The sequence below is a fragment of the Microbacterium gawkjiense genome, from assembly GCF_031932225.1.
In the GTDB taxonomy this organism is placed as follows: Bacteria; Actinomycetota; Actinomycetes; order Actinomycetales; family Microbacteriaceae; genus Microbacterium; species Microbacterium gawkjiense.
Window position 1 is genome coordinate 505,800 of sequence record NZ_JAUZVV010000001.1, and the last position, 54,813, is coordinate 560,612.

Here is a 54,813-nt window from a genome sequence, read left to right on the forward strand (position 1 = left end):
CCCGTCGATCCTCGCGCTGTGGCGCGCGGCCCGCGCCGACCTCGAGGCCGCGGGCGCGACCGTCGTCGAGGTCGACTTCCCCGCCGTGAGCGAGTACGAGGGCGACCGCGCGGGAGCCTCGACCATCCGCGACCGCGTCCCCGAGGGGTATCTGCAGCGCGAGATCGTCGACCTGTCGGCGTGGGCGTGGGACGACTTCCTCGACGCCAACGGCGACCCCGCGCTCTCGACGCTCGCCGACGTCGACGGCGCCGCGATCTTCCCCCACCCGCCGGGTGCGCTCCCCGACCGCTACACCGGCTTCGACGACGACATCGCCGAATACCCCGACTGGGTGCGTGCGCATCCGGGTGCCGGGCTGGGCGACATGCCCGAGCTCGAGGAGGGTCTGCGTGCCCTCGAACACGTCCGCCGCACCGACCTGGAGGAGTGGATGGATGCCGCCGGCCTCGACGCCGTCGTCTTCCCCGCCGTCGCCGACGTGGGTCCCGCCGACATGGACGTGAACCCGGCCTCGGGCGACCTCGGCTGGCGCAACGGCGTCTGGATCGCCAACGGCAACCTCGCGATCCGGCATCTCGGCATCCCGACCGTGACCGTGCCGCTGGGCACGATGACCGACACGTGGATGCCGGTGGGCCTCACGATCGCGGGCCGCGCCTACGACGACACCGCGCTGCTGCGCCTGGGCGTAGCCTTCGAACGTCTGGGCACCCGCCGGACCCGACCGCCGCGCACACCCGCGCTCCCCCGCACGACCTCGGAGAACCGATGACCCAGCCCGCCCGTATGCACGACGTGACCGACGAGACCCGTCAGATCGTCGACCTCGTCCTCGACTACTCGCGGCAGCGGCTGCTGACGGACGACAACCCGCTCGACAAGCCGTTGCCGCCCGCCGAGCTCGCCCGCCTGGCCGGCGTGACGATCACCGAGCAGGGCATCGGGGCGCGCAAGGCGCTCGGCGTCTTCGAGCACGTGCTCGCTCCCGCGTGCATCACGACCGACGACCCGCGGTACCTGTCGTTCATCCCGAGCGCGCCGTCGAAGGCGGCTGCCGCGTTCGACCTCGTCGTCTCGGCGAGCGCGCTCTACGGCGGGTCCTGGCTCGAGGGCGCGGGCGCCGTCCACGCCGAGAACGAGGTGCTCCGGTGGCTCGCCGGCGAGTTCGGTCTGCCCGCGACGGCCGGCGGCGTCTTCGTGCAGGGCGGCACCCTCGGCAACCTGTCGGCGCTCGTGGCCGCACGCGAGACCGCGCGGGACCGCGGCATCCGTCCCGACCGCTGGCGCGTCGTCTGCTCGGCCGAGGCGCATTCGTCGATCGCGTCGGCGGCCCGTGTGATGGACGTCGAGGTCGTGCCCGTGGCTCCGGATGCCGGGGGTGTGCTGCACGGCGACGCGGTGCGCGCCGCCCTCGAGGAGCACGGCGACAGCGTCTTCGCCGTCGTGGCGACCGCGGGCTCGACGAACTTCGGGATCGTCGACGACGTCGCCTCGGTCGCCGAGGTGACCCGCGAGTTCGGGGTGTGGCTGCACGTCGACGGCGCCTACGGCCTCGCGGCTGCACTCTCACCCGAGGCCCGGCACTACTTCGCCGGCATCGAGCACGCCGACTCGCTCATCGTCGACCCGCACAAGTGGCTGTTCGCCCCGTTCGACGCGTGTGCGCTGCTGTACCGCGACCCCGAGCTCGGCCGCCGCGCGCACACGCAGCACGCGGAGTACCTCGACACCCTCACCGAGACGAGCGACTGGAGCCCGTCGGACTTCGCCGCGCACCTCACCCGACGCGCGCGCGGCTTGCCGCTGTGGTTCTCACTCGCGACCTACGGCGCCGAGGTCTATCGCGAGGCGATCACGTGCTCGATCTCGCTGGCCGAGCGCATCGCCGCCGAGATCGAGTCCCGCGAGGAGCTTGAACTGGTGCGCCGCCCGCAGCTGAGCGTCGTCGTGTTCGAGCGGCGCGGCTGGAGCAAGGACGACTACACGGCCTGGTCGAACCGCCTGCTCGACGACCAGCACGCCTTCGTCACCCCGTCCAGCCATGCGGGCCGCACGAACGCCCGCTTCGCGATCCTCAACCCCCGCACGACGTTCGAGGACCTCGTCGGGATCCTCGACACGATGCGCTGACACGATGCGCGGACGCCCGGCATCCGCTCCCCCATCCACAACGACGTACGGAGGAACCCATGGCAGCATCCGAGACCGAGCTGCAGGCGATGGCCCGCGATCACCTGTGGCTGCATTTCGCGCGGCAGTCGTCGATGACCGAGGGGGCGGGTGTCCCGATCATCGTCAAGGGCGAGGGGCACCACATCTGGGATGCGAGCGGCAAGAAGTACATCGACGGGCTGTCGGGTCTGTTCGTCGTCGCCGCCGGGCACGGTCGTGCGCGGCTGGCTCAGGCGGCGGCGCGGCAGGCCGAGGAGCTGGCGTTCTTCCCCATCTGGTCATACGCGCATCCGTCCGCGATCGAGCTCGCCGACCGCCTCGCGCACCTCGCGCCCGGCGATCTGAACCGCGTGTTCTTCTCGACCGGCGGCGGCGAAGCGGTCGAGACGGCGTTCAAGCTCGCCAAGCAGTACTGGCGGCTGCAGGGCAAGCCCACGAAGCACAAGGTGATCTCGCGTTTCGTCGCCTACCACGGCACGCCGCAGGGCGCGCTGGCGATCACGGGGCTCCCCGCCATGAAGTCGATGTTCGAGCCGGTGACGCCGGGCGGCTTCCGCGTGCCGAACACGAACTGGTACCGCGCCGCGGAGCAGGGCTTCACGGGCACCACCCCCGAGGAATACGGGACCTGGGCGGCCGACCGCATCGAGGAGGCGATCCTGTTCGAGGGTGCCGAGACGGTCGCGGCGGTCTTCCTCGAACCGGTGCAGAACTCGGGCGGATGCTTCCCGCCGCCGCCCGGCTACTTCGCGCGCGTCCGCGAGATCTGCGACCGTCACGACGTGCTGCTCGTCTCGGATGAGGTGATCTGCGCGTTCGGGCGCCTCGGCGAGTGGTTCGGCGCCGACCGCTACGGCTACCAGCCCGACATGATCACCTTCGCGAAGGCCGTCACGAGCGGGTACTCGCCGCTCGGCGGCACGATCGTCAGCGACCGCATCCACGAGCCGTTCTCGCACGGGACGACGTCGTTCCCGCACGGGTACACGTTCGGCGGACACCCCGTCTCGACCGCGGTGGCCATGGAGAACCTCGACATCTTCGAGGAAGAGGGGCTGCTGCAGAACGTCCGCGAGAACTCGCCGGTCTTCCGCGCGTCGCTCGAGCGGCTCCTCGACCTGCCGATCGTCGGCGACGTCCGCGGCGACGGGTACTTCTTCGGCATCGAGCTGGTGAAGGACAAGGCGACGAAGCAGACCTTCGACGCCGCCGAATCCGAGCGCCTGCTGCGCGGCTTCCTCTCGAAGGCGCTCTTCGACGCAGGTCTTTACTGCCGCGCCGACGACCGCGGCGACCCCGTCATCCAGCTCGCCCCGCCGCTCACGATGGGGCCGGCGGAGTTCGACGAGATCGAGAGGATCCTGCGGAGCGTGCTGACCGAGGCATCCGCTCGGCTCTGAATCGGCGAGCCGGGCTCACGCGATGACGTTGCGTCGCGTGAGCTCGGGCTCGCGCGGCGGCACGAGCCAGTTGACGGCCGCGATCCCGAGCGGCAGCGCGACGGCGAGTGCCGCGAGCAGCCACCACGGGATGTCGGCGAGGTTCATCGGCTCGAATCCGGTCTGCGACTGCAGCCAGAACCCGATGGGCGGAAGGATGCCGGCGGCGGCCCCCGCGAACGTGCCGAACCCTGCGATCACGAGGCCCTGCCACAGTCCGATGCGGCGCCGGAGTCCGGGTGTGCCGCCGACCGCTGCGAGCGTGGCGTCGTCGGGCCGACGCTCGAAGCGCGCGAGGCCGAGGGCCACCGCGCTCGCACCGAGCACGAGGACGGTGACAGCGGCGAGCAGCGGGACGAGCCAGACGGCGGCCGCGGTCGGGCCGGTCTCACGCCACATCGACACCTGGTACTCGTCGGTGTCGAGACTGCCCGTGCGGGCGTTCAGACGATCCTGGGAGTTCATCTCGGAGCCCTCGGGGAACGTGGCGAGCACCCGCAGGGGCACCGCGGCGATCCCCCACTCCGCGGCCGTGGCGGGGGCTACCGCCGCGACGACGTTCTGGTCGGGCGCCGTCACCCTGATCGCGGGCGCCGTGCGTTCCCACGTCGCCTCCGCGGCCTCGTCGCCCGACCAGACGTTGTCGGGCATCTTTCCCGCGAAGGCGTCGCGGGCACTCCACGCACCGACCTCGACCCGACCGTCCGTGACGTAGCGGTCGTCGACGACGATGACCGCCCCCGCGGCGTAGGCCGCGCGTTGATCCTCACTGAGGGTCACCCCCAGCGCCACCTCGAGGTCGTCCGGCGCCACGACGGAGAGGTTGTCGGTCGCGCTCCCGCGGTAGGTGAAGCCCTGCGAACCTGCGACATCCATAGAGACGAGTGACCGGGGTGGTGCGATGAGCATCACGTGCTGCAAATCAGTCGGGATGTCAGCCACCGTTTCGGCGAAGTACAGCGGTTGCTCGCCGCCCACGACGCCGATGGCCGTCGCCCCCGAGGACGCGAAGAGGCGATCGGTAGCCTCCACCGCTTCCTGCACCTGCTCACCGGTCAAGAAGGGATCACTCATCGTTGAGATGTCGGCGACGACGGTCCCCACCGGCGCGCTGTAGTCGTAGTTGCGGGCGGACTGCTCGGCCGTCATCATCCCCATCCCGACGGCGAAGACACCGACGAACACCGTGGCGCCGATCGCCGCGAACGCCGGGACGGTGCGCGCGCCGTTGGCGACCGCATCCCTGGATGCGAGCCGGGCAGCGAGGCCGATCCGGGACAGCACGCGCGACGCAAGCCAGAGCAGCCACCGACCCGACACGAGGATGCCGACTTGAGCCAGGATCGGGCCGCTGACGATCCCCACGGTGGGGAGCCACCGCAGTGGCGAGTCCCACGGAATCGTGTCGCTGATGGCGACCGCGCCCGCGGCGATCCCGGAGAGGATCGTCACCGCCACTCCGATGATGATGAGGAGGGACCCCCACAGCGGCCTTGCGGCGGTGACCGTCATCGGTCGCCGCGCCCCGCGCAGCGCGGAGATGGTGTCGGACTTGCCGACGGCCCGAGCCGGCAGCCACGCCGAGGCCGAACCGACGAGGACGGCGAAGGCCAGCACACCGAAGAGCAGCAGCCAGGGCACGTGGAATCCCCAGAACGACGTCGCGGATCCGTTGTCGAGGAGGCGCATGAGGATCGCGGCCCCACCGACACCGACAGCGAGGCCCAGGGCGCCGGCGAAGAGGCCCAGCACGGCTCCCTGGAAGAGGACGATGCGACGCAGGTCGCGAGGCTCGGCGCCCACGCTCGCGGCGATCGCAAGAGCGCGCTGCTGGCGCCGGGCGCTGACCGCGAAGGCCGCACCGGCGAGCATGACGACCATGTAGCCCGCCGCCAGACCACCGCCGCCGATCCCCGCCGCGAGGGCGAGCTCGCGCTGCAGATCCCGCTCCGCGGAGGTAGGGATGGAGAAGTCGTCGAACGGCCGATCGAAGGGGGGCGGATCGAGCACCAGCTCTCGCGCATACACCCCGAACCCCGCCGCGTTGAGCGCGCTGAGCCGCTCCGCATCGATGTCGGCATCCGGCAGGAAGGAGCGGATCGGGCTGTACCTGTCTGCGTCGAAGAAGGCGACGACGAGGTCGGCGTCCGCGGCGGTGGCATCGTCGAACGTCCCCGTGACGGTGAATACCTCGCCGTGGACGAGGGACAGTGTGCCGCCAATCGTCAGCCCCGCCCGTTCGAGCACGGCCGGCGTCACCAGGACCTCGCCGCCGTTCGACGGCGCGCGCCCCGCGACGAGCGCGTACGCCCCCGCGAACCGTTCGTCTGACACGTTCCCCGCCACGGCGCGCGCGCGGGCGTTGCCGGCGACCGTCTCGATGCGTTCCTCTCCGGATGAGAGCGGCACGATCTCGGTCCCGGGTGCGAGCGCAGACGTCGGATCCGAGGGAAGGTCCGCCGTACTCGACCCGTCGGAACCACCCCACTGCGAGGCGTTCCCGTACTCGTACGGGTCGTCCGGCGTCTGCCAGAAGCCGGACTCCGCCGGCCACAGCGGCTCGACCCACGCCGACATCTTCCCGAGCTCGACGGCGACACGCTCGGCGGGAGTGGCGAAGGTGCTCGAGACCATCACCGCAACCCCCGCCATCCCCGCGATCGGCAGCGCGATGAGCGCCATGATCAGCAGCGACGACACCCACGCGCGGCGCACCTGGCGCCGGGCGATGCGCACCGCGACGCGCAGCCGCGCCGTGCGCGAGGGCTTCGGGCGCTCGACGCGACGGCGGGTACCGGCATCCGCTCGGGGCCGGTCCTGCACGGCGGTCATCGCGCGTCCGACAGCAGCGCGTCGGCGCCGCGACGCTGCGACTCGTCGACGATGCGGCCGTCGCGCAGGAACACGATGCGGTCCGCCCACGCCGCGTGCCGCGGCTCATGGGTGACGAGGATGCCGGCTGCCCCCTGGTCGACGCGGTGGCGGATCATCTTCATGACCGCCTCGCCCGTGACCGAGTCGAGCGCGCCGGTCGGCTCGTCGGCGAGGATCAGCCGGCGGCCGCCGACGACCGCGCGGGCGATCGCGACGCGCTGCTGCTGACCACCCGACAGATCGTCGGGGTAGGCGTCCACCTTGTCCTCGAGACCGACCGAGGCGAGCGCATCCCGACCCGCACGGCGCGCCACCCGGGCTCGGAAGCCGTCGAGCTCGAGCGGCAGCGTCACGTTCTCGACGGCCGTGAGGGTCGGGATGAGATTGAAGTCCTGGAAGACGAATCCCAGGGAGCGCCGCCGGAGCTGCGCGAGATCGCGACGTGTCGCCGTCGAGAGGTACGTCCCCTCGACGACGACTTCGCCGCTGGTGGGCTTCTGCAACCCGCCCGCGATCGACAGGAGCGTGGATTTGCCCGAACCGGACGCTCCCATGATCGCGACGAGCTCCCCCTTGTCGACCGTCAGATCGACGCCCGACAGTGCCGAGACGCTCGTCTCGCCCTCGCCGTACTGCTGCGTGACCCCCACCAGCTGCAGGACGGCGGCGCTCACCGCACGACCGCCTCGGCGTTGCCCGCCTCGGATCTGGCAGGCCTCCCCCGCTTGGGTGTCTCGGTGGACAGCTCCAACCCCATCGTGTGATGAGGATGCCGCGCGAGCCGCTGCTCGGTGTGGTCGAGCCATCGCACCTCGGCCTCGGCGGAGAAGATCATCGAATCGACCACGAGCGACCACGCGAGTTCCTCGGGGCCGTCGGGGTTCGCGCCCGCATACTTGGCGCGGTTCAGTTCCTGCAGCTGCCGCAGCGACGCGGAGCGCTGCCGCTGGATCACGGCGGCCAGGTCGACCCCCGGCAGGGTGGCGGCGACGGCGAGCTTGATCGCGAGCTCGTCGCGCGTCCCCTGCGCGCGCTCGACGGGAGCGTCGAGCCACGCGCGGACCTCGGCGGATCCGGCATCCGTGATCTGCCAGTACACGTGACCCTGCTCGTCGACGTCGCCCTTCTCGACGAGCCCGTCGCGCTCGAGCCGGTCGAGCGTGTTGTAGATCTGACCCACGTTGAGGGGCCAGGTCGATCCGGTGCGGCGGTCGAACTCCGCGCGCAGCTGGTAGCCGTAGCAGGGACCCTGATCCAGGATCGCCAGCAGGCTCTGTCGTACCGACATCGGAACTCCTTGCTGCATACCGGGTATGTGTTTTCTGAGTATATGCATACTCGGCAACGCCGCCGCAGGAACGCCGCGCCGTACGCTGGAGGAATGGCCGAGGACCGCGGCATGGATGAGGACCCCCGCCTTCGTGCGGCGCGATACCGGGTCGATCGGGCCGCGCGCGAGCACGGCGACGAGGTGCCCGCCGAACCGGAACGGCACGCGGGCACACCCACGGGGACCGAACGGGCGATGTACGTCGAGACCGCCATCCAGCAGGCGATCCGCCGCGGCGACTTCGACGACCTGCCCGGCGCCGGCAAGCCGCTCGAGGGGCTCGGCGGGTCTCACGACCCCGACTGGTGGATCAAGCGCAAGATCCAGACCGAACAGCTCTCCGGCCTAGGCCCGCCCGCCCTCCGTCTGCGCATCGAGCACGCCGAGTTCGAGGATCGCGTCGACGCCTTCCACCGTGAGGAGGATGTCCGCGAGTACACCGAGGACTTCTCCCGACGCGTCGTCGAGGCGCGCCGGCAGCTGCTCGGCGGGCCGCCGGTCGTCACCCCGACGCGCGACCCCGACGAGGAGGTCGCCGCGTGGCGCGCCCGGCGCGAGGCTCGGGCCGCGGCATCCGCTCCCCCGGCGGGATCCGAGCGGCCCGCGCGCCGGTGGTGGCGGCGCGGGCGCTGAGGGTCACTCGATGCCGTCGCGCCACTGCGCGAGCAGGCGCGCGATCGTGCGGGTCTCGGCCCACGGGATCTCGGGCGCCTCGGTCCGCCCCTCGCGGAGGGCGCGGATGGTGGCATCCGCTTCGGCCGCCATCGGCTGCACGGTCGGCACCTCGATCTCCTCACGGGTGCCGTCCGTGCGGATCAGCGTCGCCGCCGCGGTGCTGTCGGTCCGGCTGCCCCACACGTTCGGGATCTCCAGGCTCGCCTCGCGCCCGACGATGCGGGTGAGGCGCGGCAGGTCGTGGACGATCGCGGTGCGGATGTTCGCCGACGCACCACCGAGATCGACGGATGCCGCTGCGCTCTCGTCGACGCCGGTCTCACCGATCGTGCCGGCCACCGCCTGCACCTCGAGTCCGTCGAGGTCGTGCCCTGCCCACGCCGCGACGCCGACGACGAGCGACAACGGGTAGCACCCGACGTCGAGGATCGCGCCACCCGCCGTCGCCGGGTCGAACAGGCGTCCGGTGCGGCTGCCCGCGGCGAAGCCGAGCGAGGACTCGATCTCGACCAGGTCGCCCAGGGCTCCCCCGCCCACCAGTTCGCGGAGGCGGTCGGCGAACGGCCCGAAGCGGTACTTGAAGGCCTCGACGAGGGGCAGTCCGGCAGCGCGAGCGGCCGCGATCGCGGCATCCGTCTCGGCAGGATCGACGCCGAGCGGCTTCTCGCACAGCACGGCCTTGCCCGCGGCCAGCGCCTGCTGCACGAGGTCCGTGTGCGTCGTGTGCACCGTGCCGACGTAGACGGCGTCGATGTCGTCGCGGTCGAGGATCTCGTCGTACGTCCCCACCACGGGGGCGCCGTGCGCGGCGGCGAACTCCTCCGCCCGCGAGACGTCCCGCGCGCCGACCGCATACAGCCGGCCGAGGTCGGAGTCGGGCAGCGCGTGCGCGAAGTCGCCGCTGATCGCGCCGGCACCGAGGATGGCCCATCGTGCGTGTGTCATCCGGCCACGCTATCGCCCGCGGGTGGACCGGATGCAGGTTCAGCGAGGCGAAGGTTGCCCCCTAGAGGCCCGATCGCATCGTTCTTCCTGCACCGGGCACGCGCCCGCGCCCCGCCGGCGTCAGGCCTGCAGCGCCTGCTCGATGTCGGCGAGCAGGTCGGCGGCGTCCTCGATGCCGACCGACAGGCGCACGACCTCGACGGGGACGGCCGCCTCGGTGCCGCGGACCGAGGCGTGGGTCATCGCGTCGGGGTAGTTGACGAGCGACTCGACGCCGCCGAGCGACTCGGCGAGCGTGAACAGCCGCAGCGACTCGGCGAACCGGCGCGCCGCCTCGCCCGACTCGAGCGCCAGCGAGACGATGCCGCCGAAGCCCGCCATCTGCCGCGACGCGAGCTCGTGACCGGGGTGCGACGCGAGGCCCGGGTAGTAGACCCGCGCGACCCGGTCGTGTCCGTCGAGGAAGGATGCCACGGCGAGCCCGTTCTCGCTGTGCTGACGCATCCGCACGGCGAGCGTCTTGATGCCGCGCGTCGTCAGCCACGCGTCGAGGGGTCCCGACACGGCGCCGACGGCGAACTGCAGGAAGCCGATCTTCTCGGCGAGCTCGTCGTCGTTCAGCACGAGCGCACCGCCCACGACGTCGGAGTGACCGCCGAGGTACTTCGTCGTCGAGTGGACCACGACGTCGGCGCCGAACGACAGCGGGCGCTGCAGCGCGGGGGTCGCGAAGGTGTTGTCGACGACGACCAGCGCGCCGACGCCGTGGCCGATCTCGGCGAGGCCGGCGATGTCGGTGATGCGCAGCAGCGGGTTCGAGGGCGTCTCGACCCAGAGGATGCGGGGCGCCCGCTCGGTGACGGCGGCCCGGACTTTCTCGGGGTCGCTCATGTCGACGACGCGCAGCTTCACGCCCCAGTCGCCGAGGACGCGGGAGATGAGCCGGAACGTGCCGCCGTAGACGTCGTTGCCGAGCAGCACCTCGTCGCCGGGGCGCAGCACGGCGCGCAGCAGCGCGTCCTCGGCGGCGAGCCCCGAGGCGAACGAGAGCGCGTGCGCGCCGCCCTCGATCGCGGCGAGCTGGGTCTGCAGGGCGGTGCGGGTCGGGTTGCCGCTGCGGCCGTACTCGTAGCCGCCGCGGAGGCCGCCGATGCCGTCCTGCGCGTACGTCGTCGAGAAGTGGACGGGCGGGATGACGGCACCCGTCGCCTCGTCGGGCTCCTGACCTGCGTGGACGGCGAGGCTCGCGAAGCCGCGAGCGGAGGACTGTGCACTCATGCGAGGCTCCCGGTGGTGGTCTCGGTTTCGGTGTCGACGGTGAAGCCGTGGTCGGTCATCCAGCCGTCGTCGTAGATCTTGCTGAGGTAGCCGCGCCCGTGGTCGGGCAGCAGCACGACGAGCACGGCGTCGGCCGGGAGGTCCCGTGCGACGCGGAGCGCTGCGACGACCGCCATCCCCGACGAGCCGCCGACGAGCAGACCCTCCTCGCGCGCGAGGCGCCGGGTCATCGCGAACGACTCGGCGTCGCCCACCCTCTCGTAGCGGTCGACGACGGTCGGGTCGAAGGTCGCGGGCATGAAGTCCTCGCCGACCCCTTCGACGAGGTAGCCGTGGATGTCGCCGCCGGAGTAGATCGAGCCCTCCGGGTCGGCGCCGACAACGGTGACCGCTCCCGAGCTCGCCTCCTTGAGGAACCGCCCCGTCCCGCTGATGGTGCCGCCGGTGCCCACGCCCGCCACGAAGTGCGTGACCCGACCGTCGGTGTCGCGCCAGATCTCGGGGCCGGTGGTCTCGTAATGGCCGCGCGGTCCGTGGAGGTTCGCGAACTGGTTGGGCTTGAAGGCGCCGGGGATCTCGGCGGCGAGCCGGTCCGACACGCTGTAGTAGGAGTCCGGATGCTCGGGCGGGACGCCCGTGGGCGTCATGACGATCTCGGCCCCGTATGCCTTCAGCACCGCGACCTTCTCGCCGGCGAACTTGTCGGGCACGACGAAGACCATGCGGTACCCGCGCTGCAGCGCGACGAGTGCGAGCCCCACACCGGTGTTGCCGCTCGTGGGCTCGACGATCGTGCCCCCTGGCTTCAGGTGCCCGTCGCGCTCCGCGGCGTCGATGATGTTCCGCGCGATGCGGTCCTTCGCCGAGCTGCCCGGGTTGAAGTACTCCACCTTGGCGAGGACCGTGGCGGCGAGGCCCTCGGTGACGGAGTTCAGACGGACGAGAGGGGTGTTGCCGACGAGGTCGGCGATGGAGCTGGCGTAACGCACGGGTTCTTCCTGACGGGATGCCGCGCTCACAGAGGCGCGGAAGCTGATGGGGTCGCGGGAGTCGCCGGGTAACCGGCGGTCAGCGACGACAACAGCGAAGGGTCAGCACCCGGCCATGGTACCGGACACCCGGCATCCGTGTCCGTCCGCCTCTCGTCGTCATCCGGCGCAACAGGACGAAAGGTTCGGACACATGACCCTCCCCCCGTCCGCGTGATCGTAGGTTCGAGGTATGACTTCTCCCGCACACGCCGCGTCGGACGATCACGGACTCGCCGCGTCCGGGCTCGGCGAGTCGCTCTCGCCCGAGGAGTTCAAGGCCGTCTTCCGGGGGCACCCGGGCGGTGTCGCCGTGATCACCGCGGATGCCGGGAACGGCCCCGTCGCGCTCACGGCGACGTCCGTGTCGTCGGTGAGCGCCGATCCCCCGCTCCTGATCTTCTCGGTGTCGTCGCAGTCGTCGGCGGCGCCCGTGCTCGCCGCGGCCGAAACGCTCGTCGTCCACCTGCTGGACGCCGACGACCTGCGCCTCGCCGAGATCGGCGCGACGAGCGGAATCGACCGCTTCGCGGAGCTGCCGTGGTCGCGGCTGGTCACCGGTGAAGCGGTCTATCACGGGGTGCGAGCCTGGGTGCGGTGCGCCGTGATCGACCGGATGGATGCCGGCGGTTCGACGGTCATCGCCGCGCACGCCCTGCAGGCGAACATCGCGCGCGACTCGACGTCGCCGCTCGTCTACCACAACCGCACCTGGCACCTGTTGGGGCCGGACACCGTCATCTGAGAAGAGCCGCGACCCCCTCGAGGGTCGTGGTCAGCCGCGACGGGCGAGATCGTCGAGCGCTGCGGCGATGCGGCGGATGGTGTCAGCCGTGACGGTCGCGGCCTGCTCGTCGAGACTGTCGATGACCGAGACGACGGCGCCGTGGTGGGCGCCGTAGACCTCGTCGACGAGATCGGCTGCGGTCTCCGTCGGCACGAGATAGTGGGCACGCCGGTCCGAAGGGTGCTGCTCCCGGATGACGTAGCCCTTGCTCACGAGTCGCTCGATCACGTTGGTGACGGTGGCACTGGAGGTCCCGAGCATCACGATGAGGTCCTTCGGGCTGACCTCCCGCTCCTCACGCCGCGCCTGCACGAGATAGCGGAGGGCGGCGAGGTCGATGCCGCCGAGGCCGGAGATGCGCTGGGAACGGTCCGCCTGGACCTGCTCGGCATGACGGAGCTCGAGGATGGCGCTGCTCAGCTCGCGCCCCGCGTCGGTCTTGGGCTGCGCGGCGTAGAGGTGCGTGTGCTCGTGTCGCACGATGGACTGAGGCATGTCAACTCCTCGGCTCGTGACGGGTGTCCAACATCATCCGATCGCCGCCCGAGCCTCAGCCGCGTCCGGATACTTCCCCACGAACCCGCCGGTGTGATCTCGGGCGATCCATCCCGCGGGGTTCTGTTCGACGGTTCCGAGGAACGCGCCGTGGGTGTTGCCGACCCAGAAGCCCGCCTCGACCTCGTGCCACGTCGCGACGCTGTCGCTGACGTCCACGGAGCCGTACGAGTCGAGCACCTCCATCGACTTCACCACCTTACATGTCCGAATCTGTGACAGTTCTTGTCCTTCTCGGAATCAATGATAGACAAGAGATGTGAAATCTACTAGATGTATTGTTTAGCTAGTAATTCAGGAACGGAACGATGACACCTACACCCTCACACCCCATCCCGGCGCCCTTCACGGCACTCGGGGTCGCTCTCATCCCCGAGCAGCGGACGGGCTGGAGGGCGCTCATCCTCGATTCGCTCTCACGACAGCGGCCCCACCGGTCTACGGCCCGGCCGGCCCACCACTGACCCCCTCACCACGACCCACACCAGGAGAACGTCATGGGAAGCCTCTACTACGGGAACGTCGATTCCCCCATCGTCATGCCGGACCGCATCCTCGCTCACCTCGCCGCCGTGGCGACGACCAAGCTGCGGCGCAGCGAGAGCTTCGTCGTCTCGTGGAAGGGCACCGGAGAGGAGGGCGAGGGCCGTACGACCCTCTGGTTCCAGCCCTCCATCCCGCTGCGCTTCGTCTACGACCAGGCCGCGGCGATCCCCCTGAACCCCGCGACGCTGCGCGAAATGGCCGACCAGGCCACCTCCAACGGAGGACTCGTCCTCGATGCCGATCTCGACATCCCCGAGATCACCGCCGCCCGTCCTGAGACTCGTCGCCCGGTGGCCGCCGCATGAGTCACCCCGACTTGATCGACGAGGCGGACGCCTACGAGGACGCCCTCGCTGCCGACTTCACCGAACGCTTCGGGAGTCCGCCCCTGCTGGTGTGACCCCACAGGCTCCCCCTGCCGCCCCGCTCGCCGACCCCCACGGCGCGGGGCGGCTTCTTGTGCGGACGCCACGGAGCCGCGCCCGTCACCCGTCCGCGCGCGTCGCCTCGACGGTCTGCAGCAGCAGGGCCAGCGCAGCCCCGACCGCCTGGTCGATCACCTCGACGGGATCCCCGTCGAACCGCACGAGCTCGTGGCCGGCGGCATCCGCCGTCGCCCAGCCGAGGTAGACGGTGCCCGGAGCGTGCCCGTCCTGGGCGTCCGGTCCGCCGACGCCCGTCGTCGACACGGCGACATCCGCGCCCAGCAGGGCCCGAACCCCGCATGCGAGCTGCTCCGCGCACTCGGGCGAGCAGGGATCGGTTCCGGGTCCGAGGCCCAGGACCTCCTCCTTGACGCGCACCTGATACGCGACGACCCCGCCCGCGAACCAGTCCTGGGCGGACGAGCCGCGCCCGACCTCGGCCGCCAGACGCCCGCTCGTGAGGGATTCGGCGACCGCGCAGACCACCCCGACGCGGCCTGCCGCGTCGGCGATGCGTTCGACGAGATCAGGCAGAGCTCTCCGCCTCACCGGGATCGGCGGGCTCGGGGACCAGGTGCAGACCGGCCGGCGAGTTGGCGGCGTACATCAGGGCCTCGGACCACGCGCGATTGATACGCGACTGACGGCTGCCGTAGTACTTGAAGACGAGCGACGCGTGGGGGTGGAGCCAGACGGACGTGCGGCCCTCGCCGATGCTCCTGTCGTCGCGCCACGTGAAGTGGAAGGACTCGCCGCGGCGCAGCTTGTTGCCGATGACCTGCTGCAGGTGAGCCAGGGTGCGGTCTTCGAAGTCCACCTTGATGGAATCCTCATAGATGAACTTGCCCACTGCGGCCCCCTCGTCGTGTCATCGCGGAGTCGCGACGGACATCTCCCATTATGGTGGCCCCATGGGTGTGATCTACTACGGCAGCTCGGCGATGCCCATCCGGATCGCGGATCGCGCGCTCGCTCACCTGAAGATCGTGATCGCGACCAAGCTCCGACGTTCCGAGAGCTTCACCGTCTCGTGGCAGCACCCCGAGGACTCGCCGCAGGGACGCACCACCATCTGGCTGCACCCCGCCATCCCCCTGCGTTTCGTGTTCGACGAGCCCGAGCCGCCCGCGCTCAGCCGCGAGTGGATCGAGGAACTGGCGGCATCCGCCAACTCCTCCGGCGGCATCCAACTCATGCCGGAGATGTTCCACGACGACCGCGACGGCCACGTCACGGAGTGACGCGGCCGTCGGCGGAAGCTCTCGTCGAAGGATCACCGAGGAGTGCGGTTCTCCGCGCTGATCATCCAGGCGAACTGCTCGAGGCTCTCAAGGATGCCGTGCAGGATGTCGGCGCTCGTCGGGTCCTCCTCGTCGACCTCGTCGTGCACGTCGCGGCACGTCGAGATGGTCGCCTCGAGACGCTCGGTGACGAGGTCGATGACGTCCGAGGTCAACACCTCGCCGTGGGGGAACTCGGGCAGCGTCGTGGTCTCGGCGACGGTGTCGCTGCGGCCGTCAGGGACGGCGTGCAGGGCGCGCATGCGCTCGGCCACGGTGTCGCTGAACTCCCGGGCGGCGTCGATGATCTCGTCGAGCTGCAGGTGCGTGTCGCGGAAGTTCTTGCCGACCACGTTCCAGTGCGCCTGCTTGCCCTGGATCGACAGCTCCAAGAGGTCGACGAGGACCGCCTGCAGGTTGTCACTGAGCTTCTGCGACGCGGTGAAGCCGCGCTCCGCGTTCTGCTCCTCCGTCAGCTGCGCACCCGACTTGGCGGGGCGACGCTTGTTGCGGGTCGCCGAGGTCGCGGACTTCGTCTGGGTTGTCGTCATGACACATCCTTCTTTCTCGGAACAGGGTCGTGTGTCACGCTACGTCGGCGTCGTCGCAGACGACATCGGGTTGCGCCGCCGGCGGCCCCGGTGATAGCCGGGCGGCCGGGCTCACGCGCCCAGGCGCGCCACGGCGGCGGTCATCTCCTCGTCGGAGAGCGTCAAACCGGCATCCTGCAGTCGGCGCTCCAGCAGCAGGCGCACGTCCGCGCCCTCCTGGCCGGCGAGGTCGGCCCGGCACTGGACGATGATGCCGTCGATCTTCTGCGCGGCATCCGCGGGGTTCTGTGACATCGAGGGGCCGGACTGGACCCCTTCACGGGGGTCGATGGCGTCGCTCATGCAGGACAGTCTGCGCGCCGGGCGGCGCAGGTGTCATCCCCTTGACCGCCACGGGCACCGGCGATAGACCTCAGACGGACCGCTGCCGGTCCGGGTGGATCCGGGGGCCGCGCCAGAACGGCGGCAAGCCGTCGGGGTCGGGGTCGTCGAACGCCGGCGCCTGGCGGTCGGTGGGCGGATCCTGCGGCTCCGGTACGGGAATGACGGCGATCGGGACACCCGGGGTGATGAAGAGGAAGGCGGGCCGGGGGCTGCCCTCCCCATCGTTGACGGCGAGCCAATGCTGCCCTGCGGCCACCCCCTCCTGGATCTCCTGATGGACCTCGTCGAGGGTGCGATTGCCGATGCTGTACCACTGGCCGCCGTACGAGATGTCGATGCGGTTCATCGGTTCTCCTCGGCCTCGGACGGACATCGGAGACCCAGCATGCGCCGGATCGCCCACGGAGTCACGATCTTGACAGTCGGCGATGAGGCGATTAGCCCCTACAGGGCCGCCAGCGGCGGACGGTGCGCGATCGGTTTCGGCTTGGCGCGGCGGGGCGCGGCTGCCGCGAGGTAACGGATCGCCCCGCGCAGCAGCTCGTCCACGGTGGGGTACCACCCCGTCCCACGACCGCAGAAGACCCAGGTGACGTCGTACCCGCCGTCGTCGGCGGCCTCGACGTACGCGATCAGATGGGCGGCGTCGGACGCCGCCGCCGTCGCGTCGCAGAGCCGCCACGCCGACGCGGACAGCGGCTCGAGGATCAATCGTCCGCGGGGATCCTCACTCACGGTCGCACCTCCGGATGTAGCGTGTTCGCAGATCTTCGTCGATCTGCCGCGAGCTGACCGCCTCGCGGGTCTCACCATCGCTCCGAGCAGGGCGCGCACCGAGGGGCTTGACACCGCCGGGACCGAGGGTTAGCCGGGGTGAGTAGCAGACGCCGGGATGCGGCGTCAATGCCCCCGGCACGTCACGTGCGCTCGCCTAGCGTTGACGGTGCAAGGTACGTAGGCGGACGGTCGAGACGAGAGGTGTTCGGGTCACCGATTTTTCTCCCGCGCTTACACCGGGCCCCGGCGATCGGGCTTATCGCCGGGGCCTCACCTGTGCAAGCCCCTGCCCTGCGGCCCGGCGTCTCCGTAACGTCGGGACCTCGACGAGAGGAGCAGTCATGGACCACGACGCGCAGCACACCGAGTCGGACAAGCCGATTCCCGGAGGTGCACTCCCGGACGAGGACCCGATGGATGCGGTCAAGCAGGCGGTCGAGGACGATGCGGCGGTGCCCATCGAAAAGGTCGAGCCGGGCGTCGATCCGGACTCGGCGGATTCCAGCAGGTCGCTGAAGCGCACCGACCATTGATCGCGAAGGCCGCACCCCGTGTGCGGCCTTCGTCGTGTCAGCCCGCCGGCGCCATCTGCGCGTACTCGTTCGCGCGGGTCGCGACGTCGTCGATGTACCGGGTGAGCGGGTTGTAGGTGAACACGGCGTCGCGCCAGGCGGTCTCGGTCGCCATCGGGCCGGACCGGCAGAGGTAACGCGCAGCCGCGAGGGCGGCGTCGTCGATGTGGTTCGGGTCGCGGGTGCCGTCGGCGTCTCCGTCCGCGCCCCATCGCCGCCAGGTCTCTGGGATGAACTGCAGCGGCCCGACCGCGCGGTCCCATCGGTCGTCACCGTCGAGGTCCCCGCCGTCCGTGTCGGCGATGGCCGCCACACCGTCCCCGTCCAGCCGCGGCCCCAGGATGCGGGGCGTCACCAGGCCGCTCTCGTCGAGGCGCGACCCGCCGTACGACCCGTGCCGGGACTCGACCCACCCGATCCCGGCAAGGGTGTTCCAGCCGATCGCGCAGGACGGCTGCTCGTGCGCGACCGTGAGGTCCGCCGCCGCGTACGCGATGACGGCGCGACGGGGGATGCCGGTGGCCGCCGCCACCCGCGACGCCCACTCGGCGTCGACGAGATCGACCGCCGGCGCGCGGGCGGGGTCGGCTCCCGCGACGGCGAGGGCGGGTGGCGGGGTGTCGGCCCAGCGCGACGAAACCGGCGGCAGGGGCTCCCCCTCGGGCTCGGCGGGATGCAGCGCCGCCGGCAGGCACGCGGCGAGGAGGATCACGACGGCGGCGGGGGCGACACCGATCCCGACGGCGAGCGCCGCGAGCCGGCCGCGCCGCGCGCGCGCCGGGGATCGCCTGCGGCGTGCCGCCATCTGCGCCTCCCCGGTCCGACTGCCCGCACCACGCTAACCCGTCGGCGTGAGGGCCCGCTGTGGGCTGCCCGTGCGCACGTCGCGGTCAGCTCGTCAAGGCCCCTCACCGACCGGAAGAGCGCTGCCTACGGTCCCCGGACGCGGCTCGGATGCATCCGGCATTCCTCCCGCCGCGGCGACCGGACAGGAGACATGATGTTCTTCCACAGACAGGAACTGCAGTTCACCGCGACACCCGACAAGCCCGATGCGATCTTCGCGCGGCGGATGCAGGAGGTGCTGGGCGGCCAGTACGGCGAGATCACCGTCGCCATGCAGTACGGGTTCCAGGCGTGGAACGCCCACATCCCGGGCAAGTACCGCGACCTGCTGTACGGCATCGGCGCCGAGGAGTTCGGCCACGTCGAGATGCTCGCGATCATGATCGCCCAGCTGCTCGAGAAGGCTCCCGTCGAGCAGAGCGAGGCGGCGGCGGCATCCGACCCCGTCCTCGGTGCGGTGATGGGCGGCATGGACGTGCAGGCGGCGATCGTCGCGGGCGCGGGCGTGCGCCCGGTCGACAGCAACGGCAACCCGTGGCAGGGGTCGTACATCACCGCGAGCGGCAACATGCTCGCCGACTTCACGGCGAACGCGAACGCCGAGATGCAGGGGCGCGTGCAGGTGGCCCGCATCTACAACATGACCGACGACCACGGCGTCCGCGAGATGCTGTCGTTCCTGCTGGCCCGCGACACGATGCACCAGAACCAGTGGATCCGCGCCGCCCAGGAGTTGCGCGAGGCGGGCGTCGAGGACATCCCCGTGCCCCTCAACTTCCCGCTGTCGAACGAGGCGCGGGACCACTCGTACAAGTACATCAACTTCTCCGACGGTCAGGCCGCGGCGGAAGGCTCGTGGGCGAGCGGCCCGACCCCCGACGGCAAGGGCGAGTTCACCTACCTCGACGGGCCCGACACCTCGGTGCCGATGCCCCCGCCGACGCAGCCGGATCCGCGCCTCTACGGCACCGACGCCAAGCCGAATCTGATCGACAAGGCCGAGGGCGTCATCAAGGACAAGCTGTCCTGAGACGAGTCGGATGCCGGGCGGCGACGCCCGGCATCCGCTCAGATCGACTCGATGGTCCCCGTCTGAGGCTCATCGGGCGGCTCGGACATGACGAACAGTCCGCCCGATGAGTTCGCGGCGTACGCGAGCTTCTCGAGCCACGTCCGGTTCATCGCCGGCGCGCGGGACCCGTAGTACTTGAAGTCGAGGTCCGCGGACGGGTGGATCCAGACGGATCGTCGACCGTCGCCGACGGTCGCGTCGTCGCGCCACGTGAAGAAGAAGGACTCTCCGCGGCGGAGCTTGTTGCCGATGACGACCTGCAGATGCGCGAGCGCTCTGTCCTCGACCTCTGCCTTGACCTGACTGCTGTAGTTGAATCGACCCATGGGGCGGCCCTCCGGCCGAGACCGCACCGTCACCCGCGGACACGCCGTGCGTGACGGCGCTGCGGATCCGCAGGGCGGTGCATCTCCGTAGCCGTGCCACGATCCTCTCCCCGCCCGCGCCGCGCAACCCTCGGCGCGCGGTGCGCCGGGGGTCGATGTCGTCCCGGGCGTGTCGGAAGACCGTGTCAGCGGCGGGATGCCGGGGCCACCGCCGCGCGGACGATCCGGAAGACGACCACCGCGGCCACCACCCACGGCCCCACGACGAGGACGGGGTCCATCCAGGTGTGGCGCACGTCCACGCGGCCCCGCCCGACACGCGAGGAGATCGGGCCGCGTCCGCGTTCGCCGAGGATGCCCGACTGCGTCACCGGGTCGTCTGGACGGCGGGAGAACAGGGACCTCGCGTGAGCGCCCGCCGACTCGACCCGGTCGCCCAGGATCAGCAGCATCCAGTGCGGTGTCTGCCCCTCGCTGAACCTCGCGTAGGCCAGTCGCCGGATCGCCCCCGAGACGCCGTGGAGCGGCTGTGCGGTCCCGAACACCGGGGTGAGGCGCTCGTGCTCGATCGAGCGCTCGCGACCGGACCCGTGCGGCTGCTGCTCGGGCAGGTCCCAGTGGGCGCCGGTCTCGATCCCGGGCTGCTCGCGCGGGAAGGCGGGGCGGTCTGCGGGGTCGAGGTCGGCGCCCCAGCCGGGGATGCGGCGGCGGAGGTCTTCGGGGTCGGGGGTCTGGCCGGGCTTGTCTGCGCGGTACGGCATGGTTCCTCCTCGCTCAGGCGCCGAACGTCACGACGGGCTTGATGATGCCGTCGAGCTTCGACGAGAACACGTGGTATCCCTCGGCGATGTCGTCGAGGTCGAAGCGGTGGGTAATGAGCTCCCGCGGGGCGATGTGTCCGGCGCGGATGTGCTCGAGCAGGCGCGGCCACTGCCGCTTGACCGGCGCTTGGTTGGCGCGGATCGTCAGTCCCTTGTTCATGGCGTCGCCGAACTTGATCGCGCTGAACAGCGGCCCGTAGGCGCCCATGACTGAGACAGTCCCGCCCTTGCGGACCGCGTCGATCGCCCAGTTGAGAGCGATGGGCGAGCCGCCCTGGAGCTTGAGCTTCGCGGCCGTGACGTGCTGCAGGACGTGACCGTCCGCCTCGGCCCCGACGGCGTCGATCACGGCATCCGCGCCGAGACCGTCGGTCATCTTCTTGAGCGTCAGCACGATGTCGTCGACCTGACCGAAGTGCACGGTCTCGGCGAAGGCGAACTCGCGCGCCTTCTGCAGCCGGTAGTCGAGGTGGTCGACGACGATCACGCGGCCGGCCCCCATGAGCCAGCACGAGCGCGCCGCGGCCAGCCCGACGGGACCGGCTCCCAGCACGACCACAGCGTCGCCCTCGACGATGTCGGCGAGCTGGGAGCCGAAGTACCCGGTCGAGAACGCGTCGGTCAGCAGAAGCGCATCCTCGGACGCGATGTCGTCGGGGATCACCTGAGGGCCGACGTCGGCGAACGGCACGCGCACCAGCTCGGCCTGACCGCCGTCGAACCCGCCGGTCGAGTGCGAGTATCCGTAGATGCCGCCGATCGCCGTCGCATTGGCGTTGACGTTGTGGCAGTTGGAGAAGAGGCCGCGGGCGCAGAAGAAGCATGATCCGCAGTAGATGTTGAAGGGGACCATGACCCGGTCGCCGGGCTTCAGGTTCCGCACCGACGAGCCGACCTCCTCGACCCAGCCGATGAACTCGTGCCCGAACGTGTGGCCGACCCGGGTGTCGGGCATCATGCCGTGGTACAGGTGCAGATCGGAGCCGCAGATCGACGCCAGCTCGACGCGCACGATGGCGTCGTTCGGGTGAGCGATCACCGGGTCGCTCTTGCGGTCGACGCGGATCTTGTACGGTCCGCGATAGGTCATCGCCTTCATCGATCCTCCTCAGGTTCCGGGCGAGCCTGGTCGGAAGGGAGCACGCGAGCGAGGGGGTTGCGCCCGTCGCGGGGACGTGTCAGTCCGAGGCGCCGAGCTCGAAGCGGTACCCCATGCCCGCCTCGGTGAGGATGTGGCGCGGCTGAGCCGGGTCGTCCTCGAGCTTGCGGCGCAGCTGCGAGACGTACAGGCGCAGGTAGCCCGTGTCGCTCACGTGCTCGCTCCCCCAGATCGACGTGAGGATCGTCTGGCGCGTCACGAGCTTCCCGGGGTTGCGCAGCAGGATCTCGAGCAGCTGCCACTCCGTCGGGGTCAGCCGCACCCGCTCGGTGTGCCCGTTGGTCGTCTTCGTGACACTGCGGGCGGCGAGGTCGACCGAGATCGACCCGAACTCGGTCACCGGGTCGGGCTCCTGCTGCGGCGCGCGCCGCGTCAGCGCGCGGATGCGCGCGAGCAACTCGTCGATCGAGAACGGCTTCGTCACGTAGTCGTCGGCGCCGGCATCCAGCGCGTCGACCTTGTCGGCGGCTCCCGTCCGGCCCGAGACGACGAGGATCGGGGCGTCCGACCACCCGCGGATCGCGTGGATCACCTCGATCCCGTCGAGCTGCGGCATCCCGAGGTCGAGCAGGAAGATGTCGGGGTGGTGGTCCACCGCGGCGGAGATGGCCTGCGCGCCGTCGGCCGCCGTGAACACCTCGTAGCCGCGGGCCGAGAGGGTGATCCGAAGGGCGCGGACGATTTGCGGATCGTCGTCGGCGATGAGGATCCTCACGCGTGCTCCTCCTCGCGGGCCAGCGGCAGGGAGACGACCATCGTCAGCCCGCCGCCCGGCGTGTCCTCGGGGGTGAGCGTACCGCCCATGCCCTCGACGAACCCCTTCGAGAGGGCGAGGCCGAGGCCCAGCCCGGTGCTGTTGTCGGTGTCGCCGAGGCGCTGGAACGGCACGAAGACGTCGTCGCGACGCTCGGCGGGGATGCCGGGGCCGTGGTCGATGATCCGGATCTCGACGGCGCGGCCGAAGCTGCTCGTCGCGATGCGGACCTTGCTCCCCTCGGGCGAGAAGCGCAGCGCGTTGGCGAGGAGGTTGACGATCACGCGCTGCAGCAGGACGGGATCGGCGCGGACAGCAGCATCCGGTTCGAGGTGGATGTCGACGGATGCCGGTCCCGCATCCAGTTCTTCCAGGGCCGGGAGGATCGCGTCGGCGGGGTCGACGGACTGCAGCGCGACGGCCAGCGCCCCCGCCTGCAGCCGGCTCACGTCGAGGAGATCCGTGACGAGGGTCGCGAGGGTGCCGAGCGATTCGTCGGCCGTCTGCAGCAGCTCCTCGCGGTCGCGGTCGCTGTACGTGCCGCTGCGCAGTCCACCGACGGCGGCGGTCGCGGCGGCGAGCGGGCGTCGCAGGTCGTGACTGAGCGCCGACAGCAGCGCGCTCCGCACGCGGTCGGACGCCTCCAGCGGGGCGAGTCCGCTCGCGACCTCGGCCAGGTCGGCGCGCTGCAGGGCGGCATCCAGCTGCGCGACGATCGCCGACAGCAGCCGGCGCTCGGACGCCGGGAGGTCGTGGCCGTGGAGTTCCAGGACGGCGCGGTCGCCGACCGGGAGCGCCGTGTGCCGGCCGTCGCGCAGCGGCTCGCCGCTCGAGGCGAGCGTCGTCTCCCCCGACACGAGCCGCACGCCGGCCAGCCGGAACGCCTCGCGCGTCCACTCGACGAGCGCCTCGACCGCGCCGCCGCCGCGAAGGACGCTGCCGGCCACCGTCTGCAGCAGCTCCGCCTCGGCGGCCGCTCGCCGCGCCACGCGCGTGGTGCGCGCGGCGCGGTCGACGACGACGCTGACGAGGACGGCGATGACGACGTACAGCAGGACCGCGAGCACCTCGCGGGGCGACTTGATCTGCAGCGTGTAGAGCGGCTCGACGAAGAAGTAGTTGAGGGTGACCCCGCTGAGCACCGCCGCCCACAGCGCGGGCCAGATCCCGCCGATGAGGGCGACGACGACGACGAGCAGCTGGTAGCTGAGGACGTCGCTCGTGATCGATTCCGCCGAGTGCAGCGTCACGAGGAGCCAGGTCAGCAGCGGCCCGCCGGTGAAGGCCAGCGCGAAGCCCGCGACGCGACGGCGCATCGAGAGCGCCCCGCCCAGGCGCGGCAGTGCGAAGCGCCCGCCGGCAGCGGAGTGCGTGACGATGTGGACGTCGATGTCACCGGATTCGCGGATGACGGTGGCGCCGATCCCCGGCCCCGTGACGAGCGCCGCGAGGCGGCTGCGGCGGCTGACGCCCAGGACGAGCTGCGTCGCGTTGACGGACCGCGCGAATTCGACGAGCGCCGTCGGGATGTCCTCTCCGACGACCTGATGGAAGGTGCCGCCCAGCTTCTCGACGAGGGCCCGCTGCGCGGCGAGCGCCCCCGGATCGCCGCTGCGCAGGCCGTCGTTGCTCGTGACGTGGACCGCGAGCAGCTGCCCGCCCGCCGACCGCGCCGCGATGCGGGCGCCGCGGCGCAGCAGGGTCTCGCCCTCGGGTCCCCCGGTGAGGGTCACGACGACGCGCTCCCGCGCCTCCCAGCGGCTGTCGATGCCGTGCTCGGCGCGATACGAGGTGAGCGCCTGGTCGACCTCGTCGGCCAGCCACAGCAGCGCCAGCTCGCGGAGCGCGGTGAGGTTGCCGAGACGGAAGTAGTTCGACAGCGCCGCATCCACCCGCTCGGCGGGGTAGACGAGGCCGCCCGCGAGGCGGTCGCGCAGGGCCTGCGGTGCGAGGTCGACCACCTCGACCTGGTCGGCGGCCCGGAGCACCTGATCGGGCACGGTCTCGCGCTGCGGCGCGCCCGTGATCTGCTGCACGACGTCGTTGAGCGACTCGATGTGCTGGATGTTGACGGTCGAGATGACCGAGATGCCGGCATCCCGAAGCCGCTGCACGTCCTGCCAGCGCTTCTCGTTCGCCGAGCCGGGGGCGTTGGTGTGCGCGAGCTCGTCGACGAGGGCGACGTCGGGATTTCGCGCGATCACCGCGTCGAGGTCCATCTCGGTGAGCGTCACGCCGCGGTGGGCGATCTCGCGACGCGGCACCTGCTCGAGGCCCTCGGTCATGCGCGCCGTCGCCGCGCGGCCGTGGGTCTCGACGACGGCGATGACGACGTCCTGCCCCTCGGCGGCGAGGCGGCGCCCCTCCTCGAGCATCGTGTACGTCTTGCCGACGCCGGGGGCCGCGCCCAGCAGCACGCGCAGCCGTCCTCGTCCCCCCACTGTCAGCCTCCGAGCCCGTCCAGAGCGAGATTGAGTTCCACCACGTTCACCGCCGACCCGCCGAGGTATCCGAGGTCGGGCCCCTGCGTGTGCTCGGCGACCAGCCGTCGGATCTCCGACACGGGCAGACCCCGCGCCGCGGCGACGCGATCGACCTGGATCGAAGCGTACGCGGGGCTGATGTGCGGGTCGAGTCCGGATGCCGAGGCGGTCACGGCATCGGCGGGCACGGCCGACTCGGGCACACCCTCGCGCGCGGCGATCGCGGTCTTGCGCTCCGCGATCGCGGCGACGAGGTCGGTGTTCTCGGGGCCCAGGTTCGAGCCCGACGACGCGCCGCCGTCGTAGCCGTCACCGGCCGCCGACGGGCGCGACTGGAAGTACTGCGGGAGCGCGGCGCCGTCGGCATCCGTGAAGGACTGACCGATCAGGGCGGAGCCCACCACCTGGCCGGCGTCGTTCCGGACGAGCGAACCGTTCGCCTGCGCCGGCAGGGCGAGCTGCCCGACGAGGGTGACGACCCCGGTGTACCCGACACCGAGCAGGAGGGTGAAGACGACCATCGCGCGGACGGCCACCGCGACGGTACGACCGGTCGCGCGGGAGGTGCTGTTCATGAGAAGAGGTCCTTCGGGTCAGAAGCCGGGGAGGAGACGGACGAGCAGGTCGATCAGCCAGATCCCGATGAAGGGGGCGACGACGCCGCCGAGGCCGTAGACGGCGAGGTTGCGGCCGAGGATCGACGAGGCGCCGCCGGGGCGGTACCGCACGCCGCGCAGGGCGAGCGGGATGAGGGCGATGATGACGAGCGCGTTGAAGATGATCGCCGAGAGCACCGCGGATGCCGGCGAGTGCAGGCCCATGACGTTCAGGGCACCGAGCTGGGGGAACACCCCCATGAACATCGCCGGGATGATCGCGAAGTACTTCGCGATGTCGTTCGCGATCGAGAACGTCGTGAGCGCTCCGCGCGTGATGAGCAGCTGCTTGCCGATCCGGACGATGTCGATGAGCTTCGTCGGGTCGGAGTCGAGGTCGACCATGTTGCCGGCCTCCTTGGCCGCCGACGTGCCCGAGTTCATCGCGACGCCCACGTCGGCCTGCGCGAGCGCCGGGGCGTCGTTCGTGCCGTCCCCGGTCATCGCGACGAGGTTGCCGCCCTCCTGTTCCTTGCGGATGTAGGCGAGCTTGTCCTCGGGCGTGGCCTCGGCGAGGAAGTCGTCGACACCCGCCTCCGCCGCGATCGCGGCCGCGGTCAGCGGGTTGTCGCCCGTGATCATGACGGTACGGATCCCCATCGAACGCAGCTCCGCGAACCGCTCGCGCAGCCCGTCCTTCACGACGTCCTTCAGATGCACGACGCCCAGCACGCGCCCCGCGCCGGCGGCATCCTTCGTCGCGACGACGAGCGGGGTACCGCCGGACTGCGAGATCTCCTCGGTGCGGGCCGTGAGGTCGGCGCGGACGTCGGCCGGCAGGGCCGCGCCGTCCTGCTCGAGCCACCCGACGATCGCGGAGCCGGCGCCCTTGCGGATCGCCGAGCCGTCCGGAAGGTCGAGCCCGCTCATGCGGGTCTGCGCCGTGAAGGGGACGATGACGCCGCGCGGATCAGCGGACACGTCGACGCCGCGACGGGCGGCGAGGTCGACGATCGAGCTGCCCTCGGGGGTCGGGTCGGCCAGCGACGAGAGCGCCGCGGCGCGCGTGAGCTCCTGCTGGGCCATGCCGGCGAGCGGCACGAACTCGGCGGCCTGCCGGTTGCCGTAGGTGATCGTGCCGGTCTTGTCGAGCAGCAGCGTGGTCACGTCGCCCGCCGCCTCGACAGCGCGGCCCGACATCGCGAGCACGTTCCGCTGCACGAGCCGGTCCATGCCGGCGATGCCGATGGCCGACAGGAGCGCGCCGATCGTGGTCGGGATGAGGCAGACGAGGAGCGCGACGAGCACCGGGATGCTGACCGGTGCCGCCGCGTACGACGCGACCGGGTTCAGGATGAGGGCGACCACGACGAAGATGATCGACAGGCTCGCCAGCAGGATGTTCAGGGCGATCTCGTTCGGCGTCTTCTGCCGCGCCGCGCCCTCGACGAGCGCGATCATCCGGTCGACGAAGGTCTCACCCGGCTTCGACGTGATGCGCACGACGATGCGGTCCGACAGCACCCGCGTGCCGCCGGTGACGGCGCTGCGATCGCCGCCGGATTCGCGGATGACGGGGGCCGACTCGCCCGTGATGGCCGACTCGTCGACCGAGGCGATGCCGTGCACGACGTCGCCGTCCCCGGGGATCAGGTCGCCCGCCGCCACGACGACGACATCGCCCAGGGTGAGCTCGGCCGACGAGACGTCGTCGATCGTGACGCGCTCGGCTGCGGCATCCGTCTGCTCGTCGTAGCCCGACACCCGGTGCGCGACCGTGCTCGTGCGGGTCTTGCGAAGGGTCTCGGCCTGCGCCTTGCCCCGGCCCTCGGCGACGGACTCGGCGACGTTCGCGAAGAGCACCGTCAGCCACAACCACGCGGCGATGATCGCCGTGAAGGGCGTCGGCACGGCCGTGCCGCCCGACTCGCCTGGACCGCCGAGGAAGGGTTCGGCGATCGCGAGCACCGTCGTGAGGACGGCGCCGACCCAGACGATGAACATCACGGGGTTGCGCCACTGGGCGCGGGGGTCGAGCTTGCGCAGCGCGCCCGGGAGGGCGGCCGCGACCGCGGCGCCGTCGATGCCGCGGCGGGGCGCGGGAGCCGGGGCGACGGGTTCGAGAGTGGGGGTGGACATGTCAGATCAGTCCTTCTGCCAGGGGACCCAGCGCGAGTACGGGGAAGTAGGTGAGGGCGGTCACGATGACGATCACGCCGATGAGCAGCCCGACGAACAGCGGACGGTGCGTCGGCAGCGTGCCGGCCGTGGCCGGGACCTTGTCCTGCGCGGCGAACGACCCGGCCAGGGCGAGCACCAGCACGATCGGCACGAACCGGCCGAGCAGCATCGCGACACCGAGGGCGGTGTTCAGCCACGGCGTGTTCGCCGTGAGCCCCGCGAAGGCGGACCCGTTGTTGTTCGCGGCCGAGGTGAAGGCGTACAGCACTTCACTGAAGCCGTGGATGCCGGGGTTCCAGATGGACGTCGTCGTGACGTCCTCGCGCACGGCGGGGATCGCGAAGCTGAGCGCCGTGCCGACGAGCACGAGGATCGGGGTCACGAGGATGTAGATGCTCGCGAGCTTGATCTCGCGCGGCCCGATCTTCTTGCCCAGGTACTCGGGGGTGCGGCCGACGAGCAGACCCGCGATGAAGACCGCGAGGACCGCGATGACGAGGATGCCGTAGAGCCCCGAACCCACGCCGCCGGGAGCGAGCTCGCCGAGCATCATGTTGAGCATCGGCATCATGCCGCCCAGCGCCGTGTACGAGTCGTGCATCGAATCGACGGCGCCGGTCGAGGTCAGCGTGCTCGTCGAGCCGAAGATCGTCGATCCGACGATGCCGAAACGCATCTCCTTGCCCTCGAGCGCGGCACCGGCGAGCTCGGGAGCCGTGCCGCGACCGGCCAGCTCGAAGGACGTGAGGGCGAGCGTCGAGCCGACGAAGAGGATTCCCATCGCCGCGAGGATCGCGTAGCCCTGGCGCTTGTCGCCGAGCATCGTGCCGAACGTGCGCGGCAGCGAGAACGGGATGATCAGCATGAGGACGACCTCGAAGAGGTTGGTCCAGCCCGTCGGGTTCTCGAACGGGTGCGCGGAGTTCGCGTTGAAGAACCCGCCGCCGTTGGTGCCGAGGAGCTTGATGGCCTCCTGCGAGGCGACCGGGCCGCCCGGGATGCTCTGGGCGGCACCGGCGACCGTCGTCACCTGCGTGAATCCGGCGACGTTCTGGATGACCCCGCCCGCCAGCAGCACGATCGCCGCGACGATCGACAGCGGCAGGAGGAGGCGCACCGTACCGCGGGTGAGGTCGACCCAGAAGTTGCCGATCGTGCCGCTGCGACGGTACGCGAGACCCCGCACGAGGGCGACGGCGACGGCGAGGCCGACGGCCGCCGACACGAAGTTCTGCACGGCGAGCGCGGCGAACTGCACCGTGTAGCCGAGGGTGAGCTCTGGCGAATACGACTGCCAGTTCGTGTTCGTGACGAACGAGATCGCCGTGTTGAACGAGAGCGCTTCACCGGGGGCGGGCAGGCCCAGCGACCAGGGCAGCCACTGCTGCACCCGCTGGATCACGTAGACCGCGAGCACGCCGACGAGCGAGAAGGCGAGGACGCTGCGCGCGTACGCCTGCCACGTCTGGGCGGATGCCGGGTCGACGCCGATGAGCCGGTACAGCCCGCGCTCGGCGCGGGCGTCCTTCGGCGAGGTGTAGACCCAGGCCAGATAGTCGCCGAGGGGGCGGTACGCGACGGCGAGGATGAGGGCGAGCGTCGCCAGCGTGAGGACAGCGGGCAGCCACCCCATCAGAACTTCTCCGGCTTCGCGAGCGCGACGAAGAGGTAGACCACGGCGGCGACCCCGAGGATCGCGGCGATGACGTCGAACGCGGTCATACCCGATCCACCGCCTTCGCGAAGAGACCGATGATCACGAACAGGACGATGACGCCCAGCACGTAGACGAAGTCGAGCACGAGAGAAGCTCCGTTTCGAGGGACCGCGGGCGCTGGACAGGCCCGCACGCCGGTGTGGCGCATCCCCGATGGAACACCTCGCCGCGCCCCGCTCCCACGGTCCTCACGGAATCCATACGGCCCCGCACGCCATCCTCACGGGATCCTCACGGCGCCCCGCGCGCCGGTGTTCAGCGCGCGGCGGCGGCCCAGGTCTTCAGCGCGTGGCGGCGGCCCAGGTGGCCAGGTCCGCGACGAGCGCGGAGTGCCCGGGCGCGTCGTACGAGCGCGCGTCGTGACCGAGCACGTCCACCGCGACGCGGGAGGGGCCGGCCGTGCGCCGCCACGCCGTCGGCTCGCGGTGACCGGCGTCGCCCCCGTGCCACGCGATGACGTCCCGGTCGCCGGTGGCCTGCAGCGCGCAGTACCGCTCGTCCTCGACGGTGAAGGGCACCCCGTCCCGGGCGTCGACCACGACCCGGCCGAACGGCGGATGGAACGACAGCGTCGGCAGCCAGACCGCCCCGATCGCACCCGCCCAGCGCGGGTAGTCGCGCAGCGAGGCGACCGCGCAGTGCATCGCGAGGACGCCGACCCCGCGGTCGAGTGCCGCATCGAACGCGGCGACGGCCGCGGCATCCACTCCTCGCTCCCCGCCGCGCCACGGATCGCCCGCGTTGACGACGAGGAGGTCGGCGTCCGCGAGCGACGCCATGGCGGCGTCCACGTCCTCGCGGACGGTCACGTCGTGACCGATCCCCTGCAGGATCGCCGCGAGGCGGGCGGAGGTCTCGGCGAAGGGGTGCCACGGGTCGGCGTATCGCTCAGTGCCCGACAGGATCACGGTGCGCACGGTCATGCCCGGAGGCTATCGCCCCACGGAGCCCGAGACGACGGGCTAGACCGCGAAGCGCGGGCCGATCGAGTGCAGCGTCTCGTCCCAGACGCGCGCGGCCTCGGCGTCGTCGCCCAGCGACACCCACAGCGGGATGCGCGCGGGGGGCCCGCCGATGAGTCGCTTCGGGCCGTAGAACTCTCCGCCCGACGCGGTCGGATCGGTCGCCGCACGCACCGCGGGCAGAGCTGCGCTGGCCACCGTACCGGTGACCCCGACTCGCGAGAGGAACCGGATGACCCGACGCGCGACGGTCTCGCGCTCGCGCCCGAGCCCCGGTTGAGCGGCCAGCAGATTGGTGGGCGAGACGCCGGGGTGGGCGAGCGTACTCGTCAGGTTCCAGCCGGCATCCCGACCGCGACGGGCGAGCTCACGGCCGAAGAGTCCGACGGCGATCTTCGACGATCGGTACGCCGCCATCGCGTCATACCCCGCGGGGGTGGTCACGGCGGCGCGGTCGATGTCGCCCGATCGCGCCGCGATGCTCGTCTGTTGCACGACCCTCGCCGCGCCCTCGCGCAGCAGCGGCAGCAGCCCCAGCGTCAGCGCGGCGTGACCGAGGTGGTTGGTGCCCCACTGCAGTTCGAACCCGTCGGAGGTCTCCCGGCGCGACGGCGGGGTCATGACGCCGGCGTTGTTGACGAGGATGTGCACGGGGCGGCCCTCGGCGCGCAGCGTCGCGGTGAGGCCTGCGACGGAGTCGAGCGAGGACAGGTCGAGCGGGCGCGTCGAGACGCGGGCGCCGGAGATCCGCTCGCGGATCCCGCACGCCGCGGCTTCGCCCTTGGCCTCGTTGCGGACGGGGAGGATCAGCTCCGCGCCGGCCCGGGCCAGGAGCGCGGCGATCTCGACGCCGATGCCGTCGCTGGCGCCGGTGACGACGGCGAGACGGCCGGTCATGTCGGGGGTGGTGGGGATGGTCGGCATGCGTGCTCCTGAGCGTGGATGTCTGGCGGTGTGCTCCGATCCTGAGCCGGCTGCGCGCGGCCTGCCAGGGCCGCCCCAGCCGTGGATCGGGGATCCACTCCTCCCGGTCAGGACAGGCGCTGTGTGCCGATGACGCCGAGCAGGCGCAGGCGTTCGGCGCTTTCGCTGCCCGGCACGGCGGTGTACACGAGCAATCGGTGCGACTGCTCGGGGTCGAGGAGCGTCTGGCACGAGAGCTCGAGCATCCCCACCTCGGGATGCCGAAAGCGCTTGAGCGCGGGCGGCGCGAGACCCACCTCCTGCCGCTCCCACAGTTCGGCGAACTCAGCGCTGCGATGACGCAGCTCCCCCGCGATGTCGGCGGCGGCCGACTCCGGGCCTCGCAGCGCGACGATCTCGCGTAGTCCGCTCGCGTACACGCGCGACAGCCGCTCCTGCTCGTCGGCAGGGTAGGCCGCGCGCGCATCCGGCTCGGTGAACCAGCGGAACCCGATGCTGCGGGAGTGCCCGATCCGTTCGGCGGCGGGCCCCAGCAGCGCGACGGCGAGGGGCGTCTGCCGGAGCGTCTCGCCGAGCTCGGTCACGACCTCCGCGGGGGTGTCCTCGAGACGGTCGAGGATGCGGAGCATCCCCGGCCCCACATGCGCACTGGAGGCTCCGCGCGCCGGAGCCGTGTGTCCCGCGAGCCGGAACAGGTGGTCCCGTTCGCCGAGGCTGAGATGCAGACCCTGCGCGATCGCGGCGATCATCTGCTCCGACGGCTGCGGCCCGGTTCCGCGTTCGAGCCGGGCGTAGTAGTCCGTCGACATGTGGGCGAGGGCGGCGACCTCCTCGCGACGGAGCCCCCCGGCCCGACGTCGCGGACCGCGCGTGAGCCCGACGTCCTCCGGTTGGAGCGATTCGCGGCGGTGACGCAGGAAGCTGGCGAGTCCCTCACGGTCGATCATCGGCATCCTCTCGTCCGGCAGCGGTCCCGTCGTTCCTATCGCGGACCGATGCCGCGTGCCACGTCCTGACGATCCACCCCTCGCGGGCGGTCAGTGCAGCGCTGTGTCCGCAGCACCGCGACGCCACGACGCGAAGTCGACGGTCAGCCCGGCACGAGTCGGGGCGCAGACGAACGGGCCCGCCGCGGCATCCAGGTCGGCTGCGAAGGGGATCACGCGGACCAGCCGCAGCGGCTCGTCGTCGGCGCCCGCCCGCACGGTGAGCGCGTTCCCGTCCCGGCTCACGCGCACCGTGATGCGGCGGCCGAGCCACTCCGGCACGGGAGCGAGCGACCAGTCCGACATCCCGTCGGTCACGACGGCGCCCAGCTGCAGGTCGCCGTCCGAGAACTCGACACCGGCCTTCACCCACCGCGTCTCGTCCACCCGGACGAACAGCCCGGCCTGGTCGAACTGGGCCTCGTAGGTCGCGTCGAAGGCGACCTCCATCGCGGTGCCGTCGGGGATCGGCGCGAGCAGCGCGTGCTCGGTGTCGTGGACGAACCCGTAGGAGGTGATCCGCCACGCGTCGCTGCCCTCGACGGCGGTGACGCGCAGCATCCCGTCCTGCTCCACAGCCGCGTGCGGCGGGGTCGTCCAGGTCCCCTCCGACCAGGTGACGGGCTCTTCTGCTCGGGTGACGGCGCTCATCCCGTCAGGCTATCGGGCGCCTCAGCCGAGGCGGAGGCCCGCGGACGCGACGGCGCGGAGGGCGACGTCGAGCACCGCCGCGCTGTGGTCGAGCCGCCGGTCGCGCTCGGCGAGATCGTGCTCGGCGATCATCCGCACGAAGGCCCGGAACTCCGCGGTCATCCGATGCGGGTCGTCGTCGAGGGCGATGCGCTCGCTCGTCCCGTCCCGCAGCTGCAGCTCGACGACGACGATCTCGTTGGGCGGTCCGTCGACGATCATGACGCCCTGCGTCCCCTGGATCTTCGTGCGCGAGGGGCCCGGCGAATCCTTCGCGGCGACGCAGACGGCCGTCAGGTCGGGGTAGCCGAGGACGGCGACACCCGACGTGTCGACACCGCGCTCCATCCGGGGCGTGTAGACGACCGAGTCGGGGGCGCCGACGAGGCCGACGACCAGGTGCAGCGCGTAGATCCCGAGGTCCATGAGGGCGCCGCCGCCGGCCGCCGGGTCGAAGGCGGGCGCGACGTCCCCCGCGCGGAACGCGTCGTACCGCGAGGAGTACTGCGAGTACTCGCACTGCACGAGCCGCAGGTCGCCGAGGCGGCTGAGGTTCCGCCGCATCCACTCGACGTTCGCGAGGTACTGCGTACTGATGGCCTCCACGAGGATCAGCCCGCGCTCCTCGGCGAGCGCGCGGAGCTCGGCGAGGTCCTCGGCACGCAGCACGAACGGCTTCTCGCAGACGACGTTCTTTCCGGCGAGGAGCGCCCGCCGCGCGACGTCGGCGTGCAGCACGTTCGGCACCGCGACCCACACGGTGTCGACGGCAGGGTCGGCGAGACACGCGTCGAGGTCGGTGAAGACGGACGGGATGCCGTGGGTCGCCGCCGTCTGCTCGAGCTTCGCCCTGCTGCGCTCGGTGCCGACGATCGCGGCGAGGGTGACGCCCGGGATCTGCCGGGCGTGGGGCAGGAACTCGGCGACGATCTTGCCGGCGCCGACGACCGCGAGTCTCAGAGCGCCAGTCCGATCGCGAGCAGGACAACACCGAGCAGCGGCGCCGTCAGCTGGATCATCGCGGCGCGCGCCTTGGAGCGATCCGACAGCAGCAGCACGAGACCGGCAGCCACCATCGACCCGGCGCCGACGAAGACGAGGGTCGCGCCGATCGCGGTCGACCCGGTCGCGACGAAGACGATGCCGAGGAAGACGGCGATCGCGAGGAACAGGTTGTAGAAGCCCTGGTTGTAGGCGAACGGCTTCGTGACGTGCACGGTCTCGTCCGTCGTCCCGAAGGTGCGCCGCGCGGCGGCCCCCGTCCAGGCGATCGACTCCAGATAGAAGATGTAGACGTGGATGGCGGCGCCGAGCGCCGCGAACACCAACCCGGCGATGATCATGCCGCCATCATCCCAGACGCACCGCGTCGCGCCAGAGCGACGCGACCTCGATCGGGTCGCTGATGCCGAGAGGGGCGCCCCCGGCATCCCGCGTGAAGGCGAGGAGCGCCGGCGAACCGTCACGACCGCGGACCACCCGACCCGCATAGGCGGGGGCGGCGGCGATCAGCCGGGCGTCGTCGGGGCTCGCGTCGATCGGGACCTGCCCCGTCGGCATCGCCCAGACGCCGTCGACGCCGTCGGAGCGCGTGGCGCAGAATAGTGTGAGGTGCTCCTCCCCCACCTGGACCGTCTGCAGGACCTCGAGGTGGGGGAAGCGCGTCGACACCGCCCCGAGGTGCGGCTGAGCGGTCCAGGTGTCGAGGTCGGGCGACCAGGCGTGGCCGACGACGCCCCCCGAGCGGTCGTCCGCGCCCTTCGCGCGCGCGGTGAGGAGCATGTGCCAGCCGTTGCCCTGCGGATCGCGGAACACCCACGGGTCCCGCCAGGCCTCGTCGGCCCACGAGCTGTCGCCGAGCTTCTCGTACAGCTCCCCCGCCGCTGCCAGGACGAACCCGTCCCGCTTGGTCCACGCAATCAGATCGGGCGACGTGGCCATGAGGACGGATTCGACGTTGCGGGTCGAATCCTCGTCGAGGAACACGGTGCCGGTGTAGAACATGCGCCACAGCCCGTCGTCGCCGCGCACCACGGATCCCGTCCACGTCGCCGTACCGTCGGGGCTGCCCGCCCCTCCCGGACCGAGGACGACCCCGTGGTCGGTCCAGGTGCGCAGGTCCCGGGAGCTCGCGCGCCCGATGCGGGCGTGCCGGTGGCGCCGCTCGGGGTCGCCGAGGCTGCGCGGTGCGCGCAGATGGAACAGGTGGAAGGCGTCGCCGTCGTCGGCGACCCAGAAGTCCCACACCCACTCGGACTCGAGCCGGAAGGTCATCTCAGCCCTTGAGCGAGCCCTGCAGGAGCGCCGAGACGAAGTGCCGCTGGAAGATCAGGAAGATGATCAGGGTCGGCGTGAGGATCAGGAGCGACCCGGCGCACAGCAGCGGGATGTCGGTGCCGTAGCGCCCCTGGAACGCCCCCAGCGCGCCGGCCATCGTCCGCTGCTCCGGGTCGTTGACGAGCACGATCGCCAGCAGGAACTGGTTCCACGTCCACAGGAACAGCAGGATCGCGAGCGAGGAGAGCGCCGGGACGGACAGCGGGATGTGGATGCGCCAGAAGAGCTGCCACGTGGTGGCCCCGTCCATGCGCGCCGCCTCGGAGAGATCGGCGGGCATGGTCACGAAATGCGCCCGCATCCACATCACCGCGAACGGCATGAACAGGCCGATGAGCGGCAGGATGATCGCCCACCGCGTGTTCAGCAGGCCGAGCTCGCGCACCTGGAAGTACAGCGGGGTGATGATGCCCTCGAACGGCAGCGTGAGACCGAGGATGAAGGCGACGAACACGATGCGTCCGCCCCGCGGCTGCAGGTGACCGAGCGCGAAACCGGCGAGGGTCGCCAGCAGGACGGCGACCGGGACGACGGCGATCTCGATGAGGAAGCTTGACTGCAGGAGCGCCCACATGTTCGCCGACTCGAACGCGGTGACGAAGTTGTCCCACCGCGGGGTCTCGGGCCATTCGAGCCCGCGGGGGTAGGTCCCCGGCTCGTGCAGCGCCGTGACGAAGAGGCTGACGAACGGCATCACCGTCACGAGCATCAGGACGATCAGCAGGATGCGGCCGATCCACTTCTCCTGGGGGCGGACGATCACGATTCTTTCCCTCGGAGGATCCGCTGCAGCGGGAGGACGATCAGGAGGACGAGGGCCATGAGCACGAGGGCGAACGCCGACGCGGTGCCGATCTCGCGCTCGTAGAAGGCCAGGTAGAAGATCTGCAGACCGGGGACCAGCGTGCTGTCGCCGGGGCCGCCCTGGGTCGCGATGTAGATGATGTCGAAGCTCGCGAGCGCGGCGATCACGGTGACGGTGATGCAGACCGCGACCTCCTGGCGGACGCCGGGCAGCGTGACGGAGAGGAACTCCCGCACGGGACCGGCCCCGTCGAGGCGCGCGGCTTCGTAGAGGGCGGGGTCGACCTTCGTCATACCGGCGAGGATGAGGACGAGACAGAGCCCCACCTGCACCCACGCTCCGATGACGCCGACCGCGGGGAGCGCGGTCGAGAAGTCGCCGAGCCAGGCCTTCGTGACGCCGCCGAGGCCGATGAGGCCGAGCAACTGGTTCACGAGGCCGTTGGTCGACAGCTGCCAGCTCCACATGATGCCCGCCGCCACCAGCGGGATGACCTGGGGCAGGAACAGCACGGTCCGCGCCACCCCCGCGAGACGGCTGGCCGCGATCGCGCGGATCATGTTGGCCGCAACGAGGGCGATCGCCACCGGGATGAGGCTGAAGTAGATGATCAGCTCGAACGCGTTGAGGATCGCGCCGATCAGCTTCGGGTTGCTGAAGACCTCGACGTAGTTGGCGAAGCCGACCCACGTGGCGGGGCCGATGCCGTTCCACTCGTAGAACGAGTACTGCGCCGACAGCGTGATGGGGCGCAGCACGAAGAAGATGTAGAACGCGGCGGCCGGGAGCACCAGGAGGTAGGCGGCCACGCTCGCGCGGAAGCGCCGCCGTCGGCGGCGCTTCCGGAGTCCGGTGTCGTCGAGCGCTGCTGCGCCGGTGGCGACCACCGGCGCAGCAGCGGCAGGAGCGGAGGTCATGCTCAGCCCTCGACCTGGCTCTCGTAGTCGGCCTGCACCGAGCTGAGCAGTCCCTCGGGGGTCTGCTCGCCGGCGACCAGGCGCTGCAGGTTCGGCGTCCAGCTCTGGGCGTAGATGGCGCCCGTCGCGTTGGCGATGAAGTCCATCGCGCCGTTGGCCTCGCTGAGCTGCGCGCCGGCGGCGAGGGTCGCCGCCGTCGTCGAGTCGGGGTCGACCTCGGGCATGAACGCGTCGGCCGGTCCCATCGGGTGCGAGCCGCCGACCTCGACGCTGATGGTGCGCGCCTTCTCGTCGGTCGCGGTCCAGTTGAGGAAGAAAGCCGCGCAGTCGGGGTGCTCGGCCGTCGCCGCCACACCGAAGGTCAGCGGTGCCGACATCGCTCCGATCTGGCCGCCCTCCTCGCGCGGAGGCATGAGGAAGAAGCCCGCCTTGCCGGGCATCTGGGTGTCGAGGTTGCCCGACTCCCAGTCGCCGTCGAAAATGAACAGCGACTCGCCGCCGATGAAGCGACTCATCATCTGCGCGTAGTCGAACGAGTTCACGTCGTCGGCGAAGTAGCCCGACTCGATCCAGCGTGCGAGGTGCGTCGCGGCTTCGAGGTTCTCAGGGGTGTCGATGGTCGCGCCCGGCTGCTGGAAGATCCAGTCGTTGATGGCGGCCGGGTCGCCGTACGAGGCCATCAGCGCCTGGAGCGGGAACGCGAGTCCACCGGTGGCACCACCGTTGAACTGGGCGATCGGAGTGATGCCGGCATCCTTCGCGGCCTGCAGCGCCGCGTCGAACTCGTCGAGCGTCTTCGGGGCTTCGGTCATCCCGATCTGCGCGGCGAGGTCCTTATTGTAGAACACACCGGTCATCGAATAGTTGAGACCCAGGGCGTAGAGCGGGCCGTTGCCGCGGCGCCCCTCGTCGTCCACCCGCAGCTGCTGCAGCTGCGAGTCGGGCCAGTCGGTCCACCCGAACGCCTCGGCGTACGGGTCGAGGTTCAGCAGCAGGCCGTCGGTGGCGAGCTCGGACATCTGCGGCAGACGCATGAGGTCCGGCGGCGAGTCCTGCAGGACGCGCGGGGCGTTCTGGGTGATGACGGCGAACTGGTCCTCGCGGATGTCGAAGGTGACGTTCGGGAACTGCTTCGTGAACTCCTCGGTGAGGGCCGTCGGCAGCGGGAAGCCGGTTTCGAAGTAGCCGCTGAGGACGACGTCCTCGTCGCCGCACGTCGGTCCCTCCGCACCGAAGTCGGACGTCGAGGAGGCCTGCGGGGCTGCCGTGCCGCCGGGAGGGGCGCACGCCGTCACGCCGAGCGCAACGGTCGTGAACAGGCCGGCCAGGATCAGCGGGCGGAGGGGGTGCTGTGAGGATCGAGACATCGATGTCTCCTTTCGGGGAACCACATCGTTCGGGTGATCGCGGGGAGCGCCTACGTGCTAAATCGCGTTAGCAAGGTCATCTTGCGGCACCGGAGCAGAGGATGTCAATGGGATGCCGAGCCGCGTGATGCAGCTGTGATCCACGGATGCGTCGCGGTCGCCGCCCTCGCGCTCTCCGGCGGCGGGCCGCCCCCGCACTAGGATCGCGGGACAGGAGGAAGCCGTGAGCAAGAACCGCGTGACGCTCGCCGACGTCGCCCGCGCGGCCGGCATGTCGCGGACGACCGCCTCCCTCGTCCTGTCGGGGCGCGGCGACGAGATGCGCATCGCGGAATCCTCGCAGGAGCGCATCCGCCTGGTCGCCGCCGAGCTGGGCTACCGGCCCAACATGATCTCCGCGGGCCTGCGCAGCGGCACGAGCCGCACGATCGGGTTCATCTCCGACACCGTCGCGACCTCGCAGCTCGCCGGCGACATGATCAAGGGCGCGCTCGAGGGCGCGCGCCGCCACGGTCACCTGCTCTTCATCGGCGAGTACGAGGGCGACGAGTCCGAGCGCGGGCGGCTGATCGACGCGATGCTCGATCGTCAGGTCGACGGGGTCATCATGGCGTCGATGTTCACCCGCGAGCGTCGCGTCCCGAAGGCCCTCGCCCACCGCAACGTGGTGCTGCTGAACACCCTCCCCGAGGACCGGTCGGCCGACGTGCCGGCGATCCTCCCGGATGAACTCGACGCCGGCCGGCGGGCCGCCCGACTGCTGCTCGAGCAGGGGCACCGCAGCATCCACCTCATCGGGGCGGGGCCGACACTCGCCGACGTCCCGCGGGACACCGTCGCCGGGCGCGAGCGGCTCGAGGGCATCCTCGACGAGCTGGCGGGGGCAGGGCTCGCCCCGGCGTCGGGCCGCGTGCTCTCGATCTGGCTCCCCGTCGACGGGTGGAAGGCGACCTCGGATCTCATCTCGTCGGGGGTGCGGTCGGGGGCGATCATCGCGTTCAACGACCGTATCGCCTTCGGTGCGTACCAGGCCATCGCCGAGGCGGGCCTGCGTGTGCCGGAAGACTTCTCGATCGTCTCGTTCGACGACCATCAGCTGGCCGGGTGGGTTCACCCCGGCCTCACCACGTTCGCCATCCCGCACTTCGAGCTGGGCCTGCGGTCGGTCGAGGCACTGCTCGACCCCGACGCCGACGCCCCGACGGGCGTGCAGCGGATCCCCCTACCCCTGCGCAACCGGGGGTCGGTGAGCGCGCCGCGGCAGGCGTGACACGCACTTCGGCATCATCCGCTATCCTCCGAGCTAACGCGATTTAGCATCGGAGAAGGGATGCCGGCGGTGCAACGGAGCCCCCACGCAGCGAACCTCGACGGCGACGTCGCGCGGCCCCCGTTCGACCCGGACGTCCGCGCCGCCCTCGACGCCGCTGACGACATCGTGGTCTCGCTCACCCCCGCGGAGATCCTGGCGCTCCGCGCGCGCGCCGTCGTCCCGACCCGCGACGAATACACCCTGGGCGGCCGCTTCGACGCCGAGGAGCACGTCACCCGCAGCGCCGACGGCGCGCCGGTACGGCTCGTGGTCCTGAAACCTCGACCCGGGGGCGACGCGCTCCCGGTGATCTACCACGTCCACGGCGGCGGCATGGTGGTCGGGACGCCCTACGACGTGCTCCCCTCCCTCGGCGAGCCGGCACTCGAGCTCGGCGCGGCGATCGTGTCGGTCGACTACCGCCTCGCGCCCGAGAACCCGTACCCGGCCCCGCTCGACGACGTCTACGCGGGCCTCGTCTGGCTGTTCCAGCACGCGCGGGAGCTGGGCTTCGACCGTGACCGCATCATCCTCGAGGGCGTCAGCGCCGGCGGCGGACTCGCGGCCGGCGCCGCCCTGATGGCCCGGGATCGACGGGGTCCCGCGCTGCTCGGGCAGATGCTCGTCTACCCCATGCTCGATCACCGCAACGACTCGGCATCCGCTCATCAGATGGCGGGTGCGGGCACGTGGGACCGCGCGGCGAACGCCACGGGGTGGGCCGCGTACCTCGGCGGGCTCGCGGGCGACGACGTACCGACCTACGCCTCCCCCGCTCTCGCCGACGATCTCGGCGGGCTGCCCCCGACGTTCATCGAGGTGGGATCGGCCGAGACGTTCCGCGACGAGGACGTCGACTACGCGCGCCGGATCTGGGCGGCCGGCGGCGATGCCGAGCTGCACGTCTGGCCCGGCGGCGCGCACGCCTTCGACGCCCTGGCGCCCGATGCCCCCCTCAGCCGCGACGCCCGCCGCGCGAGACTGCGCTGGTTGCAGCGTCTGCTCTCGCGCTGATGGGCGCCGCGGCGGCGACCGTCGGCGGTCAGGATGCCGGGACGAGCACCCGGTCGATCGAGTGGATGACGCCGTTGGAGGCCTTGATGTTGATCGCGCGGAGCACGAGCTTGGGGTTCTTCAGCTCGGGCGTCTCATCGCGCAGGACGATGCCGCGGGGCTCGATCGTGCCGCCGTTCGCCATGTCGATCGAGCGCGAGAAGAGCACCTTGACCGGGGACAGCTTCTTGCCCGCGACCACGTGGTACAGCAGGATGTCGCTGATCTGATCCGCCGTGAAGGTCGACGTGATCGCCTCGAGGGCGGCCGCCTCGGATGCCGGCGCCGTGCCGGTGAGATCCGTGACGAGGCGCAGGAAGGCCCGATCGTTCGGCGCGAACACGGTGTAGGTCGAGCCCGTGTCGGCGAGGGTGTCGTCGAGCCCGGTCGCGACGAGGGCCTGGACCAGGATGTCGTAGTCGGACGCGTTGCCGTCGGGGGTGCCGCCGCCGGAGGCGTTCACGGCGACGTCGACGATGGTGCCGGCGGGCTTCGTCGCCTGGTGCGCCGACGCGGGCGAGGCGGTGAGCGCCAGCGCGCCCGTGACGACGGCGGCGAGGGCGATCCCGAACTTCTTGTTCATCATGCTGCTCCTTCGATGAGAAGAGTCGCGCCCGGCGGATATGTCGGGCACCACTGTGTATTCCCGTCGAAGGGCCGCCGTGGATGCACCCGGCGACAAGACCTCTGCGCGCTACGGCGACAGCTCGGCTTCGAGCCTGTCGAGGAGGACCTCGAGGGCGGTCTCGAACTCCTCCTTGCTGTGGTCCTCGCTCAGGAGGGGGCGTAGTCGGCGCACCTGCGGTGCGTCGTCGAGGTCGTCCTCGCCCTGGCCCGAGAAGGAGGGCTCCCCCGTCCCGGACGCGGCCCCCGCCCCACCGACGTCGGCACCGCGGACGGCGGCCTCGAGGAGCAGCTGACCGAGCAGGAAGCTGCTGAAGCCGCGGTAGGCACGGACGGCCTGCTCGTCGGAGAACCCGTGCGCCAGCAGGACGCGAAGAAGGATGTCGACGGCCTCGATGCTGCGCAGCGGCGGGCGCAGCCACGGCGCGGCGGGGTGGCGGGTCGCGATCAGGGGGAAGGCGAGCGGATGCGTGATCGCGATCTCGCGCACGGCGTGGGCCACGTTCTGCAGGAACGTCTGCCAATGCTCCTCGGCCTCGCGCTCCATGACCTCGGTGAGCTCCGACGTCAGCAGGTCGACGACGCCTTCGAGGAGGTCCTCTTTGCCGTGGACGTGGCGGTACAGCGACATCGCTTCAACACCCAGGTGATTGCCCAGGGCGCGCATCGACAGTCCCGCGGGACCCGAGCGATCGACGAGATCGAGCGCCGCGTCGACGATCCCTGCGCGACTCAGTCGCGGCGTCATCGCACGATCGGTCTGTCTGCTCATGAGGAGCCTCCACGCCGATCCTCCCCCTTTCTCGGCGGATCCGCATGCTTACAGCGTAAGCTTGCGCTGATGGGACGTTTGGCATTCGGCTCCGAGACGGTCACGCTCGATGACCGCCTCCTCGCTCACCTCGAAGTCGTGATGGTGACGAAACTGCGGCGTCGCGAGCCGTTCATCCTCACCTGGACGGTCGACCCGAGCCTCGGAAGCGGCCGCGTCTCGCGCTGGGTGGGCGTCTCCACCAGTTGGGACGTTCGCTACCAGAGCCGTTCCAGCGGCCCGCTGAACCCCGCGTGGATCGAGAGCCTCATGGCCACCGCGAACTCCCCCGGCGGACTCCGCATCGTGCCGGAGCCCGACGAGGAGGAGCAGGTCGCCGGTCTCTGAGAGCTGCTGACTAGGCGCCCGCGACGCGGCGGGCGGCATCCCCCATCGCGTGGACGGCTTCGCGCAGGACCGGGCGCGGAGTCGCGAACACGATGCGGACGAAGTCCTCGTAGCCACGGCCGAGCAATGCGCCGTCGGTGAGGACGACTCCCGCCTCCTCGCGGAAGAAGGTCGCCGGCGATGTCGGCAGCTGGAGGCCGGACGCGTCGATCCACCCGATGTAGGTCGCCTGCGGCGGGGTGTACCGCGCGGCGGGGAGGTGCTCGGCGAGCAGTCGCCCGAGCTCGTGCCGCTCGGCATCCAGGTACGCGATCACATCGTCGAGCCACGGCCGCCCCTCGCGGTAGGCGGCGATCGCCGCGACGACGCCGACGGTCGCCGCGCCGTGCTGCACCGCGAATCCGAAGCGGCGGTACGCGGCCTGGTCGGCGTCGTTCGAGGTGATGAGCTGCGCGGTCTTCACCCCGGCGAGGTTCCACGCCTTCGACGCGCTCGTGCCGGTGATCGTGTGAGCCGCCGCCGCCTCGGACAGCGATGCGTACGGCACGTGGGGTGCGCCGTCGTACCGCAGCGGTGCGTGGATCTCGTCGGCGAACACCCGGCCGCCATGCCGTTCGACGACCTCGGCGAGAGCGGTCAACTCTTCGCGGGTCAGAACGGTGCCGGTCGGGTTGTGCGGGTTGCACAGCACGAGCGTCCGCGCCCCGGCGGCGAAGGCCGCGTCGATGCCGTCGAGGTCGTGCTGCCAGCGGCCGTCCACCACGACTCCGGGTACCTCCACGACGGGGTGTCCGATGGTCGGCAGGTAGGTGAGGAAGGGCATGTACGCGGGGGTGGGCACGATCACCGCCGACCCCGCCGGCGCGTACTCGGTGATCGCGACGCCGAGGGCGGCCATGACGTCCGACACCGGGTGCACCCGCTCGGGGTCGACCTGCCACCCGTATTCCGTCCGCATCCAGTCCGCCGTCGCGTGCCCGAGTTCGGCCGCGAGCGGCGGGGACAGATAGCCGAGGATGCCGTCGGTCACCGCTCGCTGCAACGCCTCCGAGACCGGCGGCGCGATGCCGAAGTCCATCTCGGCCACCCACGCGCCGACGGACCCCGGGTGCAGGCTCCACTTACGGCTCTCGGGACGATCGAACCGCGACCGATCGATCCGGTCGAACGGGTGGGATCCGATCGGGGGGATGACGCTCATCCCCCGACGATGCGGGGTGCGCGGCGGCCGTGCAAGTCGGGTTGTAACACTCGGCATCCGAGACGACGGAAGCCCCGGCGAACCGGGGCTTCTCGTGGCGGAGACGGAGGGATTTGAACCCTCGGTCCCCTAAAGGGGACTCCACCTTAGCAGGGTGGTGCACTAGGCCTGACTATGCGACGTCTCCAGGCATCCGGCCGCGGACGGCGAGGATGCACCACGCAAGCATAACCGCTCTGCGGCGCCTCACCGAACCGGGGCTCAGCGCTGCGCGACGGTGCAGGTGACCTCGTTGGCCGACTGGCCCGTGATCTCGCCCGGCAGGTCGACGGTGCCCTCTTCGCCCGCCGGCGGGGTCGCCGTGGCTCCCGGGGTGCCGCTCGGGTCGGGCGTCGCGGATCCGGTCGGATCGGGCGTCGCGTTCGGATCGTCGGCCTCGCCGACGATCTCGACGCCGTTGCCGCCGCTCGCGGAGCCCGTCACACGGATGGGCTTGTTCTCGGACAGCGCCGTGAAGAGTACGTCCGCGGCCGACGTGACCGGCAGCACGCGCGCGCCACCCGGCGCGTACACGGTCGGGTACTGCACGAAGACGATGTCCTTGTACGGGACGTCGGCGACGGCCATCGCGATCTGCACCATCCGCTGCGGGTTGGTGAGCGACTCGCTGAGGACCAGCTGCTTCTCGTTCACCTGACGGAGCGCCGTGTTGGCGAGGTTCAGCAGCGCGGGGTAGTTCGAGAGCACCTCGCCCGACTGCAGCTTGCGCACGAGCGAGCTCATGAACTGCTGCTGGTTCGAGATGCGGCCGAGGTCGGACCCGTCGCCGATGCCGTGGCGGATGCGGAGGAACTGCAGCGCCTCGGCGCCCACGAGCGTCTGGTTGCCCTTCTTGAGGTCGAGACCCGTGTGCCGGTCCTTGATGTCGTCGCTGAGGCAGACGTCGACACCGCCGATCGCGTCGGACATGTTGATGACACCCGTCCAGCGGATCGCCGCGGCGAATTGGATGTCGATCCCCGTCAACTCCTCGACGGTCGCGACCGAGCAGCCGAGGCCCCCGTAGCTGTACGACGTGTTGATCATCTGCGCGCTCATCGCGGAGGACGTCGTACCGTCGGGCGAGGTGCACGACGGGATCGGCACGATCATGTCGCGCGGGAACGACACGACGGTCACGCGGCGGGGTGCGTCGCTGATGTGCACGAGCATCGTCACGTCGTTGCGTTCGCCGCCGTCGTCGTGCGCGCAGCGCGGGAAGAGCTTGAGGTCCTGGCCCTCGCACGAGTCGGTGCCGACGACGAGCATGTTGACGCCGCCCTCGATCTCGCCGATGTGCGGCGGCAGGGGGGCGTCGTCGCCGATCGCCACACCGTTCTCGTCGAGGCTGCGCGCGGCATCCCACACGTAGAACCCGCCGATGGCGACCGTGCTGACCAGCGCGACGGCGAGGACCGCGGCGAGGATCGTGAAGACCTGACGCAGCGGATGCGGCGACGTCAGCGCTCCGTGACGGGCGACGGGTTGACGGCGGAACTTCGTCGCCTTCGCGTCATGCCTTGCGCTCACGGATCACCTTTCGGACAGTGCGGAGGGTGTGGGATTCGAACCCACGGGACATTGCTGCCCACCGGTTTTCAAGACCGGATCCTTCGGCCGCTCGGACAACCCTCCCGACCGCGCAGACAGCCCCGGTCGAACAGGCCGAGTCTAGCCGACCCCAGAACCCGTCCATTCTCGCGGCAGCGCCTGTGGGCGGCCTGAACGGGCCCGGTCAGAGGGCCTTCAGCACCGCCGTGACGCCGCCCTCGGTGACGGATGCCGTGAGCTCCGACGCCTCGGAGGTCACCTCATCGGGCCCCTGGCCCATGGCGATCGCCCGTCCGCCGTTCGCGCGCGCCCATCGGAACATCCCGATGTCGTTGCGTCCGTCGCCGATGACGACGACGTGGGCGGGGTCGATGCCCAGCCACTCGCGCACCTTCTCGAGACCGGTCGCCTTGTCGACGCCCTGCGGCGCGATGTCGAGCCACGCCGACCAGCCCACCGCATACGAGACCTCGTTCAGGCCGATCCGCGACACGAGGTCGACGAAGTCCTGATCGGTGCCCTCCTCCGACACCACGACGACGCGCGACACCGGCTGCGCGGAGAGGTCCTCGAACGGGACGCGGTCGGCGCGCGACACGTTCCACTCGTCCATGTCGTCGGTGTAGAGGCGACGCCCGTCGGGCAGTTCGACCATGTACCGCGCCGAGGGGAGGTGGTCGCGCAGCAGGGTCAGCACCTCGGACGCGTCGAACTGCTCGGTGTGGAACCGCTCGTACTCGCGGGTGCCGGCTGGGCCGGTGCGCCGCAGGATCACGGCGCCGTTCGAGCACACGACGTACTCGGGGGTGAGCGCCAGCCCTTCGAGGATGTGGCGCGTCCCCTCCCAGGAGCGACCCGTCGCGAGCATGACCTCGTGCCCGGCTCGCTGCGCGTCGGCGATGGCGTCGACGACACCGGGACTGTAGCTCTCGTCCTCGAGCAGGATCGTGCCGTCGACGTCGAGCGCGATGAGCAGTCGCTCGCGCGGGGGCTCGGCGGCATCCGTCGCGATCTCGTCGACCACCTCGGCGGCATCGTCGGGCGAGAAGGCGCGGACCTCGCCGGTCGCGGGGGCTCCCTCGGGACTCACGCGATCGGCTCCGCCACCTCGAGGCCGCCCAGGTAGGGGCGCAGGACCTCGGGGATGACGACCGAGCCGTCTTCGCGCTGGTGCGTCTCGAGCAGGGCGACGATCCAGCGGGTCGTCGCGAGCGTGCCGTTCAGCGTCGCGACGGGAGCCGTGCGGCCGCCCTCGGGGCGGTACCGGATGTCGAGGCGGCGGGCCTGGTAGGTGGTGCAGTTCGACGTCGACGTGAGCTCGCGGTACGCGCCCTGCGTCGGGACCCAGGCCTCGACGTCGTACTTGCGCGCGGCGGACGACCCCAGGTCGCCGGCGGCCACGTCGATCACGCGGTACGCGAGGCCGAGGTCCTGGAGCATGCGCTCCTGCATCTCGACGAGGCGCAGGTGCTCGGCCTCGGCGTCGTCGGGCGTCGTGTAGACGAACATCTCCAGCTTGTTGAACTGGTGCAGGCGGATGATGCCGCGGGTGTCCTTGCCGTACGAGCCGGCCTCGCGGCGGTAGCACGTCGACCAGCCGGCGTAGCGCTTCGCGCCCGCTTCGAGGTCGAGGATCTCGTCCATGTGGTAGCCGGCGAGAGGGACCTCGCTCGTGCCGACGAGGTACAGGTCGTCGTCGTCGAGGTGGTAGACCTCGTCCGCGTGCTGACCGAGGAAGCCGGTGCCGCGCATGACCTCGGCGCGGACGAGGGTCGGCGGGATCATGGGGATGAAGCCGGCCTCGAGCGCCCGCTGCATCCCGAGGTTCATAAGGGCGAGCTCGAGTCGGGCACCGATCCCGGTGAGGAAGGTGAACCGCGCGCCCGAGACCTTCGCCCCGCGCTCGGTGTCGATCGCCCCGAGCATCTCGCCGAGGGCGAGGTGGTCGCGCGGTTCGAAGTCGAATGTCGCGGGCTCGCCGTGCGTGCGCAGCGTGATGAAGTCGTCCTCGCCACCGGCGGGCACGCCGTCGATGACGATGTTCTCGATGCGCGCGAGGGCCGCCGAGGCGGCCTCCTCGGCCACGGTGACCGCCTGCTGGGCGGCCTTGACGCGCTCGCTGAGGTCCTTCGCCTCGGCGACGAGCGCCGCCTTCTCGTCCTTCGGCGCCTTCGCGACGCGCTTGCCGTGCGCGTTCTGCTCGGCGCGGAGCTCCTCGAAGGCGGTGATCGCCGCGCGCCGCTCACGGTCGGCGGCCAGGGCGGCGTCGACGGTGTCGGGCGACTCGCCGCGGGCTTCCTGCGAGCGCTTCACGAGGGCCGGGTCGTCACGGAGGAGGGCGAGATCGATCACCCGTCGAGTCTAGTCGCGGGCCTCCCGGCCCCCTCCCCTGGTGCGGATCGCGCAGCCGCGCAAGGGGCCCCGGGAGACGGATGCCGGGCCCTATCCTGTACGCATGGCGACCGACCCCGGCACGACGCACGGCTCCGACGACGCGCACGACCCGGCTGCTGCCGCAGAACCCGACGGCGTCATCCGCGAGCCCGACGACATCGCGCCCGACACGGAGGACGGCGAGACGGGCGAGGCCCGCCGGGTCGACCGCAGCGGATCGACCGAGCCGATGCCCGACGAGGACGGTCGGCCGAGCCCGAAGGCCGCCCTCGTCTACAACCCCGTCAAGGTCGACGGCGACGCGCTGCGCGAGCAGGTCGCGACCGCCGCCAAGGCAGCCGGCTGGTCCGAGCCCCTCTTCTACGAGACCACCGTCGACGACCTCGGCGACGACGTCGCCCGCCAGGCCCTGAAAGAAGGGGTGGATGCCGTCCTCGTCGCAGGCGGCGACGGCACCGTCCGCGCCGTGAGCGAGGCGATGACGGGCTCCCCCGTCCCCCTCACGATCGTGCCGAGCGGCACCGGCAACCTGCTGGCCCGCAACCTCCGGCTCCCGCTCGACGACCCGGCGGCGATGATCGCCGCCACCTTCGACGGCGACACCCTCGCGATCGACGTGGGCCTCGCGCAGCTGCGTCGTCCCGACGGCGAGACCGCCGAGCACGCGTTCGTCGTCATGGGCGGGATGGGGCTCGACGCCGCGATGATCGCCAACACGAACAGCGACCTGAAGAAGAAGGTCGGCTGGGTCGCCTACGTCGACGGCGCCGCCCGGTCGATCGCCCAGGCCAAGCCGTTCCCGGTCGTCTACCAGGTGCCGGGTCACCGCATCCACCGGGCCGACGTGCAGAGTGTGCTCTTCGCCAATTGCGGGTCGCTCCAGGCGGGGCTCGAGCTGATCCCCGAGGCATCCATCACCGACGGCGAACTCGACGTCGCGATCCTGCAGCCGCGCTCCGCGTTCGGCTGGCTGCTCGTCTGGCGGCGCCTCGCGTGGGACAACAGCGTGCTGCGCAAATTCCGCACCGGACGCAAGATCCTCTCGCTCCGCACCGCCGACAACTCCGTGCGCTACTCGCGCGGCAAGGGCATCGACCTCGCCGCCGAGGAGGCGCACCCCGTGCAGCTCGACGGCGACGAGTTCGGCGAGGCGACCCGCATCGCCGTCCGCGTCATCGCCGGCGGACTCACCCTCGCGATCCCGCGCGGGCACTCCGTCGAGGCCGTCTGAGGGATTCCGCGCCGGATTGCAAGGGGCGGCGCCGGCCTCGTCGGGTGACGAGGATGAGGGGATGCCGTCCCCTTCGATCGTCTGGTTCCGCGACGACCTGCGCCTCGCCGACCACCCCGCCCTGCGCGCGGCCGTGGACCGCGGCGAGCCCGTCATCGGTCTCTACGTCCTCGACGAGGAGTCCGAGGGCATCCGCCCGCTCGGCGGGGCGGCCCGGTGGTGGCTGCACCACTCGCTCGCCTCGCTCGCCGAACGGCTCGCGGAGCGCGGTTCGCGGCTGATCCTGCGCCGCGGACCCGCCGCCCGGGTCGTCCGCGACGTGGCCGACGACACCGGCGCCGGCGCCGTGTTCTGGAATCGGCGCTACGGCGGGCCCGAGCGCGAGATCGACGCGCAGCTGAAGGCGGGCCTGCGGGACGGCGGCGTCGAGGTCGCGTCGTTCGCGGCATCCGTTCTCTTCGAACCCTGGACCATCCAGACGGGGTCGGGCAAGCACTTCTCGGTCTACAGCCCGTTCTGGCGGGCGTGCCTCGCGCAGCCCGCTCCGCGCGCGCCGCTGCCCGAACCGCGGGAGGTGAGCGGACCCTCGCGCTACCCCGCGTCGGACGACCTCGACGACTGGGGTCTGCTGCCCACCGCACCGGACTGGGCGCAGGGCCTGCGCGACACGTGGGAGCCGGGCGAACCGGCGGCCCGCCGCCGCCTGCGCGAGTTTCTCGACGAGGACCTCGGCCACTACGGCGAGGCCCGCGACCGCCCCGCCGCCGGGGCGACGTCGATGCTCTCGCCGCGCCTGCGCTGGGGCGAGCTGAGCCCGCACACCGTCTGGCACGCCGCGGTCGAGGCGACCGGCGCCTCGCAGTTCCTGTCCGAGATCGGCTGGCGCGAGTTCGCCTGGCACACCCTGTACCACTTTCCCGACCTCGCGACGAAGAACCTCCGGCGGGAGTTCGACGCGTTCCCCTGGCCGCGCGTGAAGCCCTCCGCACTCGAGGCCTGGCAGAAGGGGCGCACCGGCTACGCCATGGTGGATGCCGGGATGCGGGAGCTCTGGGAGACCGGCTACATGCACAACCGCGTGCGGATGATCACGGCATCCTTCGTCATCAAGAACCTTCTCATCGACTGGCGCCGCGGCGAGGAGTGGTTCTGGGACTGCCTCGTCGACGCCGACGGGGCGAGCAACCCGTTCAACTGGCAGTGGGTCGCCGGGTCGGGCGCCGACGCCGCACCGTACTTCCGCGTCTTCAACCCGGAGCTGCAGGCCGACAAGTTCGACAAGAACCGCGAGTACGTCGGGCGGTGGGCTCCGGAGTACCGGGATGCCGACGGGCAGCCGCCCCTGCCGATCGTCGACCTGAAGGCGACCCGGCAGAACGCGCTCGACGCCTACGAGAAGGTCAAGCAGGCCTCGCGCGAGTCCTGACCGAACGCGGCCGCGCCGCGGATCGGAGCCCGGAGGCCCGACCCGCGGCGCGGATGCGTGGTGTCAGCGAGCGGTCACTCGGAGACGGGGATGGACTGCGCCTTGAGGGCGTCGACCGTCTTGGTCTGCGCCGCCTCGAGCGCCTCGAACAGCGTGCCCTGGCCGGTGGCGGCCTTCTGGAAGCCGTCCGACACGTCAGCGTAGGTCTGCGTCATGGTCGGGCCCCAGACGAAGTCGGGGTTGACCTGCGCAGCGGCCTCGGCGAAGACGTCGTAGATCTTCTGCCCGCCGTAGAACTCGACACCCTCCTGCAGCGACGGCAGGGTCAGACCCTCGGTCGTGGCGGGGTAGATGTTCGCCGACTCGTTGAGGGCGGTGAGGGCCTCGTCGGACGTGTTCAGCCACAGCGCGAACTTCGCGGCCTCGTACGGGTGGTCGGTGCCCTTGAAGACGGCGATCGACGATCCGCCCCAGTTGCCGGCGGCCTTCTCGCCCGCCTTCCACTGCGGCGACGGCGCGACCGACCACTTGCCGGCGGTGTCGGGAGCACCGGACGAGATGGAGTTGGCACCCCACACGGCCGAGTTCCAGGTCCAGACCTCACCCGAGTTGTAGGCGTTGTTCCACTCCTCGGTCCAGGCCGGGTAGGTGGAGACGAGGTCCTCGTCGATGAGCTCCTGCCAGTAGTCCGCGACCGTCTTGGACTGGTCTCCGGTCAGGTTGACCTTCCAGGCGCTGCCGTCGTTGGAGAACCAGTCGCCACCGGTCTGCCAGACGAAGCCGGCGAACTGGTTGATGTCGGCGGTCGAGAAGTTTGTGATGTACCCACCGGCCTCGCGCACCTTCTTGGCGGCCTCCTTGTACTCGTCCCACGTGGTGGGGACGTCGATGCCGTTCTGCTCGAACAGGTCGGAGCGGTAGAACAGCGCCATGGGGCCGGAGTCCTGCGGGATGCCGTAGACGCCGTCGGTACCGAGCGTGACCTGGTTCCAGGTCCACGGGATGAACTCGTCCTTGGCGGCGGCGACGTCCTCGCACGCGGCCAGGTCCTCGAGACCGTCCTGCACGCGGAAGCTCGACAGCGCGTCGTACTCGATCTGGCCGAGGTCGGGCGCGTTGCCGGCCTCGAGCTGGCTGAAGAAGCTCGAGTAGGTGCCGGAGTTGCCGTTGGGGCCGGTCTGGACCTTCACCTGGATGTCGGGGTTCTCGTCGTTCCACATCTTCACGACGTCCTCGATGCCGGGGATCCACGAGGTGAAGTCGAGGGTGACCTTGCCGTCCGAGGGGGCGCAGGCCGCGGGGTCGGCTGCGCCGCCGCTGCCGTTGCCGGTGCCGCCGTTGCCGCCGGCGCAGCCGGCCAGGGTGAACGCCGTGAGCAGTGCGACGCCGGCGACGACTGCCTTCTTGGTGTGCTGCATGGGATTTCCAATCTGATCATTGATCGGGTGTGACAGGAACGGGTACTGCAGGGATGCCGCGGGGTCCGCCCGCGGCGGGAACTCACTTCACGGAACCGGTGCCGAGTCCGTTGCGCCAGAAGCGCTGAAGCAAGAGGAAAGCGACGATGAGCGGCACGATCGACAGGAACGCGCCGACCAGCACGTAGGTGCGCAGCTCGGGGATCTGGTTGAGCTGCGTGTTCCACGTGTAGAGGCCGTAGGTGACCGGGAACAGCTCCTGGCTGCGCAGCATGATCAGCGGCAGGAAGAAGTTGTTCCAGATCGAGACGAACTGGAAGAGGAAGATCGTCACGAGCGCCGGCGCCATGAGACGCGTCGACACCGTGAAGAACGTGCGCACCTCGCCCGAGCCATCGAGGCGCGCCGCCTCGATGAGCTCGTCGGGCACCGACGACGACGCGTAGATGCGGGCGAGGTAGACGCCGAACGGGCTCACGATGCTGGGGAGCAGCACCGACCAGAACGTGTTCGTCAGGTTCACCTGGCTGAACAGCAGGAACAGCGGCAGGGCGAGGGCGGTCGCAGGGACCAGCACGCCGCCGAGGACGATGTTGAAGAACGCCTCGCGGCCGCGGAAGTTGTACTTGCCCAGGGCGTAACCCGCCATGCCGGCGAAGACGGTCGCGAGCAGCGCCCCGAGGCCGGCGTAGGCGAGGCTGTTGAGCAGCCAGCGGAAGTAGATGCCGTTGTTGTACGAGACGAGGTCGCCGATGTTGGCGAACAGGTTCCAGTCGGCGAACCACAGCGCGTTGGTGGTCAGGAGCTGGCCGCGGTCCTTCGTCGAGGCGATGAACAGCCACCAGATCGGCACGAGGAAGTAGAGCGTGAACACGCCCATGACCAGCAGGGCGGCGGTGCGCGACAGGATGCTCTCGCGCGGTCCGCGCGTCTTCGGCAGGTCGGTCGCGAGGGCGCCGTTCGTACGGGTGAGGAGGCTCATTGCTCGGCCTTCCGCTGGGTGAGCTTCAAGAACGCGAACGACAGGACGCAGGTGGCCAGGGCCAGCACGACCGAGAACGCCGCCGCCAGGTAGGGGTTCGGCACCGCGCTGGTCGCGTAGATCGTCATGTTCGGGGTGTACGTCGACGAGACCGCCGAGCTGAACGAGCGGAACACCTGCGGCTCGGCGAGCAGCTGCAGCGTCCCGATGATCGAGAACACGGCCGTGAGGATGATCGCGGGGGCGACCATCGGGATCTTGATCGACCAGGCGATGCGGATCTGACCGGCGCCGTCGAGGCGTGCCGCCTCGTACACCTCGGCGGGGATCGCGAGCAGCGCGGAGTAGATGATCAGCATGTTGTAGCCGACGAAGACCCACGTCACGACGTTCGCGATCGACCAGAGCACCATCTCGGGCGAGAGGAAGTCGACCGTGCGGGTGACGTCGGTGAAGGGCGACAGGTTGGGCGAGTACAGGAAGCCCCACATGATCGCGGCGATGACGCCGGGCACGGCGTAGGGCGCGAAGAAGGCGAGGCGGAAGAACCGCTTGCCCTTCAGGACCGGAGAGTCCAGCAGCAGCGCGAACAGCAGTGCGAGCCCGAGCATGACCGGAACCTGCACGACGCCGAACAGCAGCACGCGCCCGACCGACTCCCAGAACGGCGCGTTCTGGAACACCTGGATGTACTGGGTGAGCCCGCCGAACACCTCGGTCGGCTCGCCGTACAGCCCGTCGCGCTGGACGACCAGGAGCGACTGCCAGATCGCGTACCCGATGGGGATCAGGTAGAAGAGCAGGAAGAGGATGCCGAACGGTCCGGTGAAGACCGCGATCGCCCCCTTGTGCGGGGTCTTGGCCCGCGGGATCCGCTTCGCGCGCGGCGGCTTCGCCGACGAACGCGTCACGAGGACTTCCGTGGCGGTCATGCGGCCGCCTCCTCTCTGATGATGCGCACCGCTCCCGCAGGAACGGTGACGTGGCCGGCGACGGATGCGCCGGTCACGAGGTCGACGCCGTCGGAGTCGACGTGGACCTCGGTCTCGCCGTGGTTGATCACGAAGAGGTACGACGCCCCCTCGCCGCGTCGGCGGACGATCTCGAGATCGCCGGTGCCGGGCTGCGGGCGGGCGGCGGGGGCGACCCCCGCCTCGGCGGCGAGGCGCGCCGCCAGGTCACGGTAGTCGGCGTCGCTGAGAAGCGTCGCGAGATAGTGCGCCGTCCCGTCACCCCACGCGTTGCGGGTGACGGCCGGCATCCCCTGGGCGGGTCCGTCGGTGAAGGATGCCTCGACCCGGGCCGTCGTCGGGCGCGAACGCTCGGACCACAGCCGCGCGGTGGACCCGTCGCTCAGGGTGAGCGCGGCGTCGGGGGCGACGGGGGCGAACTCCTCGATGTGGAGGCCCAGCGCCTCGCGCAGCGGACCGGCGTAGCCGCCGGTGTAGACGCGGTCGTTCTCGTCGACGATGGCGGTCGAGAAGGTGACGAGCGCGGTGCCGCCCGCCGCGATCCACGCGGTGAGGACCCCGGCATCCGCCTCGGCCATGAGGTGCAGACCCGGCACGACGACGAACCGGTAGGCCGACAGGTCGGCGCCGGGGGCGACGACGTCGACGGTCAGACCGTTCGCGTGGAGCGCCCGGTAGGCGGCGTGGACCTGGTCGAGGTAGCCGAGCGACTGGCTCGGGCGGGTCTCGCTCTGGCTCGCCCACCACGACTCCCACGAGAAGAGAAGCGCCACGTCGGTCTCGACGCGCGAGCCGGCGACCTCGCCGAGGCGGTCGACGATGCCGCCGAGCTCGACGACCTCGCGCCAGACGGCCGAGTCGGTGCCGGCGTGCGGCAGCATCGCGGAG

The 54,813-nt window shown here is 70.9% G+C and carries 59 protein-coding genes and 2 tRNA genes (2 of these 61 running past the window's edge); 14 read left to right on the top strand and 47 right to left on the bottom strand.

The annotated features are described in order from the left end of the window. The 3 genes in view from Q9S71_RS02520 to Q9S71_RS02530 are tightly spaced (at most 59 nt apart) and all read left to right on the top strand, a layout consistent with a single transcriptional unit that may run on beyond the window. A protein-coding gene (locus Q9S71_RS02520; RefSeq protein ID WP_311860310.1) for an amidase crosses the window boundary here: on the top strand, nt 1–775 show its final stretch. The gene continues 938 nt to the left of window position 1, outside the view; only the last 775 of its 1,713 coding nucleotides appear in the window; its start codon lies off the left edge, out of view; the stop codon is at nt 773–775. Then, a complete protein-coding gene (locus Q9S71_RS02525) occupies nt 772–2,133 on the top strand; it encodes a pyridoxal phosphate-dependent decarboxylase family protein (protein ID WP_311860311.1) in 1,362 nt (453 codons plus the stop codon). The genes Q9S71_RS02520 and Q9S71_RS02525 overlap by 4 nt, the downstream gene beginning before the upstream one ends. A gap of 59 nt (nt 2,134–2,192) precedes the next feature. Further along, the gene (locus Q9S71_RS02530) at nt 2,193–3,575 is read left to right on the top strand and encodes an aspartate aminotransferase family protein (protein ID WP_311860312.1); all 1,383 of its coding nucleotides are present in this window, start codon (nt 2,193–2,195) and stop codon (nt 3,573–3,575) included. Between the two features lie 15 nt (nt 3,576–3,590). Here Q9S71_RS02530 and Q9S71_RS02535 read toward each other — a convergent pair whose 3' ends face one another. Genes Q9S71_RS02535 through Q9S71_RS02545 form a run of 3 tightly spaced genes read right to left on the bottom strand, consistent with a single transcriptional unit; the run spans nt 3,591 to nt 7,776 of the window. Then, nucleotides 3,591–6,446 carry an FtsX-like permease family protein gene (locus Q9S71_RS02535; protein WP_311860313.1) on the bottom strand — a complete coding sequence of 952 codons (2,856 nt, stop codon included), beginning with the start codon at nt 6,444–6,446 and terminating at the stop codon, nt 3,591–3,593. Further along, nucleotides 6,443–7,162, bottom strand: a complete 720-nt coding sequence (locus tag Q9S71_RS02540; protein ID WP_311285274.1) for an ABC transporter ATP-binding protein — start codon at nt 7,160–7,162, stop codon at nt 6,443–6,445. The genes Q9S71_RS02535 and Q9S71_RS02540 overlap by 4 nt, the downstream gene beginning before the upstream one ends. Then, nucleotides 7,159–7,776: a PadR family transcriptional regulator gene (locus Q9S71_RS02545; RefSeq protein ID WP_311860316.1), complete on the bottom strand. Its 618-nt coding sequence runs from the start codon at nt 7,774–7,776 to the stop codon at nt 7,159–7,161. The genes Q9S71_RS02540 and Q9S71_RS02545 overlap by 4 nt, the downstream gene beginning before the upstream one ends. 93 nt (nt 7,777–7,869) lie before the next feature. Between Q9S71_RS02545 and Q9S71_RS02550 the strand changes: the two genes are divergently transcribed. After that, a complete protein-coding gene (locus Q9S71_RS02550; protein ID WP_311860318.1) occupies nt 7,870–8,451 on the top strand; it encodes a DnaJ family domain-containing protein in 582 nt (193 codons plus the stop codon). 3 nt (nt 8,452–8,454) lie between these two features. Here Q9S71_RS02550 and Q9S71_RS02555 read toward each other — a convergent pair whose 3' ends face one another. From Q9S71_RS02555 to Q9S71_RS02565, 3 genes are all read right to left on the bottom strand, one after another. Then, nucleotides 8,455–9,438, bottom strand: coding sequence for a Gfo/Idh/MocA family protein (locus tag Q9S71_RS02555; protein WP_311860320.1), 984 nt, complete (start codon nt 9,436–9,438; stop codon nt 8,455–8,457). Between the two features lie 120 nt (nt 9,439–9,558). Next, the gene (locus tag Q9S71_RS02560) at nt 9,559–10,716 is read right to left on the bottom strand and encodes a cystathionine gamma-synthase (RefSeq protein WP_311860321.1); all 1,158 of its coding nucleotides are present in this window, start codon (nt 10,714–10,716) and stop codon (nt 9,559–9,561) included. Further along, nucleotides 10,713–11,705, bottom strand: coding sequence for a pyridoxal-phosphate dependent enzyme (locus tag Q9S71_RS02565; RefSeq protein ID WP_311860323.1), 993 nt, complete (start codon nt 11,703–11,705; stop codon nt 10,713–10,715). Before Q9S71_RS02565 ends, Q9S71_RS02560 begins: the two co-directional genes overlap by 4 nt. Nucleotides 11,706–11,937: 232 nt before the next feature. Here Q9S71_RS02565 and Q9S71_RS02570 point away from each other — a divergent pair, with 232 nt between their 5' ends. Continuing rightward, the gene (locus tag Q9S71_RS02570; protein WP_311860325.1) at nt 11,938–12,489 is read left to right on the top strand and encodes a flavin reductase family protein; all 552 of its coding nucleotides are present in this window, start codon (nt 11,938–11,940) and stop codon (nt 12,487–12,489) included. 30 nt (nt 12,490–12,519) lie between these two features. Here the strand turns inward: Q9S71_RS02570 and Q9S71_RS02575 are convergent, their stop codons facing one another. Further along, nucleotides 12,520–13,026, bottom strand: a complete 507-nt coding sequence (locus Q9S71_RS02575; RefSeq protein ID WP_217529395.1) for a MarR family winged helix-turn-helix transcriptional regulator — start codon at nt 13,024–13,026, stop codon at nt 12,520–12,522. Nucleotides 13,027–13,059: 33 nt separating this feature from the next. Continuing rightward, nucleotides 13,060–13,284: a hypothetical protein gene (locus Q9S71_RS02580; RefSeq protein ID WP_217529397.1), complete on the bottom strand. Its 225-nt coding sequence runs from the start codon at nt 13,282–13,284 to the stop codon at nt 13,060–13,062. A gap of 299 nt (nt 13,285–13,583) precedes the next feature. On the opposite strand from Q9S71_RS02580, the gene Q9S71_RS02585 reads away from it, so the two are divergent. Continuing rightward, nucleotides 13,584–13,937 carry a DUF7882 family protein gene (locus Q9S71_RS02585; protein ID WP_311860328.1) on the top strand — a complete coding sequence of 118 codons (354 nt, stop codon included), beginning with the start codon at nt 13,584–13,586 and terminating at the stop codon, nt 13,935–13,937. A gap of 180 nt (nt 13,938–14,117) precedes the next feature. Here Q9S71_RS02585 and Q9S71_RS02590 read toward each other — a convergent pair whose 3' ends face one another. Together Q9S71_RS02590 and Q9S71_RS02595 are read right to left on the bottom strand one after the other, a co-directional pair. After that, entirely contained in the window at nt 14,118–14,606 is a 489-nt protein-coding gene (locus Q9S71_RS02590) for a CinA family protein (RefSeq protein ID WP_311860329.1), read from the bottom strand. Further along, entirely contained in the window at nt 14,584–14,907 is a 324-nt protein-coding gene (locus Q9S71_RS02595) for a DUF7882 family protein (RefSeq protein WP_064003812.1), read from the bottom strand. Before Q9S71_RS02595 ends, Q9S71_RS02590 begins: the two co-directional genes overlap by 23 nt. A 61-nt stretch (nt 14,908–14,968) precedes the next feature. Between Q9S71_RS02595 and Q9S71_RS02600 the strand changes: the two genes are divergently transcribed. Further along, on the top strand, nt 14,969–15,298 hold the full coding sequence (locus tag Q9S71_RS02600; protein ID WP_217529403.1) for a DUF7882 family protein: 330 nt from the start codon (nt 14,969–14,971) through the stop codon (nt 15,296–15,298). A 32-nt stretch (nt 15,299–15,330) separates the two neighbouring features. On the opposite strand, the gene Q9S71_RS02605 is transcribed toward Q9S71_RS02600, so the two are convergent. The 4 genes from Q9S71_RS02605 to Q9S71_RS02620 all read right to left on the bottom strand — a co-directional run bounded on the left by Q9S71_RS02605 (nt 15,331) and on the right by Q9S71_RS02620 (nt 17,007). Beyond that, nucleotides 15,331–15,888 carry a Dps family protein gene (locus Q9S71_RS02605; RefSeq protein ID WP_064003810.1) on the bottom strand — a complete coding sequence of 186 codons (558 nt, stop codon included), beginning with the start codon at nt 15,886–15,888 and terminating at the stop codon, nt 15,331–15,333. Nucleotides 15,889–15,999: 111 nt separating this feature from the next. Further along, a complete protein-coding gene (locus Q9S71_RS02610) occupies nt 16,000–16,230 on the bottom strand; it encodes a hypothetical protein (protein ID WP_311860336.1) in 231 nt (76 codons plus the stop codon). Between the two features lie 70 nt (nt 16,231–16,300). Further along, complete coding sequence (locus Q9S71_RS02615) at nt 16,301–16,618, bottom strand: hypothetical protein (protein WP_311860337.1); 318 nt, start codon at nt 16,616–16,618, stop codon at nt 16,301–16,303. A gap of 98 nt (nt 16,619–16,716) precedes the next feature. Continuing rightward, on the bottom strand, nt 16,717–17,007 hold the full coding sequence (locus Q9S71_RS02620) for a hypothetical protein (RefSeq protein ID WP_064003807.1): 291 nt from the start codon (nt 17,005–17,007) through the stop codon (nt 16,717–16,719). 383 nt (nt 17,008–17,390) lie between these two features. Between Q9S71_RS02620 and Q9S71_RS02625 the strand changes: the two genes are divergently transcribed. Further along, nucleotides 17,391–17,582, top strand: a complete 192-nt coding sequence (locus tag Q9S71_RS02625) for a hypothetical protein (RefSeq protein ID WP_311860339.1) — start codon at nt 17,391–17,393, stop codon at nt 17,580–17,582. Between the two features lie 37 nt (nt 17,583–17,619). On the opposite strand, the gene Q9S71_RS02630 is transcribed toward Q9S71_RS02625, so the two are convergent. Continuing rightward, the gene (locus Q9S71_RS02630; RefSeq protein WP_311860341.1) at nt 17,620–18,426 is read right to left on the bottom strand and encodes a lytic murein transglycosylase; all 807 of its coding nucleotides are present in this window, start codon (nt 18,424–18,426) and stop codon (nt 17,620–17,622) included. Between the two features lie 195 nt (nt 18,427–18,621). Between Q9S71_RS02630 and Q9S71_RS02635 the strand changes: the two genes are divergently transcribed. Continuing rightward, on the top strand, nt 18,622–19,497 hold the full coding sequence (locus Q9S71_RS02635) for a manganese catalase (protein WP_311860344.1): 876 nt from the start codon (nt 18,622–18,624) through the stop codon (nt 19,495–19,497). 38 nt (nt 19,498–19,535) lie between these two features. Here Q9S71_RS02635 and Q9S71_RS02640 read toward each other — a convergent pair whose 3' ends face one another. From Q9S71_RS02640 to Q9S71_RS02735, 20 genes are all read right to left on the bottom strand, one after another. Further along, nucleotides 19,536–19,865, bottom strand: coding sequence for a DUF7882 family protein (locus Q9S71_RS02640; RefSeq protein WP_311860345.1), 330 nt, complete (start codon nt 19,863–19,865; stop codon nt 19,536–19,538). A 185-nt stretch (nt 19,866–20,050) separates the two neighbouring features. After that, nucleotides 20,051–20,626 carry a hypothetical protein gene (locus Q9S71_RS02645; RefSeq protein ID WP_064003802.1) on the bottom strand — a complete coding sequence of 192 codons (576 nt, stop codon included), beginning with the start codon at nt 20,624–20,626 and terminating at the stop codon, nt 20,051–20,053. Nucleotides 20,627–20,639: 13 nt separating this feature from the next. Beyond that, a complete protein-coding gene (locus Q9S71_RS02650; protein ID WP_311860348.1) occupies nt 20,640–21,785 on the bottom strand; it encodes a zinc-dependent alcohol dehydrogenase in 1,146 nt (381 codons plus the stop codon). A gap of 79 nt (nt 21,786–21,864) precedes the next feature. Further along, entirely contained in the window at nt 21,865–22,560 is a 696-nt protein-coding gene (locus Q9S71_RS02655; protein WP_311860350.1) for a response regulator, read from the bottom strand. Next, nucleotides 22,557–25,040 carry a sensor histidine kinase gene (locus Q9S71_RS02660; RefSeq protein ID WP_311860353.1) on the bottom strand — a complete coding sequence of 828 codons (2,484 nt, stop codon included), beginning with the start codon at nt 25,038–25,040 and terminating at the stop codon, nt 22,557–22,559. The genes Q9S71_RS02655 and Q9S71_RS02660 overlap by 4 nt, the downstream gene beginning before the upstream one ends. 2 nt (nt 25,041–25,042) lie before the next feature. Beyond that, nucleotides 25,043–25,657: a K(+)-transporting ATPase subunit C gene (gene kdpC / locus Q9S71_RS02665; RefSeq protein ID WP_311860356.1), complete on the bottom strand. Its 615-nt coding sequence runs from the start codon at nt 25,655–25,657 to the stop codon at nt 25,043–25,045. Nucleotides 25,658–25,675: 18 nt separating this feature from the next. After that, nucleotides 25,676–27,817, bottom strand: coding sequence for a potassium-transporting ATPase subunit KdpB (gene kdpB, locus Q9S71_RS02670; protein ID WP_311860359.1), 2,142 nt, complete (start codon nt 27,815–27,817; stop codon nt 25,676–25,678). A gap of 1 nt (nt 27,818) precedes the next feature. Beyond that, a complete protein-coding gene (gene kdpA, locus Q9S71_RS02675) occupies nt 27,819–29,492 on the bottom strand; it encodes a potassium-transporting ATPase subunit KdpA (protein WP_311860361.1) in 1,674 nt (557 codons plus the stop codon). Further along, nucleotides 29,492–29,581, bottom strand: coding sequence for a potassium-transporting ATPase subunit F (locus Q9S71_RS02680; RefSeq protein ID WP_311860362.1), 90 nt, complete (start codon nt 29,579–29,581; stop codon nt 29,492–29,494). Before Q9S71_RS02680 ends, kdpA begins: the two co-directional genes overlap by 1 nt. Beyond that, nucleotides 29,578–29,724 carry a hypothetical protein gene (locus tag Q9S71_RS02685; protein ID WP_311860363.1) on the bottom strand — a complete coding sequence of 49 codons (147 nt, stop codon included), beginning with the start codon at nt 29,722–29,724 and terminating at the stop codon, nt 29,578–29,580. The genes Q9S71_RS02680 and Q9S71_RS02685 overlap by 4 nt, the downstream gene beginning before the upstream one ends. Before the next feature lie 133 nt (nt 29,725–29,857). Next, nucleotides 29,858–30,499: a ThuA domain-containing protein gene (locus tag Q9S71_RS02690; protein WP_311860364.1), complete on the bottom strand. Its 642-nt coding sequence runs from the start codon at nt 30,497–30,499 to the stop codon at nt 29,858–29,860. Between the two features lie 39 nt (nt 30,500–30,538). Beyond that, nucleotides 30,539–31,462: an SDR family oxidoreductase gene (locus Q9S71_RS02695; protein ID WP_311860365.1), complete on the bottom strand. Its 924-nt coding sequence runs from the start codon at nt 31,460–31,462 to the stop codon at nt 30,539–30,541. A 107-nt stretch (nt 31,463–31,569) separates the two neighbouring features. Next, entirely contained in the window at nt 31,570–32,409 is an 840-nt protein-coding gene (locus Q9S71_RS02700) for a helix-turn-helix transcriptional regulator (RefSeq protein WP_311860367.1), read from the bottom strand. 90 nt (nt 32,410–32,499) lie between these two features. Continuing rightward, nucleotides 32,500–33,099, bottom strand: coding sequence for a DUF1349 domain-containing protein (locus tag Q9S71_RS02705; RefSeq protein WP_311860369.1), 600 nt, complete (start codon nt 33,097–33,099; stop codon nt 32,500–32,502). A 21-nt stretch (nt 33,100–33,120) separates the two neighbouring features. Then, nucleotides 33,121–34,098, bottom strand: coding sequence for a Gfo/Idh/MocA family protein (locus tag Q9S71_RS02710; RefSeq protein ID WP_311861680.1), 978 nt, complete (start codon nt 34,096–34,098; stop codon nt 33,121–33,123). Further along, entirely contained in the window at nt 34,095–34,481 is a 387-nt protein-coding gene (locus tag Q9S71_RS02715; protein ID WP_064003793.1) for a DUF1304 domain-containing protein, read from the bottom strand. Before Q9S71_RS02715 ends, Q9S71_RS02710 begins: the two co-directional genes overlap by 4 nt. Before the next feature lie 7 nt (nt 34,482–34,488). Next, nucleotides 34,489–35,412 carry a glycoside hydrolase family 68 protein gene (locus Q9S71_RS02720; protein ID WP_064003792.1) on the bottom strand — a complete coding sequence of 308 codons (924 nt, stop codon included), beginning with the start codon at nt 35,410–35,412 and terminating at the stop codon, nt 34,489–34,491. A gap of 1 nt (nt 35,413) precedes the next feature. Continuing rightward, nucleotides 35,414–36,238 carry a carbohydrate ABC transporter permease gene (locus Q9S71_RS02725; protein WP_064003791.1) on the bottom strand — a complete coding sequence of 275 codons (825 nt, stop codon included), beginning with the start codon at nt 36,236–36,238 and terminating at the stop codon, nt 35,414–35,416. Beyond that, on the bottom strand, nt 36,235–37,197 hold the full coding sequence (locus tag Q9S71_RS02730) for a carbohydrate ABC transporter permease (RefSeq protein ID WP_311860372.1): 963 nt from the start codon (nt 37,195–37,197) through the stop codon (nt 36,235–36,237). Before Q9S71_RS02730 ends, Q9S71_RS02725 begins: the two co-directional genes overlap by 4 nt. A 2-nt stretch (nt 37,198–37,199) precedes the next feature. Next, a complete protein-coding gene (locus tag Q9S71_RS02735) occupies nt 37,200–38,564 on the bottom strand; it encodes an ABC transporter substrate-binding protein (protein ID WP_311860374.1) in 1,365 nt (454 codons plus the stop codon). A gap of 238 nt (nt 38,565–38,802) precedes the next feature. Between Q9S71_RS02735 and Q9S71_RS02740 the strand changes: the two genes are divergently transcribed. Continuing rightward, nucleotides 38,803–39,834 (top strand): LacI family DNA-binding transcriptional regulator, encoded by a 1,032-nt coding sequence (locus Q9S71_RS02740; protein WP_311861682.1) that lies wholly within the window; start codon nt 38,803–38,805, stop codon nt 39,832–39,834. 69 nt (nt 39,835–39,903) lie between these two features. Next, the gene (locus Q9S71_RS02745) at nt 39,904–40,890 is read left to right on the top strand and encodes an alpha/beta hydrolase (protein ID WP_311860376.1); all 987 of its coding nucleotides are present in this window, start codon (nt 39,904–39,906) and stop codon (nt 40,888–40,890) included. Between the two features lie 28 nt (nt 40,891–40,918). On the opposite strand, the gene Q9S71_RS02750 is transcribed toward Q9S71_RS02745, so the two are convergent. Both Q9S71_RS02750 and Q9S71_RS02755 read right to left on the bottom strand, forming a co-directional pair. Beyond that, nucleotides 40,919–41,515: a fasciclin domain-containing protein gene (locus Q9S71_RS02750; RefSeq protein WP_311860377.1), complete on the bottom strand. Its 597-nt coding sequence runs from the start codon at nt 41,513–41,515 to the stop codon at nt 40,919–40,921. A 108-nt stretch (nt 41,516–41,623) separates the two neighbouring features. Continuing rightward, the gene (locus Q9S71_RS02755) at nt 41,624–42,325 is read right to left on the bottom strand and encodes a TetR/AcrR family transcriptional regulator C-terminal domain-containing protein (RefSeq protein WP_311860379.1); all 702 of its coding nucleotides are present in this window, start codon (nt 42,323–42,325) and stop codon (nt 41,624–41,626) included. 69 nt (nt 42,326–42,394) lie between these two features. Here Q9S71_RS02755 and Q9S71_RS02760 point away from each other — a divergent pair, with 69 nt between their 5' ends. Beyond that, nucleotides 42,395–42,712 (top strand): DUF7882 family protein, encoded by a 318-nt coding sequence (locus Q9S71_RS02760; RefSeq protein ID WP_064003785.1) that lies wholly within the window; start codon nt 42,395–42,397, stop codon nt 42,710–42,712. Between the two features lie 10 nt (nt 42,713–42,722). On the opposite strand, the gene Q9S71_RS02765 is transcribed toward Q9S71_RS02760, so the two are convergent. The 6 genes from Q9S71_RS02765 to serS form a co-directional block, all read right to left on the bottom strand. Beyond that, nucleotides 42,723–43,913, bottom strand: a complete 1,191-nt coding sequence (locus Q9S71_RS02765; RefSeq protein ID WP_311860381.1) for a MalY/PatB family protein — start codon at nt 43,911–43,913, stop codon at nt 42,723–42,725. 95 nt (nt 43,914–44,008) lie between these two features. Further along, nucleotides 44,009–44,100: transfer RNA gene (locus Q9S71_RS02770), tRNA-Ser, on the bottom strand. 74 nt (nt 44,101–44,174) lie between these two features. Continuing rightward, entirely contained in the window at nt 44,175–45,482 is a 1,308-nt protein-coding gene (locus Q9S71_RS02775; RefSeq protein ID WP_311860382.1) for an LCP family protein, read from the bottom strand. A 20-nt stretch (nt 45,483–45,502) separates the two neighbouring features. Further along, a tRNA-Ser gene (locus Q9S71_RS02780) sits at nt 45,503–45,587 on the bottom strand. A 100-nt stretch (nt 45,588–45,687) separates the two neighbouring features. Continuing rightward, nucleotides 45,688–46,593: an HAD family hydrolase gene (locus tag Q9S71_RS02785; RefSeq protein WP_311860383.1), complete on the bottom strand. Its 906-nt coding sequence runs from the start codon at nt 46,591–46,593 to the stop codon at nt 45,688–45,690. Then, complete coding sequence (gene serS / locus Q9S71_RS02790) at nt 46,590–47,855, bottom strand: serine--tRNA ligase (protein ID WP_064003780.1); 1,266 nt, start codon at nt 47,853–47,855, stop codon at nt 46,590–46,592. The genes Q9S71_RS02785 and serS overlap by 4 nt, the downstream gene beginning before the upstream one ends. 103 nt (nt 47,856–47,958) lie before the next feature. On the opposite strand from serS, the gene Q9S71_RS02795 reads away from it, so the two are divergent. Together Q9S71_RS02795 and Q9S71_RS02800 are read left to right on the top strand one after the other, a co-directional pair. Further along, nucleotides 47,959–49,128, top strand: coding sequence for a diacylglycerol/lipid kinase family protein (locus Q9S71_RS02795; RefSeq protein ID WP_064003779.1), 1,170 nt, complete (start codon nt 47,959–47,961; stop codon nt 49,126–49,128). A gap of 61 nt (nt 49,129–49,189) precedes the next feature. Next, nucleotides 49,190–50,554 carry a cryptochrome/photolyase family protein gene (locus Q9S71_RS02800; protein ID WP_311860384.1) on the top strand — a complete coding sequence of 455 codons (1,365 nt, stop codon included), beginning with the start codon at nt 49,190–49,192 and terminating at the stop codon, nt 50,552–50,554. Between the two features lie 74 nt (nt 50,555–50,628). Here Q9S71_RS02800 and Q9S71_RS02805 read toward each other — a convergent pair whose 3' ends face one another. The 4 genes from Q9S71_RS02805 to Q9S71_RS02820 all read right to left on the bottom strand — a co-directional run. Beyond that, a complete protein-coding gene (locus tag Q9S71_RS02805; RefSeq protein ID WP_311860385.1) occupies nt 50,629–51,972 on the bottom strand; it encodes an ABC transporter substrate-binding protein in 1,344 nt (447 codons plus the stop codon). Nucleotides 51,973–52,054: 82 nt separating this feature from the next. After that, entirely contained in the window at nt 52,055–52,954 is a 900-nt protein-coding gene (locus tag Q9S71_RS02810) for a carbohydrate ABC transporter permease (protein WP_064003776.1), read from the bottom strand. Next, nucleotides 52,951–53,886 carry a carbohydrate ABC transporter permease gene (locus tag Q9S71_RS02815; RefSeq protein WP_064003775.1) on the bottom strand — a complete coding sequence of 312 codons (936 nt, stop codon included), beginning with the start codon at nt 53,884–53,886 and terminating at the stop codon, nt 52,951–52,953. The genes Q9S71_RS02810 and Q9S71_RS02815 overlap by 4 nt, the downstream gene beginning before the upstream one ends. After that, nucleotides 53,883–54,813, bottom strand: partial view of a beta-galactosidase gene (locus Q9S71_RS02820; RefSeq protein WP_311860386.1) — the 3' end only. 1,085 nt of this gene lie beyond the right edge of the window; only the last 931 of its 2,016 coding nucleotides appear in the window; its start codon lies beyond the right edge, outside the window; it ends in the stop codon at nt 53,883–53,885. Before Q9S71_RS02820 ends, Q9S71_RS02815 begins: the two co-directional genes overlap by 4 nt.

Bases quoted from the DNA above. Each gene is read 5' to 3' on its own strand.
- Q9S71_RS02550 (WP_311860318.1), top strand. From the start codon at position 7,870: ATGGCCGAGGACCGCGGCATGGATGAGGACCCCCGCCTTCGTGCGGCG.
- Q9S71_RS02705 (WP_311860369.1), bottom strand. From the start codon at position 33,099: ATGAGCGCCGTCACCCGAGCAGAAGAGCCCGTCACCTGGTCGGAGGGG.
- Q9S71_RS02650 (WP_311860348.1), bottom strand. From the start codon at position 21,785: ATGAAGGCGATGACCTATCGCGGACCGTACAAGATCCGCGTCGACCGC.
- Q9S71_RS02600 (WP_217529403.1), top strand. From the start codon at position 14,969: ATGGGTGTGATCTACTACGGCAGCTCGGCGATGCCCATCCGGATCGCG.
- Q9S71_RS02535 (WP_311860313.1), bottom strand. From the start codon at position 6,446: ATGACCGCCGTGCAGGACCGGCCCCGAGCGGATGCCGGTACCCGCCGT.
- Q9S71_RS02800 (WP_311860384.1), top strand. From the start codon at position 49,190: ATGCCGTCCCCTTCGATCGTCTGGTTCCGCGACGACCTGCGCCTCGCC.
- Q9S71_RS02570 (WP_311860325.1), top strand. From the start codon at position 11,938: ATGACTTCTCCCGCACACGCCGCGTCGGACGATCACGGACTCGCCGCG.
- Q9S71_RS02530 (WP_311860312.1), top strand. From the start codon at position 2,193: ATGGCAGCATCCGAGACCGAGCTGCAGGCGATGGCCCGCGATCACCTG.
- Q9S71_RS02810 (WP_064003776.1), bottom strand. From the start codon at position 52,954: ATGAGCCTCCTCACCCGTACGAACGGCGCCCTCGCGACCGACCTGCCG.
- Q9S71_RS02640 (WP_311860345.1), bottom strand. From the start codon at position 19,865: ATGGGTCGATTCAACTACAGCAGTCAGGTCAAGGCAGAGGTCGAGGAC.
- Q9S71_RS02755 (WP_311860379.1), bottom strand. From the start codon at position 42,325: ATGAGCAGACAGACCGATCGTGCGATGACGCCGCGACTGAGTCGCGCA.
- Q9S71_RS02700 (WP_311860367.1), bottom strand. From the start codon at position 32,409: ATGATCGACCGTGAGGGACTCGCCAGCTTCCTGCGTCACCGCCGCGAA.
- Q9S71_RS02615 (WP_311860337.1), bottom strand. From the start codon at position 16,618: ATGAACCGCATCGACATCTCGTACGGCGGCCAGTGGTACAGCATCGGC.
- kdpC (WP_311860356.1), bottom strand. From the start codon at position 25,657: ATGAACAGCACCTCCCGCGCGACCGGTCGTACCGTCGCGGTGGCCGTC.
- Q9S71_RS02695 (WP_311860365.1), bottom strand. From the start codon at position 31,462: ATGCCGACCATCCCCACCACCCCCGACATGACCGGCCGTCTCGCCGTC.
- Q9S71_RS02730 (WP_311860372.1), bottom strand. From the start codon at position 37,197: ATGACCTCCGCTCCTGCCGCTGCTGCGCCGGTGGTCGCCACCGGCGCA.
- Q9S71_RS02585 (WP_311860328.1), top strand. From the start codon at position 13,584: ATGGGAAGCCTCTACTACGGGAACGTCGATTCCCCCATCGTCATGCCG.
- Q9S71_RS02750 (WP_311860377.1), bottom strand. From the start codon at position 41,515: ATGATGAACAAGAAGTTCGGGATCGCCCTCGCCGCCGTCGTCACGGGC.
- Q9S71_RS02555 (WP_311860320.1), bottom strand. From the start codon at position 9,438: ATGACACACGCACGATGGGCCATCCTCGGTGCCGGCGCGATCAGCGGC.
- Q9S71_RS02765 (WP_311860381.1), bottom strand. From the start codon at position 43,913: ATGAGCGTCATCCCCCCGATCGGATCCCACCCGTTCGACCGGATCGAT.
- Q9S71_RS02545 (WP_311860316.1), bottom strand. From the start codon at position 7,776: ATGTCGGTACGACAGAGCCTGCTGGCGATCCTGGATCAGGGTCCCTGC.
- Q9S71_RS02560 (WP_311860321.1), bottom strand. From the start codon at position 10,716: ATGAGTGCACAGTCCTCCGCTCGCGGCTTCGCGAGCCTCGCCGTCCAC.
- Q9S71_RS02625 (WP_311860339.1), top strand. From the start codon at position 17,391: ATGGACCACGACGCGCAGCACACCGAGTCGGACAAGCCGATTCCCGGA.
- Q9S71_RS02715 (WP_064003793.1), bottom strand. From the start codon at position 34,481: ATGATCATCGCCGGGTTGGTGTTCGCGGCGCTCGGCGCCGCCATCCAC.
- Q9S71_RS02805 (WP_311860385.1), bottom strand. From the start codon at position 51,972: ATGCAGCACACCAAGAAGGCAGTCGTCGCCGGCGTCGCACTGCTCACG.
- Q9S71_RS02690 (WP_311860364.1), bottom strand. From the start codon at position 30,499: ATGACCGTGCGCACCGTGATCCTGTCGGGCACTGAGCGATACGCCGAC.
- Q9S71_RS02525 (WP_311860311.1), top strand. From the start codon at position 772: ATGACCCAGCCCGCCCGTATGCACGACGTGACCGACGAGACCCGTCAG.
- Q9S71_RS02685 (WP_311860363.1), bottom strand. From the start codon at position 29,724: ATGCGCCACACCGGCGTGCGGGCCTGTCCAGCGCCCGCGGTCCCTCGA.
- Q9S71_RS02735 (WP_311860374.1), bottom strand. From the start codon at position 38,564: ATGTCTCGATCCTCACAGCACCCCCTCCGCCCGCTGATCCTGGCCGGC.
- kdpB (WP_311860359.1), bottom strand. From the start codon at position 27,817: ATGTCCACCCCCACTCTCGAACCCGTCGCCCCGGCTCCCGCGCCCCGC.
- Q9S71_RS02720 (WP_064003792.1), bottom strand. From the start codon at position 35,412: ATGACCTTCCGGCTCGAGTCCGAGTGGGTGTGGGACTTCTGGGTCGCC.
- Q9S71_RS02680 (WP_311860362.1), bottom strand. From the start codon at position 29,581: ATGACCGCGTTCGACGTCATCGCCGCGATCCTCGGGGTCGCCGCCGTG.
- Q9S71_RS02815 (WP_064003775.1), bottom strand. From the start codon at position 53,886: ATGACCGCCACGGAAGTCCTCGTGACGCGTTCGTCGGCGAAGCCGCCG.
- Q9S71_RS02760 (WP_064003785.1), top strand. From the start codon at position 42,395: ATGGGACGTTTGGCATTCGGCTCCGAGACGGTCACGCTCGATGACCGC.
- Q9S71_RS02610 (WP_311860336.1), bottom strand. From the start codon at position 16,230: ATGAGCGACGCCATCGACCCCCGTGAAGGGGTCCAGTCCGGCCCCTCG.
- Q9S71_RS02645 (WP_064003802.1), bottom strand. From the start codon at position 20,626: ATGCCGTACCGCGCAGACAAGCCCGGCCAGACCCCCGACCCCGAAGAC.
- Q9S71_RS02575 (WP_217529395.1), bottom strand. From the start codon at position 13,026: ATGCCTCAGTCCATCGTGCGACACGAGCACACGCACCTCTACGCCGCG.
- kdpA (WP_311860361.1), bottom strand. From the start codon at position 29,492: ATGGGGTGGCTGCCCGCTGTCCTCACGCTGGCGACGCTCGCCCTCATC.
- Q9S71_RS02630 (WP_311860341.1), bottom strand. From the start codon at position 18,426: ATGGCGGCACGCCGCAGGCGATCCCCGGCGCGCGCGCGGCGCGGCCGG.
- Q9S71_RS02605 (WP_064003810.1), bottom strand. From the start codon at position 15,888: ATGACGACAACCCAGACGAAGTCCGCGACCTCGGCGACCCGCAACAAG.
- Q9S71_RS02635 (WP_311860344.1), top strand. From the start codon at position 18,622: ATGTTCTTCCACAGACAGGAACTGCAGTTCACCGCGACACCCGACAAG.
- Q9S71_RS02795 (WP_064003779.1), top strand. From the start codon at position 47,959: ATGGCGACCGACCCCGGCACGACGCACGGCTCCGACGACGCGCACGAC.